The 41,509-nt window shown below is 43.2% G+C and carries 43 protein-coding genes and 2 tRNA genes; 33 read left to right on the top strand and 12 right to left on the bottom strand.

Annotation, left to right across the window (positions count from 1 at the left end):
* The first annotated feature begins 289 nt into the window (after window positions 1-289).
* Both FFM75_RS08875 and FFM75_RS08870 read left to right on the top strand, forming a co-directional pair.
* Window positions 290-1,642 (top strand): glucose-6-phosphate isomerase, encoded by a 1,353-nt coding sequence (locus FFM75_RS08875; RefSeq protein WP_137628813.1) that lies wholly within the window; start codon window positions 290-292, stop codon window positions 1,640-1,642.
* Between the two features lie 97 nt (window positions 1,643-1,739).
* Complete coding sequence (locus tag FFM75_RS08870; RefSeq protein ID WP_137628812.1) at window positions 1,740-1,931, top strand: hypothetical protein; 192 nt, start codon at window positions 1,740-1,742, stop codon at window positions 1,929-1,931.
* A 57-nt stretch (window positions 1,932-1,988) separates the two neighbouring features.
* On the opposite strand, the gene FFM75_RS08865 is transcribed toward FFM75_RS08870, so the two are convergent.
* From FFM75_RS08865 to FFM75_RS08845, 5 genes are all read right to left on the bottom strand, one after another.
* On the bottom strand, window positions 1,989-2,261 hold the full coding sequence (locus tag FFM75_RS08865) for a hypothetical protein (protein WP_137628811.1): 273 nt from the start codon (window positions 2,259-2,261) through the stop codon (window positions 1,989-1,991).
* A gap of 23 nt (window positions 2,262-2,284) precedes the next feature.
* A complete protein-coding gene (locus tag FFM75_RS08860) occupies window positions 2,285-2,518 on the bottom strand; it encodes a hypothetical protein (RefSeq protein ID WP_137628810.1) in 234 nt (77 codons plus the stop codon).
* A 160-nt stretch (window positions 2,519-2,678) separates the two neighbouring features.
* Window positions 2,679-3,932, bottom strand: a complete 1,254-nt coding sequence (locus FFM75_RS14060; RefSeq protein ID WP_223876644.1) for an SHOCT domain-containing protein — start codon at window positions 3,930-3,932, stop codon at window positions 2,679-2,681.
* A 248-nt stretch (window positions 3,933-4,180) separates the two neighbouring features.
* A tRNA-Glu gene (locus tag FFM75_RS08850) sits at window positions 4,181-4,253 on the bottom strand.
* Between the two features lie 45 nt (window positions 4,254-4,298).
* Window positions 4,299-4,505 carry a hypothetical protein gene (locus FFM75_RS08845; protein WP_137628809.1) on the bottom strand — a complete coding sequence of 69 codons (207 nt, stop codon included), beginning with the start codon at window positions 4,503-4,505 and terminating at the stop codon, window positions 4,299-4,301.
* A 111-nt stretch (window positions 4,506-4,616) separates the two neighbouring features.
* On the opposite strand from FFM75_RS08845, the gene FFM75_RS08840 reads away from it, so the two are divergent.
* Window positions 4,617-4,689: transfer RNA gene (locus FFM75_RS08840), tRNA-Gln, on the top strand.
* Window positions 4,690-5,020: 331 nt separating this feature from the next.
* Here the strand turns inward: FFM75_RS08840 and FFM75_RS08835 are convergent.
* Entirely contained in the window at window positions 5,021-6,178 is a 1,158-nt protein-coding gene (locus FFM75_RS08835) for a site-specific integrase (RefSeq protein WP_137628808.1), read from the bottom strand.
* Between the two features lie 57 nt (window positions 6,179-6,235).
* Entirely contained in the window at window positions 6,236-6,832 is a 597-nt protein-coding gene (locus FFM75_RS08830) for a helix-turn-helix domain-containing protein (protein ID WP_223876643.1), read from the bottom strand.
* 175 nt (window positions 6,833-7,007) lie between these two features.
* Between FFM75_RS08830 and FFM75_RS08825 the strand changes: the two genes are divergently transcribed.
* The 18 genes from FFM75_RS08825 (at window position 7,008) to FFM75_RS08735 (ending at window position 20,705) form a co-directional block, all read left to right on the top strand.
* A complete protein-coding gene (locus FFM75_RS08825; protein WP_125766214.1) occupies window positions 7,008-7,187 on the top strand; it encodes a helix-turn-helix domain-containing protein in 180 nt (59 codons plus the stop codon).
* 258 nt (window positions 7,188-7,445) lie between these two features.
* A complete protein-coding gene (locus tag FFM75_RS08820) occupies window positions 7,446-7,673 on the top strand; it encodes a hypothetical protein (RefSeq protein WP_137628807.1) in 228 nt (75 codons plus the stop codon).
* An 11-nt stretch (window positions 7,674-7,684) separates the two neighbouring features.
* Window positions 7,685-8,485, top strand: a complete 801-nt coding sequence (locus FFM75_RS08815; protein ID WP_137628806.1) for a bifunctional DNA primase/polymerase — start codon at window positions 7,685-7,687, stop codon at window positions 8,483-8,485.
* Window positions 8,485-9,879, top strand: coding sequence for a virulence-associated E family protein (locus FFM75_RS08810; protein ID WP_065674405.1), 1,395 nt, complete (start codon window positions 8,485-8,487; stop codon window positions 9,877-9,879). The genes FFM75_RS08815 and FFM75_RS08810 overlap by 1 nt, the downstream gene beginning before the upstream one ends.
* Window positions 9,880-10,024: 145 nt before the next feature.
* Window positions 10,025-10,504, top strand: coding sequence for a hypothetical protein (locus tag FFM75_RS08805; protein WP_137628805.1), 480 nt, complete (start codon window positions 10,025-10,027; stop codon window positions 10,502-10,504).
* A 14-nt stretch (window positions 10,505-10,518) separates the two neighbouring features.
* Entirely contained in the window at window positions 10,519-10,710 is a 192-nt protein-coding gene (locus FFM75_RS08800) for a hypothetical protein (protein ID WP_137628804.1), read from the top strand.
* A 10-nt stretch (window positions 10,711-10,720) separates the two neighbouring features.
* A complete protein-coding gene (locus FFM75_RS08795; protein WP_171001466.1) occupies window positions 10,721-11,038 on the top strand; it encodes a phage head closure protein in 318 nt (105 codons plus the stop codon).
* 216 nt (window positions 11,039-11,254) lie between these two features.
* Complete coding sequence (locus tag FFM75_RS08790; RefSeq protein WP_137628802.1) at window positions 11,255-11,644, top strand: HNH endonuclease signature motif containing protein; 390 nt, start codon at window positions 11,255-11,257, stop codon at window positions 11,642-11,644.
* Window positions 11,645-12,225: 581 nt separating this feature from the next.
* Window positions 12,226-12,699 carry a phage terminase small subunit P27 family gene (locus FFM75_RS08785; protein ID WP_137628801.1) on the top strand — a complete coding sequence of 158 codons (474 nt, stop codon included), beginning with the start codon at window positions 12,226-12,228 and terminating at the stop codon, window positions 12,697-12,699.
* Window positions 12,696-14,399 carry a terminase large subunit gene (locus tag FFM75_RS08780; protein WP_137628800.1) on the top strand — a complete coding sequence of 568 codons (1,704 nt, stop codon included), beginning with the start codon at window positions 12,696-12,698 and terminating at the stop codon, window positions 14,397-14,399. Before FFM75_RS08785 ends, FFM75_RS08780 begins: the two co-directional genes overlap by 4 nt.
* Window positions 14,353-14,553 (top strand): hypothetical protein, encoded by a 201-nt coding sequence (locus FFM75_RS08775; protein ID WP_137628799.1) that lies wholly within the window; start codon window positions 14,353-14,355, stop codon window positions 14,551-14,553. Before FFM75_RS08780 ends, FFM75_RS08775 begins: the two co-directional genes overlap by 47 nt.
* Window positions 14,554-15,654 (top strand): phage portal protein, encoded by a 1,101-nt coding sequence (locus FFM75_RS08770; protein WP_137628798.1) that lies wholly within the window; start codon window positions 14,554-14,556, stop codon window positions 15,652-15,654.
* Complete coding sequence (locus tag FFM75_RS08765; RefSeq protein WP_137628797.1) at window positions 15,651-17,186, top strand: phage major capsid protein; 1,536 nt, start codon at window positions 15,651-15,653, stop codon at window positions 17,184-17,186. Before FFM75_RS08770 ends, FFM75_RS08765 begins: the two co-directional genes overlap by 4 nt.
* Before the next feature lie 99 nt (window positions 17,187-17,285).
* Window positions 17,286-17,660: a DUF1304 domain-containing protein gene (locus FFM75_RS08760; protein ID WP_087609393.1), complete on the top strand. Its 375-nt coding sequence runs from the start codon at window positions 17,286-17,288 to the stop codon at window positions 17,658-17,660.
* A gap of 14 nt (window positions 17,661-17,674) precedes the next feature.
* Entirely contained in the window at window positions 17,675-17,944 is a 270-nt protein-coding gene (locus tag FFM75_RS08755; RefSeq protein WP_125766204.1) for a head-tail connector protein, read from the top strand.
* 173 nt (window positions 17,945-18,117) lie between these two features.
* A complete protein-coding gene (locus FFM75_RS08750) occupies window positions 18,118-18,489 on the top strand; it encodes a hypothetical protein (RefSeq protein ID WP_137628796.1) in 372 nt (123 codons plus the stop codon).
* Window positions 18,490-18,607: 118 nt separating this feature from the next.
* On the top strand, window positions 18,608-18,808 hold the full coding sequence (locus FFM75_RS08745; RefSeq protein ID WP_042522391.1) for a cold-shock protein: 201 nt from the start codon (window positions 18,608-18,610) through the stop codon (window positions 18,806-18,808).
* Window positions 18,809-19,481: 673 nt separating this feature from the next.
* Entirely contained in the window at window positions 19,482-20,705 is a 1,224-nt protein-coding gene (locus FFM75_RS08735; RefSeq protein ID WP_137628795.1) for an ArgE/DapE family deacylase, read from the top strand.
* A 45-nt stretch (window positions 20,706-20,750) separates the two neighbouring features.
* Here FFM75_RS08735 and FFM75_RS08730 read toward each other — a convergent pair whose 3' ends face one another.
* Window positions 20,751-21,608, bottom strand: a complete 858-nt coding sequence (locus FFM75_RS08730; protein WP_137628794.1) for a polysaccharide deacetylase family protein — start codon at window positions 21,606-21,608, stop codon at window positions 20,751-20,753.
* A gap of 247 nt (window positions 21,609-21,855) precedes the next feature.
* Here FFM75_RS08730 and FFM75_RS08725 point away from each other — a divergent pair, with 247 nt between their 5' ends.
* The 4 genes from FFM75_RS08725 to FFM75_RS08710 all read left to right on the top strand — a co-directional run bounded on the left by FFM75_RS08725 (window position 21,856) and on the right by FFM75_RS08710 (window position 27,110).
* Entirely contained in the window at window positions 21,856-22,248 is a 393-nt protein-coding gene (locus FFM75_RS08725) for a YxeA family protein (protein ID WP_137628793.1), read from the top strand.
* A 262-nt stretch (window positions 22,249-22,510) separates the two neighbouring features.
* The gene (locus tag FFM75_RS08720) at window positions 22,511-24,241 is read left to right on the top strand and encodes an ABC transporter ATP-binding protein (protein ID WP_137628792.1); all 1,731 of its coding nucleotides are present in this window, start codon (window positions 22,511-22,513) and stop codon (window positions 24,239-24,241) included.
* Window positions 24,241-26,127: an ABC transporter ATP-binding protein gene (locus tag FFM75_RS08715; protein WP_137628791.1), complete on the top strand. Its 1,887-nt coding sequence runs from the start codon at window positions 24,241-24,243 to the stop codon at window positions 26,125-26,127. Before FFM75_RS08720 ends, FFM75_RS08715 begins: the two co-directional genes overlap by 1 nt.
* Window positions 26,128-26,141: 14 nt before the next feature.
* On the top strand, window positions 26,142-27,110 hold the full coding sequence (locus FFM75_RS08710; protein WP_137628790.1) for a hypothetical protein: 969 nt from the start codon (window positions 26,142-26,144) through the stop codon (window positions 27,108-27,110).
* Window positions 27,111-27,244: 134 nt separating this feature from the next.
* Here FFM75_RS08710 and FFM75_RS08705 read toward each other — a convergent pair whose 3' ends face one another.
* Entirely contained in the window at window positions 27,245-27,574 is a 330-nt protein-coding gene (locus tag FFM75_RS08705) for a hypothetical protein (RefSeq protein ID WP_137628789.1), read from the bottom strand.
* A gap of 170 nt (window positions 27,575-27,744) precedes the next feature.
* On the opposite strand from FFM75_RS08705, the gene FFM75_RS08700 reads away from it, so the two are divergent.
* The 3 genes from FFM75_RS08700 to manA all read left to right on the top strand — a co-directional run bounded on the left by FFM75_RS08700 (window position 27,745) and on the right by manA (window position 31,220).
* Window positions 27,745-28,773, top strand: a complete 1,029-nt coding sequence (locus tag FFM75_RS08700) for a branched-chain amino acid aminotransferase (protein WP_137628788.1) — start codon at window positions 27,745-27,747, stop codon at window positions 28,771-28,773.
* Between the two features lie 390 nt (window positions 28,774-29,163).
* Window positions 29,164-30,189 carry a serine hydrolase domain-containing protein gene (locus FFM75_RS08695; RefSeq protein WP_137628787.1) on the top strand — a complete coding sequence of 342 codons (1,026 nt, stop codon included), beginning with the start codon at window positions 29,164-29,166 and terminating at the stop codon, window positions 30,187-30,189.
* A 65-nt stretch (window positions 30,190-30,254) separates the two neighbouring features.
* Window positions 30,255-31,220: a mannose-6-phosphate isomerase, class I gene (gene manA / locus FFM75_RS08690; RefSeq protein ID WP_137628786.1), complete on the top strand. Its 966-nt coding sequence runs from the start codon at window positions 30,255-30,257 to the stop codon at window positions 31,218-31,220.
* A gap of 199 nt (window positions 31,221-31,419) precedes the next feature.
* On the opposite strand, the gene FFM75_RS08685 is transcribed toward manA, so the two are convergent.
* The 3 genes from FFM75_RS08685 to FFM75_RS08675 all read right to left on the bottom strand — a co-directional run bounded on the left by FFM75_RS08685 (window position 31,420) and on the right by FFM75_RS08675 (window position 36,351).
* Window positions 31,420-33,978 carry a YfhO family protein gene (locus tag FFM75_RS08685; protein WP_223876642.1) on the bottom strand — a complete coding sequence of 853 codons (2,559 nt, stop codon included), beginning with the start codon at window positions 33,976-33,978 and terminating at the stop codon, window positions 31,420-31,422.
* Between the two features lie 301 nt (window positions 33,979-34,279).
* Window positions 34,280-35,002 (bottom strand): type 1 glutamine amidotransferase, encoded by a 723-nt coding sequence (locus tag FFM75_RS08680; protein WP_137628785.1) that lies wholly within the window; start codon window positions 35,000-35,002, stop codon window positions 34,280-34,282.
* A gap of 2 nt (window positions 35,003-35,004) precedes the next feature.
* Window positions 35,005-36,351, bottom strand: coding sequence for a Mur ligase family protein (locus FFM75_RS08675; protein ID WP_137628784.1), 1,347 nt, complete (start codon window positions 36,349-36,351; stop codon window positions 35,005-35,007).
* 214 nt (window positions 36,352-36,565) lie between these two features.
* Here FFM75_RS08675 and FFM75_RS08670 point away from each other — a divergent pair, with 214 nt between their 5' ends.
* The 5 genes from FFM75_RS08670 to glyA are packed head-to-tail and all read left to right on the top strand — an operon-like array spanning window position 36,566 to window position 41,422.
* Window positions 36,566-37,144, top strand: coding sequence for a thymidine kinase (locus FFM75_RS08670; protein ID WP_137628783.1), 579 nt, complete (start codon window positions 36,566-36,568; stop codon window positions 37,142-37,144).
* A 14-nt stretch (window positions 37,145-37,158) separates the two neighbouring features.
* A complete protein-coding gene (gene prfA / locus FFM75_RS08665; protein ID WP_137628782.1) occupies window positions 37,159-38,241 on the top strand; it encodes a peptide chain release factor 1 in 1,083 nt (360 codons plus the stop codon).
* Entirely contained in the window at window positions 38,234-39,100 is an 867-nt protein-coding gene (prmC, locus tag FFM75_RS08660) for a peptide chain release factor N(5)-glutamine methyltransferase (protein ID WP_137628781.1), read from the top strand. Before prfA ends, prmC begins: the two co-directional genes overlap by 8 nt.
* Window positions 39,101-39,107: 7 nt before the next feature.
* Window positions 39,108-40,127: an L-threonylcarbamoyladenylate synthase gene (locus FFM75_RS08655; RefSeq protein WP_137628780.1), complete on the top strand. Its 1,020-nt coding sequence runs from the start codon at window positions 39,108-39,110 to the stop codon at window positions 40,125-40,127.
* 56 nt (window positions 40,128-40,183) lie between these two features.
* A complete protein-coding gene (glyA, locus tag FFM75_RS08650) occupies window positions 40,184-41,422 on the top strand; it encodes a serine hydroxymethyltransferase (protein WP_137628779.1) in 1,239 nt (412 codons plus the stop codon).
* The last annotated feature ends 87 nt before the right edge of the window (window positions 41,423-41,509 follow it).

The following is a 41,509-nucleotide window of genomic DNA, read 5'->3' as shown; positions in this document are numbered from 1 at the left end:
GACCATTAAAAATACATCATCAACAGACTGCCATTGAAAGATTCCGGGCTTGTTCGGATTAAACTTGTAATTTGCCCTATTAAATTAAAAAAGTTATTTAAAAATGTTTCAAAAGTAGACGCTGCCTGATAGATACCAGTTATCAAGCGGGTCTTTTTTGTATAAATACGCTTATTTTTTACACAAATTGCGAAAATTTAAGAAAAAGCAGGCGGAAGCGCTTTTCATTCCGTCGGCTCGTATTGTATAATGTGAGTTGTTAAATATGTATAGAAAGAGGTAATAGTAAATGGCACACATTTCATTTGACAGCTCTAATTTAACTAAGTTCGTCCATGATAACGAACTTGGCGAAATGCAAGCTATGGTCACAGCTGCTGACAAGGAGCTGCGTGAAGGTACTGGCGCCGGGAATGATTTCCGTGGCTGGTTAAATTTACCAACAGATTACGATAAGGAAGAATTTGCCCGTATTAAAGCGGCTGCAAAGAAGATTCAATCTGACTCTGATGTCTTAGTAGTAATCGGGATTGGCGGTTCATACCTCGGTGCTCGGGCAGCCATTGAATTCTTACACGAAACTTTCTGGTCATCACTTTCACGTGAAGACCGTAAATTCCCACAAGTTGTCTTTGCTGGGAACTCAATTTCATCATCATACGTCAACGATTTAATTCACTTAATCGGCGACCGTGACTTCTCAGTTAACGTTATTTCTAAGTCTGGGACAACGACTGAACCTTCAATCGCTTTCCGAGTATTCAAAGAAAAGTTAGTTGAAAAGTATGGCGAAGATGGTGCCAAAGGCCGGATCTATGCCACAACTGACCGCAAGCGCGGTGCGTTGAAGCAAGAATCTGACGCTGAAGGTTACGAAACTTTCGTTATTCCTGATGACGTTGGTGGTCGTTTCACTGTCTTAACCCCAGTTGGTTTATTGCCAATTGCTGTTTCAGGCGGCGACATCGATTCATTAATGAAGGGTGCTGCTGATGCTCAAGGCGAATACGGCGATGCTGATTTGACCAAGAACGAAGCTTACCAATATGCTGCTTACCGGAACATCTTGTACCGGAAGGGCTATACCACTGAAATTCTTGAAAACTACGAACCAAATATGGCGATGTTCTCAGAATGGTGGAAGCAATTAATGGGCGAATCCGAAGGGAAAGACCAAAAAGGTATCTACCCATCATCAGCTAACTTCACAACTGACTTACACTCCTTGGGTCAATACATCCAAGAAGGCCGTCGTAACTTGATGGAAACAGTTGTTAAAGTTGAAAATGCCACTAGTGACGTTGATGTGCCTAAGGAAGCTGAAAACCTTGATGGTTTGAAGTATCTTGAAGGCAAGACCATGGCACAAGTTAACACCAAAGCCTTTGAAGGGGTTATTATGGCCCATGTCGATGGCGGTGTGCCTAACATGATCGTTAACATTCCTAGTCAAGACGCTTACACGTTGGGCTACATGATTTACTTCTTTGAAGCTGCAGTTGCTATTTCTGGTTACTTGAACGGGATCAATCCATTCAACCAACCAGGTGTTGAAGCTTACAAGAACAACATGTTTGCTTTACTTGGCAAGCCTGGCTACGAAGAATTAACGGCTAAGTTAACGGCTCGTCTTAACAAATAAAGTTAATTTTTAAAATTTTAACGTGTCTAAAATTGGTTAAAGCCGATTTTAGGCGCGTTTTTTAGTATAATAGGGAACGATGAAATGAGGTGGCAGGGTGAAAACATTAAATCTAATTGAAAGTCTTTTGATCTTGATTGGCTTAATTATTTTTGGTATCGGGAGCAAGGTTGACAGTATCAACCAAGCCTGGCCGTGGCTAAAAATTGCGGGGCTCGGGCTAATCTTTTTAGTCGGACTAAGTGATGCCATCTATCGATTAGTGACACGTAAGTCATTCTTAAAATAACGCGTGATACACAAAAATCCACCAGTTGTCAGTAAGTGACGACTGGTGGATTTTGTTTTAAAGATTTAGTGCCAACGAATAGACGATAAAGCCTCCAACAATCATCACAATGATGGCAACAATGACCCAAAGCACATTATAAGCAACCGTACCGAAGCGATGCTGCAAGTGCAACTTAGCTTGGGAGTGTTCATGTTGTGCGTTATAAAGGGACGCATTGCCGTTTTTGACCCACTCAGCGCCATGTTGGCCGTAGTAGGGGTTAATGTGGCGGTTATCTGCACGATTGGCCCGCCCATTATGATTGGTTACCGGTTTATAAAGTCGCATCTCGACCCTCTTTTCAGCGATTTTTAGCGCTTTTGCGCTTTGTAAGGCACCGCATAGTTCTTCGGTGCATCACTGGCCTTAGCATACTTCCAATGACCCGACATTTTCTTCTCTAATGGCGCGTCCTTCTTAATACAAGTAAAGCGTGAGCCGACTTCGTTTTCAATAATGAAGATGCGGTTGAATTCATGCCGAGTTTGTACAATATGACAATCATCGTGATCAATTCCAAATACATCTTTGTATACCACTAACAAGATCTCCTTCGTTTTGACATTAGAAACAGTTAATTTTTACTAAAACGCTATAAAACATAACGTTACTAAACAATCTACCTCTCTATTATAATCCCGTCAGGCAAGTCGTAAAGGCTTATTTGTCTGGAAAAAAGCCTAAAACGGGTTTTGCGGGCTAATTTTATAAGTTGAGTAACTGTTTCTTTTTGGCGTCAAATTCGGTTTGCGAAATAATCCCGTCATCAAGGAGGCCTTTTAATTGGCGGAGCTCATCATAATTGTTAGTGGCCACTTTTGGCTGATCATCAAGCTGCTCAGTCAAGTCAGCCGGGGATTTAGCGGCATTTGGAAACTGTGGATCATCTGGTGCATAGTAGTCAAAGTGCCCCTGGCGAACTTGTGCAAACAAGGTGTTAAATCCAGGATCAAAGAAAGCACGTACCCCGTAACCTTGACCAGGTAGATCTTCATCAATGGTAGCGGCATTCTCAAGAATACTTTGACGTAATTCTTGGATTTCGCTCAAGAAGTCAGCGTAGGCGTCACAATCTTGTGAATAGGTCGTTTGGATGTTAGCTAACACGACATCTTTTAGTGAAAATTCAAAGAAACGTTCTTTTTCGTTAAGTTGACAATCTAAAGTTGAGGCTTTAGCCATATTGTCAAACAAAACCTGAGCTGTGAGCGGTTCATGGGGAGTGCTAGCTGTTTCTTCGGTCACACTAGTAATGATCTTCGGTCCACTGGTGACGGTGGCAGGTGTGGCCGTCGCCGTCTTTTTAGCGGCATAGTCATCGGTAATCAATCTAGTTAAGACGACCCCGGCGGCTTCGCCGTCAAGACTGCCGCGTAAGGCCACGTTTTTACCCCGTGTTTTCATAATATCCAGACCGTTGGTGTAAGGGACTAAATTGGCAATCGTGCCTAATGTAATCTGGGCAACACTACCATCAGATTGCAATAAGATTAATCGTTTGTTGGTTAAAATCAAGGTACCCGTATGGATAAGTTCATTTTGGGTCACCTTTTGACTAGTTGGTTTGATCGAACCTTGTTTCCAATAGAGGCCCTTCATAATTTTGACTGAACTTGTCATACCCGAATAGTTGACTCTAGTGGTATGCGTACGTGGTTCTGACCAGTCGACATTGTTGGCACGGTAGTATTCAAATTCATTGCGCTTTAATAAGACATCTGTTGTTGTAACTGCTAGGGTAGTTAAGTCGCATTGTTTTAGGTGTTGAATCTCCGTGGCGCGCTCAGCCTTAGCTTGTTTTTGTTCATCGGTCTCTGGCCGTGACACAACATAGATAATGATACCGACAATGATAACCGCACCAATTGCAAACCAAATCCAATGTTCCATCACAAAACCTAGCACGACTGCTAAAGCCAAGAATCCTAAACAACCGATGCCACCACTACTTTTATTCATTATCCCGTCCTCCAAAATCGATTTACTGGCATGAACTTTCCCGTCAGTCCACACCTGCCATTAATGGCGTTTTTATTTCCTCACTTATTGATAATACGCCTTAAAGTTTGATTTATGCGAAAAGAACTTAATTTTAGGTGATCTTTTGCCGGTCGGAAACGCAATAATGGATACAACCAGCAAAAAAAGGCCAAAACGCTGTTTTAACAACGTTTTGACCTTTTAAATTTATCGAATAAAGCCATTAATCACCCGCACGGGGATCGAACCCGTAACTCCGCCTTGAGAGGGCGACGTCTTAACCAATTTGACCAGCGGGCAAATTCAATTACCATCTTACAAAAAGATTGAACGCTTGTCAATTCTTCATTTAGTTCGAAGCCGCATGATGGTCACGATTACCAGCGCAATAAAGAGGACCAAACAGTAAGCCACGCTACACCAAAAGACAAAGGTTAATAATTGTGGGAGCAAAAAGCTTCGCATGACGGCTAAACCAATTGCAGTGACGGCCCAAACGATAAGCTGTTGTCGCAAATGATTAAAGGTGCGTGTCAATTCATCACGAGACATGTGATCACTTCCTTAATACTAGTGTGACGGTCAGGTCTGATTAATTCAAGTAATTTTCGAGCATTACTTGACATGATTTCAGCTTAAAGATAAAATTGAATAGTTGTTTATTGGGTATTCGCCAAATTGGTAAGGCAGCGGACTCTGAATCCGTAATTTACTGGTTCGAGCCCAGTATACCCAATTCCTACTTATCAGCCGTTGTCATAGGGTGTCAAAACCCTTGTGACAACGGCTTTTTCTGTGCCCAGGGGTTTCATTGATTGTCATTCATTATCAATAAAAGTTAGCCAAATGGTAAGCCAAGTAAGCCACGCTTATTCCTGCTGTGATAGTCTTTTGAAGATTGGGTTGCGTAAATAGGTAAGCTAGAAAATGACTAATTCGTTCTTTACCCTAGAACTGGAAATGTTTTTTTAAACGTGGTCCACGTGGTCCGGTGGTCCAAACGTTGATATATCAACACTTTAAAGACCCCTTGACGTGGTCCATATGGTGGTCCAACGTGGTCCACTTTAGAAATTAAGATAACTTGCTAGTTTTTGGGTGGCTTCGTTCTTTTGTTTTGCAGTGACTGCCGTGTAAATATCTAAAGTCGTTCGATAGCTTGAATGCCCTAGCTGATCCTGAACCGATTTAACCGAAGCACCAGCTTCAAATGCCAAGGTGGCATAGGTATGCCGAAATGCGTGGACGGTTACGTGTTTTAGATCATATTTCGTCAGGGTATGTTCAAGCCATTTGCGTGGCTTAGATGGTTGAAACATCTCATTATTTTCATTGGCAAAAACATAATTGTTGCTGTGATTTATGTTAAAACCAAAACGGATAAGATATTTCTTCTGTTCCAATTGCCACCGTTGCAAAATTTGCACTGTTTTAGGGTCTATGAAGACAGTTCGATTACTTCTGGCAGTCTTGGGTGTCTGTACCAGTAAACGAGCCATATCGCCTCGAGACTGTGTTTTATTGACGCTTATGGTGTGATGAACAAAATCAATATCTGACCATTCCAAACACAACATTTCTGACTTTCGCATACCGCTAAATGCTGCCAAACGGAAGAACACACTAGCTTGTGGCGTATTATCGTCATCATTCAGACACTCAAAGAAGTGTTGCAACTCCGGCTTGTCAAAATAATTCTCTAAGTTTTTGCGTGAACGATCATTCTTATTTACCGGAACAATAACCCGTTTTGCGGGGTTCTCACTGATTAAGTCAATATTGATGGCATAATCAAGCACCTTGGCAACGTAGTTCATAAGCGTATGATACTTGGCTAATCCCTCGTTAAACCATTGGTTGATTGCTTTCTGACAATCTTTAATGGTTATTTGAGCTATGCGGTACTCGCCAAACACGGGCAAAATGTGTAGGCGAAACATTCGTTTGGTAGTTGCCCAAGTGCTTTCTTTAACGGTATGCTGGTATTGTGTAAACCAGAGTTGATAAATGTCACTAAAAATAGAATTATCATTCTTTGCGGGAAGTCCATGGTTGTAAACATCAAGCTCAAGTCTTGATAGTACAATCTGGGCTTCTTTTTTTGTCTTGAATCCACGACGACGGGTAGTTTTTTTCTTACCAGTTAGTGGATCAGTGCCTAAATATATTTGAAATTGATAACGGGTATTCCCGTCCTTGTCCTGATACTTCTTGATTGCTGCCATATATAATTTCCTCCATAACGTACCGTGCGGGGGCAGTGTTATGTAAGAAAACAATTATTAAAAGTATATGTGCAAAAAATGGGACTCGCTGGTGTTTGAATAATTAAAAGAGAAAGTACCTTGTGTTGAAAATTCAGAATTAATAAACGCGTTGAAGTCGCAAAATATATCATTATTTTTATCAAAAGAGCTCATTTCGTAATGACAGTTAATAATCAATTCATTTAATATGCTTCTCAAAGTTCGCTGTTGATTTCCCAAAATCAAACCGCCGATTGCTAAATTTGGATCTTTTTCCACTGATATTATTATTTTGTTCAGATTTTGGTTTTTTATATTCTGAAAAAAATCTATTTTAAACGTGGAATTGGTAATCAGATCAAAATTGATTGGAACAATATAGGAAAAGACTATGCTGCTTATCTCGTTACGAACCTTCTTTTTTTCAGAAGTTGGGGGAAGAATGGAATAGTTAGTAACGGCAGGCGCTAATAAAGTGGAGACAGGACACTCTATAGAATTAGCGATTAGTTTTAGTGTGGAAAGTCTGGTATTATCAGGAATTTCATCGTTTTTTATGAGCCTGGCAATTGTAGCTTTAGATAATTGTGTATCATTTTGCAAATCCGTAAATGACATATGAAGTTCAAGCATGCGTGACCTTATGGGGTTCAATTTGAATGCCTTCTTTCAGTTTTTTATAAGAAACCTATCTGAATAAATGGTATCACATACTTGACTTCAAATGAACAACTATGTATCATAAGTTCAGTTAAAGAAACCAAATATAGTTTTAGTCTCTTTAATAAAACCGTAGGAGGTGGCAAAGATGAATAACGAAAAAAATCAGTGGCTAACTTATCATCAAGTAATGGAAGAACTAAATATTGGCAGCATGAATACAGTCTACAAGATGATTAATGACGGATTAAAGGTAACTAGCATTGGTAGACTAAAGCGTATTGAACGTAAAGAGCTGGATAAGTATTTAGCTTCAAAAACAATTTAAATTGCACCGTGCGGGGGCAGAATAAACTTAAGGAGGTGATCCTATGAACTTAGTCAGTTTACTGTTGGTCGGTTTCTTTGCCAGTTATTTTCTTGGCATTGCTACGGCGTTAGTTGGAATGAAGAAGGCATAAAGATACGAGGCAAGAAAAATGGGAGAGCATACAAAAAAGACCTACTTTACTTTGGCGAGTAGTAGGTCAGGCATATCGCAATGTATGTTTTCCCTTAATTCTAACATGAATAAGGAGAATGGAAAATGACAAATGAAGAATTATTTGAACAAGCTGAGGAATTAACACGGGCATGGGAATCACTGAAAGTAAGTATTGAGCTTCTAGCCATGGATAACACTCTTGCGCAACATGACGCTGAATGGCCCACTTATTTTTTCAATAGTAATCAATCCAGCAATCTGGAAAGTAATTTGTCGAATATTGCTGATACCATGTTAAAAGTCTCAAACGCTATTTGTCCTAAAGAATAGGTGGTGACGTGATGGAAGAATTTTCTTCGTTATATGCGGCACTTGATTTAGTTGAAAGCGGGTATGAAATTTATCCTTTATCAGCCAACACTAAGACACCGCCTAAGGGTCACCACGGATATTTAGAAGCCACTAGAGACCAGAACACCATTGTAGACTGGTTTCAAAATAACCCAGATTATAACCTAGGCTTGCGATTAGACACGTCTCACTTATTAGTAGTTGATGTTGATATTCACGATTCTACTAAGAATGGAAAAGATAGCCTGATGAAATTACAGCGCCAAGGCAAGACACTTTCACCAGATACGTACATTGAAAAGACAGCCGGCGGTGGTCTCCACTACTTCTTTAAGTATACCGGAGATAAGGTGCGCAAGGTCAATAATTGGCCCGGCATTGATCTGCTAACTGACTTCACAGTGATCGCACCAAGCGAGATTAACGGCAAACCGTATGCCCCCTTAGATGGCCGAACCTTGGCTGATATTAAGCCGGCTCCTCAATGGCTAGTCGATAAGTTGGCAGGCCAAAAAGTGAACTGGTCGTCAGAACACACCTATACCACACGCCAAAAGAAGTATACCGGTCGCTTGTTAGATGAAATGGTAACCGGGACGGCCAAAGGCAATCGCAATGCTTGGTTAACTAAAATTGCCGGTCGTATGTTTGGCGTCGGTGCTTCTCCCAAGACAGTCTATAACATGCTGTCAGTGATCAATGATTCGTTCGTTGATCCGGCACTACCAAGCAAAGAAGTTAATGTGATTTTTCAATCCATTTTAAAACGAGAGAGTAAGGGGGTTCATTAATGGGCAAAGCAATGGATTTACCAGCAGAGACCCGAGAAGCAGCCAATAATGTTATCAAAATGCAACGTGACGCTGATTGGCAGAATGATTTCAAAAAAAATTCTGACGATGGGATCAAAACACAGTCTCTTTACAATATCCGTTTAATTATGGAACATGACGAAATGTTGAAAGGACTAGTTGTCTTTGACGAGTTCTCGGAACAAATTGTCAAAACACCACAAGCAGACAATTCACTGTTCAAAAAAGGTTTTTGGAATGATAGTGATGACACGTTATTGAGAAGTTATATTGAAGATCATTACAACCTGTTATTCAGCAAGGAAAACATTACCGACGCGGTAGTTACAGAAGCACGCCGCAAGACAATCAATCCGGTTAAGGCTCGTATTGAAGCGGTAGAATGGGACGGCCAGCCACGTGCTGAACGTTATTTCATTGATTACTTAGGTGCCGAAGATAATCACTACACCCGCACCATCACTAAGAAATGGCTAACTGGTCTTATTGCCCGGGCCTATGTTCCCGGAGTTAAGTTTGAAATTGTCCCTATCTTAGAGGGAAGCCAAGGACTTGGCAAGAGTACGGCTGGTAAGAATCTATACCCAGATAAATTCAATGATTCGTTGAAAGGAATGGGGAAGCAGAAAGACGATTATCAACAGTTACAAGGTAGTTGGATTATTGAAGTTGCCGAGCTTTCCGCCATGAAAAAAACGGACGTTGAGGGAATTAAAAATTTTATTAGTGCACAATCCGACACATATCGGAATAGTTACGGCCGCTATGCGTTGCCACACCCGCGTAAATGCGTATTTATTGGCACGACTAACCAAACCGACTATTTAAAGGACGCGACCGGTGAACGGCGCTTCTATCCAATTAAATGTGGGGTCAACAAGGCCAAATTAGATGTATGGCACCCGGACGAGAATTATATACTTCAAGTATTGGCGGAGGCCGCGTATTGGTTTAGGAATGGCGAACTGCTATATCTGGATCAGGCCACCGTGAAAGAGGCTAAGGCGTATCAGATGGCTGCGGAAGCTGTTGACCCTATGCGAGATGCCATTGAAGAATTTTTAGCAATGGAAGTTCCCACAGATTGGGGAAAAATGAGTACCAGCTTAAAACAAAGCTATGTCAGTGACTACGGTCAGCAATCTAAGTGGCTACAAGATCAAGTTAGCAATGAACGGAAACTGCTTAATCAAACAACAACTCGGGAAATTATGGAAGTTGTCTTCCATAAAACAGTTGATCGTTATTTAACCGGGCGAACAAACTCGGAAGCTAAGCGAATTAAGTTGTTAATGGACAATATGGACGGTTGGAAAAGTCAACGAATTAGAATGAATGGCCAACGTCTACATGGGTATATGCGCGAAGTTTAATCAGAAATTTACCAAGTGGACCACGTTGGACCACCATATGGACCACGTCGGGGTGTCTTTGAAGTGCTGATATATCAACGTTTGGACCACCGGACCACGTGGACCACGTTAAAAAAAACATTTCCAGTTCTAGGAGGAAACACGTATGAAATGGCAAGAAATGCAATTATTGAGAGACACAAAATATAGCAGTTCAGAAAACCTCAAAAAATTTGAAGACGTATTTCAGTTTGATAAATGCGCCGTGTATGAACGCCCACATAATCTTGAAAAACTACTAGCAGGTGATCGTTCATACAATGCGGGTAATAAGTATGACACACCACCTTACCTTGGGGATTGGTTAGATCATGCCGAATTGCAAAAGGTAAGTGGAACTACACGAATTGTTGCAATTGCTCATGATTATGGGCCGGCCGATAGCGTTCATAGCAAAATAGCGGAGCACGTCTTGTCGCTTGATTTAGTGGGCGTGATATTTGATAGCAAAGTAGATTGGTATTATCCCGGCCAGTCTTCACTAGTAATGATTATGAGCAGGGAAACATATAACTACTATTACTATGACCTGTTGGCAAATCAGCATGTTGTTGATGTAGTTAAGAAGCAATATTTTAGAGAATAAAAGGAGTTTAAATAATGAAAATTAAGATGGTACATGCTGACAATATGGAGGAGTTATTTGCGCAAGTTTCGGAAGTCGACAAAGCACAAGATATTGACGATGAGTTGATAGGCACTAGCATTGATTTTATCAAAGTGAGCGATTCGAAAACGATCTATTGTGAAGCATTGGTTTATAGGACTGGTGATGACGATGAAGACTTATGATGTATCGCGTATGAAACACCGCTGCCAATTCGGGGTATATGGTAATGGTGAGATGAACCCGAATACAGGTGCTTTCGTTTCGCAATTTGTACCGCAATTCTCACTATGGTTCGGTGAGTATAGCCAGACCATTAATCAGCAGATTACTCTAACCGGAGACAACCTGACAGATACGAAGATGATTGTTGTACGGCATAATAAGCAGGTCAATCAGCAACAACTGGTTAAGATCGGTGACACCCTTTATCGGGTTAGCAATGTGGCCGGTGATGATGAGGTTAACTCATTCGATGTGATCACATTGGTTCGCTACCAGAAGCACGGGTAATAAACGAGAGGTCGTCTTCACAGGCGGCCTTTTGTGTATGTCTAGAAAATGACTAATTTGTTCTTTACCATATACTATACTAGTAAATGTTTGTTTTGACGTGGAACACGTGGCCCACGTGGTAAAACCCTTATATGATAAGCGTTACAGGATTCAGTAACGTGGTACACACGTGGCACACACGCGGCACACTAGAAATTAAGGAGGTTTATTATAATGGCAAAACCTATGAAGCAATGCAACCATGCCGGGTGCCGTCAGTTGGTGCCCTATGACGTCCGTTACTGCGATAAGCACCAGCATAAGGCTAACGCCGAAACGTACCACAAGCGCATGTATAGCGAACGTGAGGGACGTTATCAGCAGTTCTACAAGTCGTCAGCATGGCGCAAGTTGTCACGGCGATTCCTTGAAAGCAATCCGGTGTGTGTGCAGTGCTATCAAGATGGTGTGATTTGTAAGGCAGATGTAGTTGATCACGTTATCGAAATTAAAGACGACTGGTCACGTCGCTTAGATGAAAGCAACCTACAGCCATTGTGCTACCGACACCATAACCGAAAAACGAGACTGGCTAGAGAACAACGGGAACAACAAACTAAATAATCAATGAGTGTCGTGCTGAAAGGTGCGACGCTTTTTAGTTGAGCGGAATTTTCCGCTGTACTATCTAAGGTCGCAAGTTACGACCCCAACGCACTAACTTGGTGCATTAGCTGACCCGTTAAGATGACGTGACAGGGTGCCTTCGCGGCTCAATTTTGAGCCACCAATTTTGGGAAGCTAACCCGAAAACTAGGGCGAGTTAGATTTGGTAGCCGACAATTCGACCGCGAGTATTCTAAAGCGATTGTAAAACTTGGTATAGCAATGATATGGGGGGGCTATGGTCGACAAAAAAAGAGCGGCAGCATACTTTTGTGTTTATAAAAATCCCTTTTTTTACTTTGGATTTTTGCTTATTTTGCTGGATTGTGAAATATCCCTACTAATAATGCGAAATTTAAACAAATAAACAGTCAGGGGGTAACATGTAAATATATACATGTTATTATTTGCACTTTTTAGAGATATGTGCGATAATATAGATATAATAAACGGATTCTGGATATATGTATCAATTGGCCGCTATGGGTATAACTCGTGGTGGCTTTTTGGTGCGTAAATTTAGCGAAAGGAGCCCGAAAATGGGTCGAAAAATTAAGCAACTATCAACTTTAAAGAAACATCTAACGAACGAAGAGCGTGACCAGAGGAAGGACGCCGAGACTGCCTTATTTGACTACCCGTCACTCGATTTAACGCCCCCTGATTGGCTGCATGACCGTGCTTTGACCGAGTGGAAACGTGTTTCTCCGTACTTAAAAGCTAACACGCCCATTAGTGAACTTGATCGGGCCCTTCTAGCTAGCTATTGCCGGGCTTATGCCACAATTCAGACTTGTGAGAGCGATATTCGCAAGAATGGCCTAGTACAGACTAATCAAAAGACTGGTGCCCGTAAGCCGAACCCGTATGTGGCCTTGCAGTCGCAAGCGACGAGAGACTTAAAAGCTTTAGCCAATGATTTAGGCATGTCGCTATCGAGCCGGGCGCGTATGGAACTAAACAAGCAAAAAGATGAGACGCCCGAAGATACTTTTGAGGCGATGTTATCATGATTGAATATGTTGACCAAGTCTTGTCCGGTGAAGTATTGGCTGGTCAAAAAATCAAATGGGCGTGTGAGCGATTTAAACGCGATTTAAGCCGTTCTAAAGAAGATAGCTTCCCGTTCTACTACGACGAAGACAAAGCGGCACAGGCGGTCAAATTTATCGAATTAATGCCTAAGACTGACGGTAGCCAACTCACCATGCAACCCTTTCAAAAATGGATTATTAGTGAGTTGTATGGCTGGCGTGAAAAAACTACTGGTAATAGGCGCTACGATCGGGCGTTTATTAGTATGGGACGCAAGAACGGGAAAACTTTTCTAGCTTCTGGTATGGCCGCTAATGGCCTTTTAAGGGAGTGTCAGCCTGCCCGTAACCGACAAGTGCTATTCGTAAGCAACGCCCTTAAACAAGCTAAGCTTGGCTACAATATGCTTTCAAGTGGGTTACGGCAAGTTCGCAAACAGTCGAAGTACATGCGGCAACGGATCAAGGTGCAGAAGCAAGCCATTACTGACTTGGAAACTGATTCGCAAGTCTTGGCACTTGCCAGCGACACCAGTACGCTTGATGGCTATGCTGGGACTACCGTTATTTTAGATGAATGGCACGAAGCTAAAGACCGAAAAGTATATAACGTTTTAAAGTCTGGTCAAGCACAAGAGGATAACTCCTTGCTGGCGGTGATTTCCACTTCTGGTCTTAACCTTAACGTTCCAATGCACGCCGAATATGACATGCTGACGGACGTTTTAAAGGGCAAAACCGAAGCTGACCGTTATTTTGTGGCAATCTGGGAACTGGACGACCGCGAAGAAGTTTACGATCAAGCCAATTGGATCAAGGCCAACCCGTTATTCAGCGAGCCACACGTTAAGCAACGCATGACGGAGAAAATTCAGGCCGATGTTGACCTTGCTATCAAGCAAAATAATCTAATTCCGGTACTGGTTAAGAACTTCAATATGTGGTTGCAAGCCAGTGAGGACAGCTATATTTCCGCGGACGATTGGGCCGCTGGTAAATTGGCAAAGGTGCCTAACTTAAACAATCGAGATGTGTATATCGGTGTGGATCTTTCAAAAAGTAATGACTTGACCGCGGTTAGTTGGTTGATACCAATTGGCAATGGTCAGTTTTATTGTGATAGTCATTCGTTTGTTGGCACGAAGTACGGACTGGATTCTAAGATTAAACGTGATGGGATTGATTACCGGTCAATGGAGCGCGCTGGTGAGTGTAGTATTACTCGCCTTGATAGCGGCATTATTGACTATGACGATCTTTTTGATTTTGTTCAAAAACTAGTCGGGCAATATAACTTGAAAGTGAAAGCCGTGGCCTATGATCCATACAATGCCCAAACCTTAATCACTAAGTTTGAAAAATTAAATTATCCACTGTTTGAAGTGCGACAAGGAACTAAAACTTTGAATATTCCCACCCGAAACTTCCGTGACCAACTTTATGATGGCAAGATTAAGCATAACGGCAACAAGATTCTCGCTTATGCGGTCAATAACGCCATCTTGAAAGTGGTAAACAATGGCTGGCAACTCGACAAAGCCCGCAATACTAACCGGATTGACCCGATTGCGGCGTTGATTAACGCGTTTGTAGCGGGTATGGGATATTATCAAGAAAGTGAGGATCAACAGCATGCAGAAGATTACTACAAAACAGCGACTGCGGCAGATTTGTTCTGATTATGTACAAACGATTTTGTTGGTGCTTGGCTTAATCTGCTTAGTGATTGGTTTTGGTTGCTGGATCAGCTGGCCAGCGGGATTGATATTGGCTGGTGTAGCCATGATTCTGCTGGCCTTGCTAATTAATTATGAAAAGCAAAGAGGTGATTAAATGAGTTTTTTTGTTAAAAGCAGTACCACCAGCGGCACGCATGATCCGGTAGCTGACGCCTTGGTTAGTTTATCAAGCAATGACCCGTATACGTTTGTGAGTGCCAGTGTGCTACGCAACAGTGATATTTATGCGGCAATTAACATTATTGCGAGCGACATTGCCAGCAATCCAATTATGTGTGATACGGCAATCTTTAACACGATGATTAATCAGACCCCTAATAGCCAGATGGACGGCTACCATTTCAAATATGCGTTGGCGGCTAACCTGTTACTCAATGGTAATAGTTTTGCGGAGATTTTGCCTAACCACACCCTGAAACTGATTCCCAACAATCAATTGGTGGTTGAGCAAGACGATGTGAGCGGCAAGTTGACCTATACTTATACGCCAACCAGTGGAACGTGTCGTCAGATCGCGCCTAACAACATCTTGCATTTCAAATATTTCACCAAAGACGGGGTATCGGGGATCAGCCCACTATATGCCTTGAAAGATGAACGCCAGATTCAGTCGGCCGGCAATAAATTGCTAACCGGCTTTTTTACTGCCGGCGTGCACGGCACCACCATCGTTAAATTGCACCAAACGGACTTAGGCAAAGAAGCCAAAGAAAACGTTCGAAAACAGTTTGATGAAACGACCACCGGAGAAAATGCGGTCAATACGATTGTCACTGATGATGGTATGGATATTAGTAATCTGCCCTTAAATACCGATGTGTTAAAACTTGTTAACTCGAATGACTGGACGACCCGGCAAATTGCTAAAGCCTTTGGCTTGCCACCAGAGCGCTTAGGGGTAGAAAACGATCATTCTAACCAAGAGCAAAGTGGCGTGCAGTATCTACAAGGGACGTTACAGCATTACTTCGATAGCTTCACCAGCGAACTATCATTCAAGCTTGACCATGACTTCACGTTCAATACGGACAAATTATTGAGCCTTGATCCGCAGACCCAGCAAGCCCAAGCGGTGGCTGGATTTACGGGCGGCATTATGAGCCGCAATGAAGCCCGGGCCAAGATTGGCTTGCCACCAACTGACGATGGCAATATTTTCTTAAACTTACAAAAGAATGGAGTGACTAATTCATGAAACAAGACCGACGGTTAACGATTGACGCCGAATTGCGAGCACAAACGCCGCAGTCAGAAACACCCGAAGACGGGCCAGCTGAAAATTCAGCAGACCCGCAACCTAAAGATTCCCAAACAAGCAAAGGGAAAACAATTAGTGGTTATGCCATTGTGTGGAACTCACCAAGTAAAGATTTAGGTGGTTTTACCGAGATTGTAACCCCCAAGGCGCTTGATGGTGTCGATTTATCAAACGTTCTTATGCTCAACAACCACGACTACACTCAAGTGTTAGCCAGCGTCAAGGCGGGCACGTTAACGCTAGAGACGGACGATAAGGGGCTACATTTCATTGCGCAGTTGCCGAATACGTCGTTTGCTAATGATGTATACGAAGAAGTTCAAAGTGGGAACGTTGATTCCTGTTCATTTGGCTTTGATAGTGACGACGACACCGACGAATGGACTAAAGATGATGGCGGTAATATCACGCGCACCATTAATCAAGTTAAGAGCTTGTTCGATGTTTCAGTGGTTGCTGTTCCCGCTTATGACGATACCAATGTTCAAGTTGACACCCGTAGCTATGAAAAGTTTATCAATCAAGAAAAGGAGCCTGATAATATGGCAAAACAAACAATTATTGATCCAAACACGAATGAAAATGACAACAAGACCGGTGTTCCTGCCTTTGAAGCTTATGTACGAAGCCACGGTGAAACCCGAGACGGCTTGAATACGAGTGGTGCCAGTGCGGTTATTCCCAAGGAACTCATTACCCCCGTTTTCCAATTAAAGCAATCCACCTACAATCTCGCCCAATATGCGACGGTTAAGCAAGTTTCTAGTGGTTCTGGGACTTATCCTATCTCGACTAGTCGACAATCAGCCGTACTGGCCACCAAGGAAGAACTCGCCGATATTGCGGACGTTAACGCGAATATGTTTACGGAAGTGCCATTTGATGTGAAGACACGAGCGGGTAAGATTGCCTTATCTAACGAGGTCGTAGAAGATGCCGAAGTGGATATTGTGAGTGAAGTTAAGGCTCAATTACAACAACTCGTTGATAATACGGACAACACGCAGATCATGGGACTGTTAACGGGTAGTAGCTTTGCTAAAGCAACGGCCACCAGTATTGATGATCTTAAAAAGATTTTCAATGTGACCTTAGACCCTGCTTTGAGCAAGATGTGGTTAGTTAACCAATCCGGGTTCAATTATCTTGATACCTTGAAAGATAGCGAAGGCCGTTACCTATTGCAACCTAATCCAACGGCGCCAAGCGGCTTTACCTTGTTAGGGGCTCCGGTCGTCATGATCAGTGATAAGTTATTGGCCAACAATGCTGACGGCACATTCCCAATGGTCGCGGGTGATTTGTCACAAGCGGTGGCGGTCTTCCGGCGCAACCAAGTAACCGCCCAATGGGATAAGTTCGATCAGTTCAGCCAAGGGTTATCAGTGATCGTGCGGAACGATTATGAAGTGATTGATAAGACTGCCGCGGTCAATGTGGCACTAGGAACAGCAACCAGCGGTAAATAGAAGAACATAAGGGGGAGCCATTTTGGACACCCCTGTTACATAATGATGGACGTTGTATGCTATTATTGACTTAAACAAAAAATAGAGGAATGATAAAAATTGAAAATGATTAGTGACGTATTAGTTTTTGCAGTGGCATTAGAGGCACTTTTTATCATGGTGCTAGAAATGTTTTTGACACAAACAAAGATTGCTAGAAATGCTTTTGATTTGCCAAAAGAGTATTTAGCACAAGAAAAGGTGCAAGTAAGTATGGCTAATCAGGGATTATATAATGGTTTTATTGGTGTTGGAATACTATTGTCCATGCTTGTATTTCCTAATGAACTTAGAATATGGAACTTATATCTCTTTGTTGGTTTTGTTGTGGTTGCCGCTATATACGGGGCCTTTACAGCGAATAAAAAGATTATTTTTTCTCAAGGACTACCAGCTATACTTGCGCTTGTAGCATTGATTTTGTCTAATAGTTAGAAAGGAGTTTTTTTATGGCAGTGACGGTTGATGATATTAAAACCAGCTTACGATTGGATTTGACCGAAGATGATACCTTAATTCAGGGCTACTTAGATTCTGCTAAGGAATATGTGCAGACCGCCGTTAGCACTACGGCTGGTTTAACCCAATATAAGCAATATGATTTTGCGGTGTCGTTGCTAACGCAATTCTGGTATCAAAACCGGGTGGTGGATATGAAGCAGACTCCTTACCAAGTGGTTAGCATGATCCAGCAACTCCGTGGGCTGACAAGCGAATAAAAAGCATTGATGAATAAACTTCATTTAAAAATATAATAGGTGAAATTAATTGAACAAAATGTTATAATATAGGTGTCCTTAAGTAATTCATTTAATTCATTGTTAGTAAGGGAGCCGCAGATTGCGACTCCCTCTCCTTATACATATATTTGGAATCAGAAAGCGTGGTTCCAATGCGTCAAGATATTAAGAAGATACGTAATTTATTAAAAGAGTATACCAAACTAAAACAGGAAATTCGGACGTTTAATCAGGTATCTAGCCCGGTTTTAAGTGTGGCTCCTAGTCACAGTGGCGGCAATGGCGTTGAAACTAGCCTCATTAACTATATTGACCTATCTTATCAGTTAAAAGAGGTCGAGGACGCGTTAAATGCGATCCATGATCCGCAGTATCAATTTATCCTGCATGATTACATCATTGAGAAACGTTTTACCCGAAGCGAGGCTTGCGAGCGATTGTCCGTTAGTGTTAGCAAGTTTAACTACATGAAGAATTGTGCGCTTGAATTATTTAGGGTTGCATACATCGAATTAAAGTGTTAAAGTTAGTTAAGTTGACATGTTCGGAAGTTATAAGTATCATTCATCTTTGCTATCTATTATTTTCTTAGATGTTAATTCAATTTGGTTACTTTGGTTTGATTCCTAGGAGGATATATATATGCAAAATGGTACTGTAAAATGGTTTAATGCTGATAAGGGCTTTGGGTTTATCACTGGTTCAGATGATAAAGATGTATTCGTACACTTTTCAGCAATTCAAACTGACGGTTTTAAGAGTCTTGACGATGGGCAAAAAGTTAGTTACGATGTTGAACAAGGCGATCGAGGACCTCAAGCGACTAATGTTGTTCCACAATAATTTGTCTAATATTATGAAGAACTGCTTTTGATGGAGCAGTTCTTTTTTATTAAAGGCATACAGGAAAGCAATGTGATAATATGGATTTTATAGATGTTTATGGCATTAATCACGAAAATTGTACGCTTGTTACACCAACTAGAGAGTACAGTCGAATCAACATATTCATGGATTCAGTTGGGCGAAGATTTGTAGCTATGAGTCCTGATCCTGTACCTAGTAAATATGGCTCAGTAAATAGTCATTGGAAACGTGGCCGGCCATCTGAAGCACCGAAAGATTATTTTTATATTGATAAATAAAAAAACTGTTAACCGATGAAGTTAACAGTCACTGCCCCGCGCAAGTATGAAGCCACCGGAAACGGTGGTTTTTTTGTAAAGTAAGCCAAATGGTAAGCCAACCATTATTTACTAAGCGTTAAAACCATTGCTATCATTGGTGTGTAGGCATTTATAAAGAAGTGGGGGTCATTCCCAGTATACCCAATTGAAGGATACGATAAGCTGTTGACTAGGAATATTTAGTCAACAGCTTTTTTTATTAACTCATAGTCATAAAAATATTAAGATACTAATTTAAACAACCTAACTTACCGCAAAGACTGTCTATTTTACATCACTGGTGTCATTATGAAAGGGTACGTAATCGTTAGTGAAGGTGAGGAATTAGGATGGAAAAAGCTGAGAAAATTGATATTTTACGGCATTTAGTTAGTATTAATTCGGTCAATGGCAATGAAATCGAAGTGGCGCACTATTTAGAGACGCTATTTAGCCAAGCGGGTATTGATTGTCAGGTGTTACCAGAAGGCGACGGCCGAGCCAACCTAGTCGCTGAAATTGGGGCTGGACAGCCAGTTTTAGCAATTTCTGGTCATATGGATACCGTTGCCGTCAATCCCGATGATTGGGCCACTGATCCGTTTACGTTAACAACTGATGGTGATCATCTGATTGGTCGTGGCGCTAACGATATGAAGAGTGGGTTAGCAGCGCTTGTGATTGCGATGATTGAACTCAAAGAACAACAAGTCCCATTAAACGGTACGATTCGATTATTGGCCACATATGGTGAAGAATTTGCCGAGAAGGGGGCGCAATCTTTGACGACGGCGGGCTATATGCAAGGTGTTGACGCATTAATGATTGCGGAACCATCTGGCTATCGGATTTGTTATGGCCAAGCCGGTTCGATTGATATGACCGTCACATCTGAAGGCAAGACCGCGCACAGTTCAATGCCAAGCCTTGGTCAAAATGCGGTCATGCATTTGGTCGATGTCCTCTATCAAATTCAAACTAATATAACAAAATTAACAGCGGGAATCACCAATGATGTTTTGAGTACGCCAACGCTATTTAATATTGATGTATTCCATGGTGGTAACCAAGTCAATACGATTCCAAACTATGCGTCAGCCCAAGTTAATTTGCGGACGATTCCAGAAGTTAGCAACCAAAAGCTGTTGCAAGTCTTTGAAGAGACGATTCGCGACTATAACCAAGAACATGGCAGTCACATTGGACATCACGCTGAAATGGTCGTTGACCCAGTGGTAGGCGATGCGCACAGCAAGATGATTCAATTGATTCAAAAAATTGGGCAACCTTATTTGGAAAATGCTGAATTCACGCCAGCAGAACAACAACAAAATCAACAGGCCTTAAAAATGATGGGCTTACCAACTGATCAAACAACGATTCCGATTCTAGGTGCAGCCGGTGGTACCGATGCGCGACGGTTTTTGATTGATCATTTGGTTGGGGCCGATTATACGGTCTTTGGCCCTGGTAATCTAACCTCACATCAACCAAATGAATATATTTCTGCCAAGATGTATCTTGATTTTATTGAGATGTATGAACAACTTTTCCCAGCTTATTTGCAAGCCTAAGATCACACAAAAGGCAGTTCGCTAACGATGGCGAACTGCCTTTTGTTATGGCTGTAATAATTGTTGGAACTCAGCTAGCGACAGTCCTGGTGTGACCCGTTGACGCGGTAAGTTGTAGCGGGCACTGTGACTAGTGGCAATGCCCGGTGTCGTTGATAAGGCTAACTGATAGCCAGCTAATTTAGCCGCGTGTAAGGTCTGTTTGTTGGCGCGACCGGCGGGATAACAAATGACGCGGGTATGTTGGTGAAGGTGTTCGTCTAGCCAAGTCTTTGACCCAACCATCTCAGCTAATTGCTGTTTATCGGTTAACTGATTTAAATCTAAGTGATGGACCGTGTGGCTTTGGAAATCGACCACCCCGGAAGCTTGCATCTTTAAGGCTTCAGCCAAGTTTAAATGATTCTTCTTAGTCGCAAAGCCGGTAATGAAATTGATCGTTGCATGAGTCTGGGTTTGTTTTAGGATTGGCCAAGCTTTAGTGTAATTATCGCGATAGGCGTCATCCAACGTGATCCAGACGATTTTCTTTTGTGGCACTTGCTTGGTCGTTAAGACATGGATAGCTTCAGCGGTGGTCAACGTGTAATAGTGATGTTGCTTTAAATAAGTCATCTCAGCTTTGAATTGCTTAGCTGGCACGCGAAGACTATTGCCACTGGCGATACTGTGGTACATCAAGATCGGCACTTTAGCGGTTTTGACAGTGTGCCAATGCGCATATGGCTTTGCGCTTGGTTTTGCCTTGGTCTTAGCCTTAGCTGATGTTTTCTTCTGACTAGTTGTTGATGATGTTTTCGTCGATGGTGCACTAGTGGTCGCCGTAGCAGTACAGCCGGCCAACCCGAGTAGCAGTAAACCGGCACTAAAAATCCCCAGTGATCGGCGTGATAAAAGTTGCATGTGTAAAATCCCCCCAAGATTGAACTAACGCTATTATTATCATACGGGTTTACGTTAGTTTGCTGCGAATTAGGCGCTTAATTTAGCTAGTTCTTAAGGTTAAGTAACTTATTCTTTAAGAAAGTCTAAGCTTGCTTAGGGTTCTTCAAAGGTGGTTAAGAAAGCCTTAGCCGGGCTAGCCAAGGGGTTCCCGCCTTGGTAATCTTAGCTTAACGTAATTCAAGCAAGCTAACAGGGGGAAGTTTACATGAAGAAAGTGTTAATTAGTTTATTGGTCATTATTGGTATCGGGGTGGGGGCCTTATTAGGGTCATCAGCGTTGACTAAGAATCAAGGTAGCGAATTTGCGATGGCACTAGATAACGTCAATCCAATGGTCCAAGTCACGACGGTCTATGGCTTAACTAATCGGCCGACCGGGCACCGAATCGGTGGTGCCGGTGAAGATGAGTATACGTATCAGATCAAGACCGTCGATGCAGCGGGAAATCGGCGGACCTTAACGTTTGATGCGCAAAAGCGGTTAAAACTCCAACATTATTTAAAAATCGAAACTAAAGGCCAAAACGTCGAATCCTGGGAAGCGGTCCAACCAGCCAGTATGCCCGGTGGCGTGTTAAGAAAATTGGCTGAAAGTTAGGCGTTTAGCAAAGTGGTGTCACTAATTAAGTGGCGCCTTTTTTTGTTGCGTTAATTTAAGGTTGGCTGATGACCGAGAAATATTTTGAAAAAGTTAGGAAATTTACCAAATCTTAAGGCGTTTTAGCTGTCAAAATAGTTGTGCTGCGTTACAATTGTTTGCGTGAGTCTTGTAAAGATGGTTGACAAAAAGACGATTTTTAGCTAGATTAGTATGTTGCACTGTAAAATGCAGAACTAACCAAATGAAGGGGAGCGTGTTGATGCTTAAAATAGCGAAGGGCCGGATCTCATATTGGGCCGTCACCGGGGCGATTTTATTTATGATCGTGCAAGTTATTGCCAATTTAAACTTGCCCAGTTTGACGTCTAATATTGTGAATAACGGGGTTGCCACTGGCGACATTAGTTATATTTGGAAGATCGGTTTTGAAATGATCGGTTTTTCACTGTTATCGGTAGTCGCGGCTTTCGGGAACGTATTCTTGGCCGCCCGGTCATCACAACAGTTAGGGAAAAATTTACGTTCGGATATTTATAAGAAAGTCATCAACTTTTCTAATGATGAATTTGATAAAGTTGAAACCTCTTCATTAATTACCCGGACGACCAACGACGTTGTGCAAATCCAAAACGTGGCCATGATGGCCTTGCGGATGATGATCATGGCGCCAATCATGTTAATTGGGGCCAGTTTTTTGGCTTATACCAAGAGTCATGAATTAACTTGGATTTTCGTGGTCTCAATTCCAGTACTATTAATCTTTATCGGATTAATTATGGGATTTGCGATTCCGTTATTCCGAGCGATGCAAACGAAGACTGACCGGATCAACTTAGTGTTCCGGGAAGGCTTGACTGGGGTCCGGGTTATTCGGGCGTTCCGTCAAGATAAGTTTGAACAAGATCGATTTGAAGATGCCAACCAAGATTATACGAAAAATGCCATTAAAGTTAACACCATTGTCGCGTTAGCTTTCCCAGTGATGACGTTGATCATGAGTGGGACTAACGTGGCCATTGTTTGGTTCGGTGGCCAATTGATCAGTAGTCAAACAATGCAAGTTGGGAACATGATCGCGTTTATGACATACGCGATGCAAGTGCTGATGAGCTTTATGATGCTTGCGATGGTCTTTGCCTTTATTCCACGTGCCGCTGCTTCAGCAACCCGGATTAAAGAAGTCTTAGATATTCAAACAAAAATTAATGATCCTAAAGACCCTAAACAATTACCAGTTGATCAAGATCATAGCTTAGCGTTTGATCATGTGGATTACCGGTATCAAACGGCCGAGCAGTTGGCGTTAACCGATATTGACTTTAGCGCGCATTCCGGTCAAACCGTGGCGATCATTGGGGGAACTGGGTCTGGTAAAACGACTTTAGTTAACCTGATTCCACGTTTTTATGATATTGAAAATGGTCACGTCAAGGTTGATGGTGTCGATGTCCGTGATGTGAAGACCGCCGAGTTACACCGGACGGTTTCGTTTGTCCCTCAAACGGCGACGCTTTTTACTGGGACGATTCGCGACAATATGAAGTTTGGGAATGAAAACGCCACCGATGATGACATTTGGCATGCGTTAGAAATTGCCCGTTCGACTGACTTCGTTAAAGAAGAAGGCGGCTTAGATGCCCACGTTGAACAAGGCGGGGGTAACTTCTCTGGTGGTCAACGGCAACGGTTAGCCATTGCCCGGGCCTTAGTCAAGCGGGCCTCAGTTTATGTCTTTGATGATTCGTTTTCGGCGTTGGACTTTAAGACTGATGCTGAATTACGGGCAGAATTACGTCAAGATAAGCTCATTCAACAAAGTGTTGTCGTTATCGTGGCCCAACGAATTGCGACGGTTGCTGATGCTGACTTAATCTTAGTCCTTGATGAAGGTAAGTTAGTTGGTAAAGGGACCCATGCTGAATTAAAGGCTAATAATGAAGTTTATCAAGAAATTATGAAGTCACAATTACGAGAGGAGGATCAACTGTAATGAGTGAAAAGAAATCAACCAGTGCTGATCAACCACGTCCTAGTGGTCCTCGGCATGGACCTGGTGCGCAAGGGTTAGTTGAAAAGCCTAAGAGCTTTTGGAAAACTGCCGGGCGCTTGATGCGCTACATGTCAGACCGCTGGATCGGTTTAGTTGTTGTGATGGTTTTTGCGATTACGTCAGTGATCTTCCAAATCCAAACGCCTAAGATTTTAGGGAAAGCAACGACTGAAATCTATAAAGGTATTATGAAAGGGGTCGCCCAACAAAAGGCTGGTATTAGCCAGTCAGGGTACCCAATCAACTTTGAAAAAATCGGCGAGATTATTTTAGTGGTTATTTTGATGTATTGTGCTTCGGCCATCTTCAACTTTATCCAACAATTTATCATGACCCGAATTTCACAGCGGACTGTTTATAAATTACGCCGGTCATTTAAAGGCAAGATGAAAAATGTACCGATCTCATATTATGACACGCATTCTAATGGGGATATTATGAGTCGGGCCGTTAACGATATGGATAACATTGCCAACACCTTGCAACAAAACTTGACGCAAGCAGTAACTAGTGTCGTCACGTTTGTTGGGACGTTATGGATGATGATTTCCATTAGTTGGAAGTTGACGTTGATCGCCTTAGTGACGATTCCATTAAGTATCGTTGTGGTGGGGGTTATTGCCCCTAAGTCACAAAAGTACTTTGGGACCCAACAAAAGAGCTTGGGGTTATTGAATAACCAAGTTGAAGAAAATTATGCCGGTCACGTGGTCATCAAGAGTTTCAACAAGGAACAAGATGCGATTGATGACTTTGAAGAACAAAACGATAACTACTATCAATCGGCTTGGAAGGCCCAATTTATTTCTGGGATCATCATGCCATTGATGATGTTCTTAAATAACATCGGCTATGTTTTCGTTGCAATTATTGGTGGGATCGATGTGGCGCATGGGAATGTGTCGTTAGGGAATATTCAAGCGTTCTTACAATATACCCAACAATTCTCACAACCAATTTCGCAAATGGCCAACTTGTTGAACACGATTCAATCAACGGTTGCATCAGCGGAACGGGTCTTTGAAGTCTTAGACGAAGAAGAAATGAAGCAAACGAAGTCCAACTTACCAGTTGCGACCGATGATCAAAACTTAATTACGTTAGATCACGTGCAATTTGGTTATGGCGATGACTTGTTGATGACCGATTATAACTTAGATGTTAAGCGCGGTGAACAAGTCGCCATTGTCGGGCCAACTGGGGCCGGGAAGACGACCATCATTAACTTGTTGGAACGGTTCTATGACGTTAAGGGTGGTTCGATTCGCTTAAATGGGACCGATACGCGTGATTTAGATCGTGAAGATTTACGGTCACACTTTGCGATGGTCTTACAAGACACGTGGTTATTTACCGGGACGATTTTTGAAAACTTGAAGTATGGTCGCGAAGATGCGTCTGATGAAGAAATCTACGCGGCAGCTGAGGCAGCCCATGTGGACGGCTTTGTTCGCAAGTTACCAGATGGTTATCAAACGATCCTAAACGAAGAAGCGTCAAACATCTCACAAGGGCAACGCCAATTGTTGACGATTGCTCGGGCCTTTGTTGCTGATCCAGAAATCTTGATTTTGGATGAAGCCACAAGTTCCGTCGATACCCGGACCGAAGTGCATATCCAACACGCGATGGAACGGTTATTGAAGAACCGGACCAGTTTCGTGGTTGCACATCGATTATCCACGATTCAAGGCGCTGATAACATCATCGTGATGAATCATGGGTCAGTTGTTGAAACTGGGAATCATGAACAATTGATGGCCAAAGACGGTTTTTATGCCGACTTATACAACAGTCAGTTTACTGGCAATATCAACTTAGATTAAAGGAGGGGTGTCGCGTGTTTCGAAAAACCACATTAGTGGCCGTTTCAGCCGGTGCGTTGGCTTTAGTGCTAGCTGGTTGTGGGTCGACTAAGTTATCAACGACGAAATCAACTTATACACGCAACGGTTTAGTGGCGGCGGTCAAAGGGCATGCCAATACGAAGACGGTCAGTTATAAGATCGATGGGGCAAAAACGAAGACGCAAACAGTGCACAACAACACGTTTGTTATTCAAGTGCCAACCAAGACGACCCGCCAAACGGTCAAGTTGACGGCTGGTAGTCAAAGTACGACGGTGCATGTTAAGGCGGCGAAGCGGTTAGCCCGTTACAAGACGTTAGCCAACAGTTATAACCAGGCCTTAATTGCCTCAAAGATGACGAAAAAACAACAAACGGCGGCGCAAAAGCTACAAGCGCAAGCCGCTGCTTTAAAGCAACAACAAGCTAAGATCCAAGCAACCGTTAAAACTGCCAAAGCACAAGTAGCCAAGGGTGGGACGGCCGCAGTTGCAGCAGCTAAAACGCTGCAAGCGCAACAGACCGCCGCTGCCAAGTTACAAACGCAGGCTGCTAGTTTACAGGCGAGTCAAAAGTCAGTTGCGGCAGCGATGAAGACGGCTAAGGCGAAAGTCAAAGACCAATTATTGCCCACCAAAACACCTAAAGGCGTAACCAATGTTTTGACGACGACGGATTATAAGATTCGGATGAACGTACAAAATGGCGATGTCATGGGAACGGCCATGATCGTGCCTGTTAAAGCGATGAAGAATACAACGCGCAAGAAGAACTTTGGGACGTCCTTTGCTTTAATGAGCAGTGTTTCAGGTGCCAATGCCAAGCAAGTGATGAAGAAGTTTGCCAAAGAAACCAAGAGTAATAATAGTAGTACCACGACCATTGATCCAATTTATTCCAAGGGCGTGAAGTTTACGATTGGGGTTTCGACTTCAGATTTGTATATCTTTATGACGAAGTAATCATACCGTAATAGCTAAAGGAGCCAACGACAATTCAGTCGCTGGCTCCTTTTTTGTTGGGTGTTTTTTGATTACGCCATTGTTAATTTAGAAAAGAAAAACGCACGCTACCACAGTTGGTAACGTGCGTTAAGTTATTCAAATGATAGTTCCATAAAATACAACTGCTTACTAGTTAAATGTGCGGTTGAGACCCAAACTTCATGGTAGTTCGGGACTTTCTTTTCCGTGTAATCAAAGAAGAAATCTAAGATGTTCCCATTTTTGGCAACGAAGTCTTCTTGAAACCGATTGACCAGTAGCTTATTATCAGGAAAATAAATTTCGGGATTAGCGACTTTGATTCGGTCCGGAATGCCCATCCGCACGACGTTAGTGTATTCCGGCGTAGTGAAAGTGATCTCGGCCGGATGATGGACGATGTAGAACATCACGTTATAAATTGAATCTGAATTACTTGCCACGACAAAGCCGTCCTTTGTTTGCTTAATTTATTGCTATTATACCAAATGTCACTGAAAAGATGGTAATTGAATTCAAAAGCCCTTGACAAAGTTCTTAGATTCTATTAATCTTTTAATTAAATTCCAATTAATTAAAAGGAATAAATTACATATAAAGGAAGTCGGATCACATGGCAGACGTACAATTAGATTGGAACAACTTAGGTTTCGAATATCGTAATCTTCCATATCGTTATCGCGCATATTGGAAAGATGGTGCTTGGTACAAAAAGGAACTTACCGGTGATGCAACCTTACATATTAGCGAAGGTTCGACGGCCTTACATTATGGCCAACAAGACTTTGAAGGCTTAAAAGCTTATCGCACCAAGGACGGTAGTGTCCAATTATTCCGGCCAGACCGGAATGCTGCGCGGATGCAAACAAGTTGTGAACGCTTATTAATGCCACAAGTGCCAACGGATATGTTTGTTGACGCGGTTAAGCAAGTTGTTCGGGCTAACCAAGATTATGTGCCACCATATGGTACTGGTGCTACCCTTTACTTACGACCATTGATGATTGGGGTCGGTGGTAACATTGGGGTCCATCCAGCGCAAGAATATATCTTTACGGTCTTTGCTATGCCCGTTGGGAGTTACTTCAAAGGCGGCATGACGCCAACGAACTTTACAACTTCTAACTATGACCGGGCTGCTCATAAAGGGACTGGGGCTTATAAAGTTGGTGGGAACTATGCCGCTAGTTTATTCCCAGGTCAAGCGGCGCACCAAGCTGGCTTCTCAGACTGTGTTTACTTAGACCCAGTTGAACATAAAAAGATTGAAGAAGTTGGTTCAGCGAACTTCTTTGGGATTACGACCGATGGCAAGTTTGTAACGCCTAAGTCGCCATCAATCTTGCCTTCAGTGACGAAGTATTCATTACTTTACTTAGCTGAACATAAATTTGGCATGCCGGTTGAAGAAGGCGATGTGTACATTGACGATTTAGACCGATTTGCTGAAGCTGGCGCCTGTGGGACCGCTGCGGTTATCTCACCAATTGGTGGATTGGAACACAACGGTAAGTTACATGTCTTCTACAGTGAAACTGAAGTTGGTCCGGTAACGAAGAAACTTTACGATGAATTGACTGGTATCCAATTTGGTGACCGTGAAGCACCTGAAGGTTGGGTTCAAAAAGTCGACTTAGATTAAACAAAATCCAAACTGAGTTTAAGGCAAAAGTCTTTGAACGTTGACGGCCAGCCAATTAGTACGTTCACGCTTTAACTTACTTCCGGGTTGTCGTTGCTGAATTGCACTTATTATTGAAACAATACCAAAGAAGTGCGTATCCAAGTGGGTACGTACTTTTTTTGCAACAGTAAATGCAATTACTGCTGGCCGGAAACGAAACGTATCGGTAGTCGAGGTCTTGTCTCAAACTCGTTTTTTGTTGCAGCAAACATGTGGTTCTTGTGAGCATTGGTCAACGAATCGTCAGGTAATTCATACGATTTATTAAAAGTAGTAGTCGGCGGCGTTAAAGACGTCTAAACTAGACCTATGCAATTTTTAGTGCGAATAGGGTGGTTGAGATAATTCATGGCATTTGAAAAAACGAAACAACAAATTCAAAAAATGATTGATGATCAAGTGATTCCAGGGGCCAGTTATGCCGTTTTACATGGCGCCCAAGTTGAACAATACCAAGTCGGTGTGGCGCAGACCCAGCCGACGCTTAAGCCGTTGTGGCCACATGCTTTATATGACTTGGCCTCGGTCACTAAAGTGATTGGGACGACGACGGTGGCTGCACAATTGATGACTAGTGGGGCTTTAGATGTCCAACGGCCGGTGCATGATTATTTGCCAGCTTTCCCCAATCGAGAAGCAACTGTGTTGAATTTAATGACTCATACGAGTGGGTTAAGTGGCTATATCCCGAATCGAAATGCCTTGCCGGCCGATGAATTGTTGGCCGCCATTCAACAATTACCTGTTAGTCAAGCGAATTTGAATCATCGGGTAGTCTATACGGATTTGGGCTTGATTTTAACGGGGCTAATTATTGAGCAGATTTTGGGGCTGCCGATTCAAACTGCGGTCACTGATCGTGTTTTAGACCCATTACACTTACCATATGCGACGTTTAAGCCACAAACAGACCAATGTGTACCAACCGTGTATTCAGTGCAAGCTGGCCTGTTACAAGGTGTCGTGCATGATCCTAAAGCCCAGGTGCTCGGTGCACGATGTGGGTCGGCCGGATTATTTGCTAGTGTGGATGACCTCGTACAATTTGCCCAGTTCATGTTGGGGCAACGGCCTAATGAGGCGGTGTTAGATCAAAAAACGATTCAAGGCTTGTATCAAGATTGGACGCCAAATCATCGATTACGGCGGAGTTTTGGTTGGAATCTATGGCGATTAACGCCTGATCATCAACCGATTATTTTCCATACGGGTTATACGGGTACCTTATTTATGTTAGATCGTGAAACCCAATCGGCATTGATTTTCTTATCGAATCGCGTCCATCCAACCGTCCGTGATGCCCAGTTTTTACCGGCTCGGCGGCACTTATTGGCTGCTTGGCTGGCGGATACGGTTACATTCTCATTAGACTAGTTTCACAACCGCTTTCAATTATGATATGCTAGGACTATCAAAAAAGAGTAATGGAGTGTGTTGTCATGAGTGAACCTTATTTCTTAAAACCAGTTTTCCATGAAAAAATCTGGGGCGGTACCCGACTAAAATCAGACTTTGGTTATGATATTCCTAGTGACCATACCGGCGAATGCTGGGCAATTTCGGCCCATCCCCATGGTCCAGCAACCGTTGAAAACGGGCCCTATGCTGGCATGACATTGGACGATGTTTGGGCAAAACATCGGGATGTCTTTGGCAATGCTAAGGGTGATGTGTTCCCATTATTGACTAAGATTTTGGATGCCAGTGAAGATTTATCGGTTCAAGTTCATCCTGACGACGCGTATGCCGCTGAACATGAACACGAACTTGGCAAAACCGAATGCTGGTATGTGATTGCGGCTGAACCTGGTGCTACGATGCTCTACGGTCATTATGCCAAGACTCGTGAACAATTGGCTGACTGGATTCACAATGGTGAATGGGACAAGTTATTCCGGCGAGTACCCGTTAAAGCCGGCGATTTCTTGTACGTGCCATCGGGGACGATTCATGCCGTTGGTAAAGGTATCATGGTCTTAGAAACCCAACAAAGTTCTGATACGACTTATCGGTTGTATGATTGGGATCGAGTTGATAAGACGACTGGTAAGAAACGGGAATTACATTTACAACAATCAATTGATACGACGATCGTGCCTCATGAAGATCCAAAATTGGACATCACGACCACGCAAGTTGGCGATGCTACAGTAACCAAGTATGTGCAATCACCATTCTTTGGTGTTTGGCAATGGCGGTTAACTGATGGACAAGCTACGTTCAATCGTGGTCAAGCGCCATATACGTTAGTGTCGGTTTTAGCCGGTGAAGGTAGTATCACCGTTGATGGTAAGGCTTATCCTTTGAAGAAGGGTGTGCATTTTATCTTGCCATTCGACGTTAAACAATGGACCTTAAAAGGTGATTTACAAATCATCGCCTCTGAACCAGGCGAAAAAGCTTAACGGGTTTAAGTTATAAAGAAGCGTGATAATCGGTTTTTACTGATGATCACGCTTTTTGATTATCATCGGATAACTGAAGGCCATGAGAATTTTCATTATAAATAATTATTATAACTTAAACGGGTTCACTAATAGTCCTAACAAAAAATCTAGGATCAGCACGAGTAACATTTACGGTGCTGATCCTAGATTTTTTTGATTATGCTTGGCGACGACGCCAACGACGCCAGCCAACAAAGCTAAGCAAACTCAAGATTGATAAGCCACTGCCTAATGTTAGGCCGGGGACGTGATAAGTTAAGGTGATTTGATTATGACCACTAGTGACTGGGATTGCTAGCATCCCCCCGAGGACGGTTTTAGTTTTGACCGTGTGACCGTTAACGTTGGCAACCCAACCAGCATCTGCTGGAATTGCCACGTATAACCAGTGACGGTTAGTGGTATTGTTAAGCGTCCCGGTAACCGTCGTCATTAGGCCACTAGCATGATAGGTCGGCACAAAAGCTTGTTTTTGAAGCGCTTGATAGACTTGCTTGAATTTGGCTTGATCCAAACTAGCCAAATGGACATGTGTTCCTAATTGGGCCTGAGTGGATTTAAACGTTAATTTAACTGTTGTGCCACGTTTGAAGTGGCCAAGTTGCCGTAAAATCAAGTGACCGTCAGCATTGACAACGGGGGCGGTAATTTTACCATTGACGCGCATTGTCGAGAACTTCGTGTTAGCGGTCGTATCATTGTAATATAGTTGACCAGTGGCGTTAACTTTTAAAGTCACGGTGTGCAAGTAATGGTACTGTTTTGCACTGGCTTCATAAGTAACGTGATCATTAACTTTAGTCGCGTTAGCAAAGTAGGGTGTCGTACTTGGTCGTAGTGTTTGTAAGAGGCTTTCTTGATTAGCCAAGGCACTATTGGGCAACAATTTTAATGCTGTAAAGCTCGTCGGTACAGTAAAGCCCATCCCAACGCTGCTAGCCAAATTGGTGGTTGTGGCCTGGCCATTAGCATTTAATTTAACCGTTGATTTTAAGCCTAACAACATGGCACTGACCGCATTCGTGCCACTTGAGCTAATACGACGCACATTCTTACTGTAGAGGCCGAGTGATTTTAACATCAAACGGGTTTGGTTGTTAAAAGTCGAATTATAGTAACTCAAATCATGGAAGTTAAATAACATCGGATCATTGTAATTACGGTAGTGTGAACTGTAAGCATACGCGGAATTAATTAGCGTATTTTCATTTTCAACGCGATAAAGTTGGCCATCTGGATCGTTGACCGCGGCCATTTGCCGATATTCGGTGCGATAAGCTTGGGCATAAGCCGTTTGATTGCCAAAAGGGGAATGTTGCAAGTTGAGCCAGAAATTCCCACCTAATTCAGTGGTCACTAAACCAGTCAATAATACGATTTGGGTCGTTTTGCGGGTTAAGAATAAGACCATGGCACTACAGATGACGTAGGCAATGCTGATTAAGCCGACTTTTAGTGAAATCGCGTTGATGGTGCCGTGATTAGTGAGCCAGCCTAAGCCTAAAGCAAGACTAAGGCTTAGGGGAAGCCCAAGTTGCCACCGGGTAGCGATGACTTTTGGTCGGGCTTGCCAAGCAGCAAACGCCACCATGATCAATGCAAAACTGACAAAGAATGACTGGCGATAGGGGAACCCTGCTGGTTTTTGGAATAGATGCCAAACCGTATTCAATGTTTGGATTTGCATGCTGAGTAACAACGCCACTAAAAAGCCAGCGGTGTGCCAACGATGGTGGCGATTGATGGCGGGATGAACAAAGTAAACTAAGACTAAGAGACTGACTAAAGTGGTACTAAAAATTGTTGGTGCATGATCTAAGCGGGTGCTAAAGTTCGTTGCCCCCAAACCAAGCTGACTTAGAATCGATGCTTTAAATTGCAAGGTCGGTAAATAATTGCTAAGTTTCTGGGCTGATTTAGCGGTTTGTAACATGCCCAAGCCGGCCGGGAGCAGAATGAATAAGCTACTAATCGCGCTGAGGATTGCCGTTAACAGGGCTTTACCAATGAGGTGACCGCGTTGACGTAACTCTTGGGTGAAGCTGAGTGTTTGGTCGCGGGTGATAAACCATTGGTAGATAAAGTAATAAACCACAAACAGACAGGTCATATAGCCTAAGTAGTAGTCCGTTACGATACTGACCCATAACCAGCCAAAGAATTGACCAGGGTGTCCGGTACGCATTAAATGATCCAATCCCATTAAGACTAAAGGTAACCAAATCAAGGCATCTAGCCACATCACGGTAAAGTAATTGAGGGCGACAAAGCCAGAGAGACTAAACGCTAAGCCAAATAAGCTCGCTGACCAAGTGGTTGTTTTAAAGTGACGCTGTAAAAAGCAAGTCATCGTGACCGCAATCGCCATTATCTTCACCATGATGATGATGGTCAAACCAGTGGGGATTTGCGCGGCACTAAAGGCCAAGATAATCAGATTAAATGGACTCATTAAATAATAAGCTAGTGTGGGGACTGCATTTCCACCTAGTGATTGTGAAAACGAATAGAGCTGGAAATTGTGTTGTAGTAAGGCATGGCGATAGGCTGTAAAAAATGAAACGTATTGCCCACCCATGTCACTAATGAGTAGATTATGATTACCAAAGGGGGTAATCTGCCGACTGATGAAGACGGCACTGACCACTAAGAAGGCCAATAGCGCAGCGATAATTGGGCCCATCCAAGCCTGATGATTTTTAATAGTTGTTTTCAACTAGCCTCACGTCCTGTTCTGTTTCAATAACAATGAGGTTATTATAGAAAAGGTTCGCAGTTACAACTAGTTACATAAAGCGAAAGAATTCTGAGCTTCTTTCAGAAAGTGGTTTTGGGCCGGTTATTGTTGACCAACTAGATGTGAGGATGAGGCTGACAACTGACTAATTGGTGGGATGCATTAAGGTCATCATTTAAGTTGCATCATCAAAAAAGCCACCACCAATTTTATTGGTAGTGGCTATTGTGGATTGTTTAAACTACATCGTCTTTTTTTGCTAGCAGTATCTTGGCAAGCGCTATGGCTTAACTTGCACGTTTTTGGTTAGGTCTTCGTTTAAGGTATCCAAAGCACTAAAGTCAGCGTCGGGATATTTGCGTTGTAAAGCAAGCTTCAAGATGCGTTTCGCTAAGGCTTCGTTACGCGCTAAGATTGGACCATGGAAGTAAGAGCCAAAGGTGTTTTTGTAAATCACGCCTTCAGATTTATCTTGGCCATTGTTCCCGTTACCTTGTTCAACTTCACCAAGTGGGCGTTCGCCTTCGCCAAGGAAGGTCGTCCCATTATGGTTTTCAAAGCCATAGTAAGTTTGACCGGTTTCAGCATTCTTAATGGTGATATTACCGATAAACCGGTTGTTGTCTTGACTCAAGGTGTAATGGTCAAGCGCCCCGATACCGGCAATCTTTTCACCGTGAGCCCCAATATAGTAGTGGCCCAACATTTGAAAGCCACCACAAATTGCTAAGAACGGGCCGCCAGCTTCGATGTAGTCGGTAAGAGCGGCTTTTTTAGTTTGCAAGTCTTTAGAGACGATGGTTTGTTCATAATCTTGACCACCGCCGAACAAGACGAAGTCGTATTTTTTAGGATCAAACGTATCATCTAGGCTGACTAAGTCAACGTCAATGGTGGCATCGACCGCTTGCGCATAATAGCGCATGGCTAAGATGTTGCCGATATCGCCATAGGTGTTCATTAAATCACCGTAGAGATGTGCTGCTTTTAAGGTGTAGGTCATAATTAAGCCATCCCCCCATCAATAATGCCTTGGCTGGCCAGTTGTTTACGTAATTGTAACATCGCGGTATAAGTCGCCACGACGTAGACTTGTTTGGTTGGCAATTTTTGAATTTCAGCGGTCATATTCGTTAGGTCAGGGACGATCGTCAACTTATCCGTTGGCACGCCCGCGACCTTCAGCCGAAACGTGATATCTTTATAGCGTTCGCCACCACTAATGTAAGCGGGGACTTTTAAGCCTGGTAACTGTTCAAAATCGCCATCCCAAATCCAACTCGTATCAATACCATCAGCGTAGTTGGCGTTCAATAAAGCGGCAAATGAAAATGGTCGCTCGTCAGTACTGATCATTTGTAAGACTTGGTTTAAGCCGACCGGATTTTTAACTAGGATCAAAGTCACGTCTTTATCACCAACATGGAAGATCTCTTGGCGACCAAAGACTTGTTCATCATTATCGCTTAAGGCATGTGCAATCTTAGCAGGGCGCACGTCCATGAAACGACCAACGGCGTAAGCTGCTAACGCATTATAAATATTATATTGGCCGCCAATATTTAAGTGCATGGCTTGACCATTGATTTCAAAATCAGAAGATGTTGGCGTCATGGCAGTCAATGCGTTTAACTTGTAAGTTAATTGTGGGCGTTCAAAGCCACAATTAGGACAGAAGTACTTACCCATATTACTGTAGGTCCGACTCCGATAATGAAGAATGTGTTGGCAATTAGGGCATAACAAGCCATCGGTATTAGCGGGTGCATGTTCATCACCATCAGGTTGATAATCAAAGCCGTAATACAAGATCGGGTTAGGGAGTTGCTTAGAATTAAATAACGGTAAATCCCCATTGGCAATGATCGTGGCTTCAGGTGCTAAAGCCACCCCATCCAAAATCTTTTGGTAAGTCGTGTAGATTTCGCCGTAACGATCCATTTGATCACGGAAGATATTGGTGAATACAAAGGCCTTAGGTGTAATGTACTTGGTGACCATAATGACATTTGCTTCGTCAACTTCTAATACCGCTAAGGGCTTTTGATGGGCCTTAGGTGCGGTTAAGAAAGTCGTGACGATCCCTTGTTTCATGTTGGAGCCACTTGGATTGGTTAAAATGTCTGGATATTGTTCGCGGAGGACTTTGACCGTTAAAGCGGTCGTTAATGTTTTCCCATTGGTCCCAGTGATGACAATGACGTCATAATTGCGGGCCAAATGTTTTAAAATGGCTGGATCTAACTTTAAGGCCAACTTCCCTGGCAGGGAACTCCCGCCACCACGGAAAGTATGCAAGAACCAGTAAGCGGACTTACCAGTCCAAGTTGCCAAAATACTATTAATTGACATCGTTATGTTGCCCCTAACTTTTGATTTCAAGCGTGTTTGCGTTTAACGCTACTTCCAAGTATTTTATACTGAACTTAAAGAAAAGAAAAGCGATACTACTGGTTCACAGCGCAGTTTATGAAATCATTAATGAGTTTTCATCACTGATTGCTGAAATTCGTGGTTAAATCAGCTATAATTAATTAGAAATGTGTAAAAAAGGGGACCGAGTAATTTGGCACAGTTATTTTTCCGTTATGGCGCCATGAACAGTGGGAAGACCATTGAAATTTTAAAAGTTGCGCATAACTATGAAGAACAAAATAAGCCCGTCATTATTATGGCTAGTGGCGTCGATACGCGCGCAGGGATTGGTCACGTGAAGAGTCGCATTGGCTTGTCACGCGATGCAACGCCGATTTTTGATGACACCAACGTGTTAGACACCGTCAAGGAACTTAATCCAGAGGCGGCCTGTGTCTTGATCGATGAAGCGCAATTTCTCAAAAAGCATCATATTTTAGAATTGGCGCATATCGTTGATGACTTAAATATCCCGGTCATGACTTTTGGATTAAAGAATGATTTTCAAAATGAATTGTTCGAAGGCAGTAAATATTTATTGCTCTATGCTGACAAGATTGAAGAAATGAAGACGATTTGTTGGTTCTGCCGGAAAAAGGCCATTATGAACTTGCGCTTTAATGATGGGCAACCCGTTTATGAAGGTGAACAAGTCTTGGTGGGTGGCAATTCCATGTATTATCCAGTTTGTCGTCGGCATTACTTCTGTCCGCCGAAATTAACAAAGTGAGGAATTAAGTAAGTATGGATAAGTTTTTCGATAAATTACAAGCGGTTGCCGACCGGTATGAAGAACTCGGCGAATTATTGAGTGATCCTGAAGTTATTGCGGACACCCAACGCTTCTTGAAGTTATCAAAAGAAGAAGCCAGTTTACGGGAAACCGTTGAAAAGTATAAACAATATAAAGATGTGACCGGCCAAATCGATGAAAACAACGACTTGTTACGGGAAAAATTAGACGATGACATGAGTGCTATGGTCAAAGACGATTTAAAGCATTTAAACGCCGAAAAAGACCAACTCGAACATGACATCACTTTATTGATGTTGCCACAAGACCCTAACGATGATAAGAACATCATCATGGAAATCCATGGGGCTGCTGGTGGTGATGAAGCCAGTTTGTTTGCTGCTGATTTATTTACGATGTATTCCAAGTATGCTGAACGGCAAGGGTGGAATATCGAAGTCGCTGACCGTAATGAAACTGAAGTCGGCGGGTTTAAAGAAATCGTCTTGATTATTTCTGGGAATAAAGTTTATTCCAAGTTGAAGTATGAAAGTGGCGCACATCGGGTCCAACGGGTCCCAGTCACTGAATCTGCTGGGCGGGTGCATACGTCAACGGCGACGGTTGGGATTATGCCTGAAGCCAAGGATGTCGATATTGACATTGACCAAAAAGATATTCGGGTCGATGTCTTCCGGTCATCTGGTGCCGGTGGTCAGCATATTAACAAGACGTCTTCAGCCGTGCGGATGACCCACTTACCAACTGGTATCGTGGTTTCGATGCAAGATCAACGGTCACAACAACAAAACCGGGCCAAAGCGATGGAAATCTTGCGGGCGCGGGTTTATGACTATTATCAATCACGGGAACAAAACCAATACGATGCAGAACGGAAGTCGGCTGTTGGGACCGGGGATCGTTCTGAACGGATTCGGACCTATAACTTCCCGCAAAACCGGGTTACCGATCACCGAATCGGTTTAACGTTGAATAAGTTAGACCGTGTGATGAACGGGGAATTAGATGAAATTATTGATGCGTTGATTTTAGCGGATCAAACGAAGAAAATCGAGCAATTGACCAATGACTAAGCGGCCAAGCAAACCCACTTATTTTGAAGCCCAGCGATGGGCTTCTTTTTGTCTAAAGACGGTTGATTTGCCACAAGATGCGGCCCGCTTTTTATTACTGGGCTTAACGGGACTTGATCAGACCCAATTGTTGATTCATTACCGTGACACGTTACCAATTGCTGATTGGCAAGCTTATCAAGCGGCCATCGAGCGCGTTGTTGCCGGTGAACCAGCTCAATATGTGTTAGGCAAGGCGCCGTTTTATGGGCTCGCTTTGACGGTTAATCCGGCCGTTTTGATTCCGCGAGTTGAAACCGAAGAGCTAGTTGATTGGATCTTGACGGATTCCGCGACGATGACAGCCAAACAAGTCTTGGATATCGGGACCGGGTCGGGGGCAATCGCTTTGGCCTTAAAACAAAACCAACCGAGCTGGCAAGTGACGGCAAGTGATATTTCGGCCGCGGCATTGGCCGTTGCGCAGCAAAATGCGGCTGAATTGCAGCTAGACGTCGCGTTTTATCAAAGTGACTTGTTTGCGCAAGTCCCCGCGACCAAATACGATGTCATCGTTAGTAATCCACCGTACATTGCAACGAGTGAGACGAGCGTCATGGATGCAAGTGTGTTAACTTATGAACCACAACAAGCGTTATTTGCTGCCAATGATGGTTTAGCAATTTATGAACAGCTCGCCGCCCAAGTGGCTGATCACTTGGCAGTTAATGGCCGGTTGTATTTGGAGTTTGGCTACCATCAAGGACCGGCAGTGCAACAACTCTTTACCCAAGCGTTGCCACAAGCAACAGTCACATTACGGCAAGATATGGCGGGGCATGATCGCATGTTACGCGTGATTAATACGAAGAAGGATTGAGACTAATATGGAAACAAAAATTTTTAAACCAGCCGCAGTCGACCAAGCGGCAGCTTTGATTGCAACTGGTCAACTGGTGGCTTTTCCAACTGAAACGGTTTATGGCTTAGGTGCGGATGCCACCAATGTATCGGCAGTTAAGCAAGTTTATCAAGCTAAGGGGCGGCCTAGCGATAATCCTTTGATCGTCCATGTGGCCGATGTTGAAACGGTTGAACGCTTCGCCAAGCCATTATCAGTCGCGGCTAAAAAGTTGATCAAGGCGTTTTGGCCAGGGCCATTGACGATGATTTTCAATTTGAAGCCGGCTGCTTTAGCACCAGAAGTAACGGGTGGCTTGACGACCGCGGCGTTTCGAAATCCAAACAACGCGGCAACCCTAGCTTTGATTCGGGCGGCTAAGACCCCAATCGTGGGGCCATCGGCGAATACCTCAGGTAAGCCAAGTCCGACGACTGCGCAACATGTCTTACATGATTTAGATGGTAAGATCGCTGGGATTTTAGATGACGGTGCGACACAGGTCGGGGTCGAATCAACGGTCTTAGACTTATCAGGTGCGCAACCGGCCATTTTAAGGCCAGGAGCGGTGACTGCCGAACAGATTGAAGCCGTTATCGGTGAACCCGTCCTAACTGAACAGCATCATGTTGGGGCGACGGAAGTGCCTAAGGCGCCCGGGATGAAGTACAAACATTACGCGCCAGCGGCTCAAGTCTATATCGTGGATCGTGCACAAGATTGGCCCGCCGCTTTGGCTTGGGCCTCAAAACAAGCCGTACCGATGGGTGTGATGGCGACTGATCAAATTTTAACGACCAATCGAATTCCAGTAAATTGCGAACGATTCTCTTTAGGCGAGGATGTAAATTCAGCTAGTCGCGAACTTTTTGCTGGCTTACGTCATTTCGATACTGAAACTGAAATCAAAGATATTCTTTGCCAAGCATTTGATAATCACGGTCTGGGCGCGGCTTACATGAATCGCTTAAATAAATCTGCCGGTCAGACACATTTTAGTGTATAATAATTGCAATCGGGAAAACCCGAAAGTTGTCACTTGCGAAATGGAGGAGAATATTCATGAATTACCAAGAACAAGATCCAGCCGTTTGGGCCGCTATTAGTAAGGAACAAGCGCGGCAACAACACAACATTGAATTAATCGCTTCGGAAAATATTGTCTCAAAAGGCGTGCGCGCCGCTCAAGGCAGTGTTCTCACTAACAAGTATTCTGAAGGTTACCCTGGCCATCGTTTTTATGGTGGTAATGAATTTATTGATCAAGTTGAAACTTTAGCCATTGATCGGGCTAAAGAATTATTTGGCGCTGAATATGCCAACGTGCAACCACATTCTGGCTCACAAGCTAATGCGGCTGCTTATATGGCACTGATCCAACCTGGTGACCGGGTAATGGGCATGTCCTTGGATGCCGGTGGTCATTTAACGCATGGTTCGAGTGTTAACTTTTCGGGTAAGCTTTATGATTTTAATGATTATGGTTTGAATCCTGAAACTGAAGAACTCGACTATGATGCGATTTTGGCCCAAGCTAAAGCATTCAAGCCAAAGTTGATCGTGGCAGGGGCATCAGCCTACAGTCGGATTATTGATTTTGCCAAGTTCCGTGAAATTGCGGATGCCGTTGGGGCTTTATTGATGGTCGACATGGCCCATATTGCGGGGTTAGTTGCAGCGGGATTACATCCTAGTCCAGTGCCATATGCTGATGTGGTCACCACGACCACGCATAAGACCTTACGTGGCCCCCGTGGTGGGATGATTTTGGCGAAGGCTGAATATGGTAAGAAAATCAACTCCGCTGTTTTCCCTGGCAACCAAGGCGGTCCGTTAGATCACGTGATTGCTGGTAAGGCCGTTGCTTTAGGCGAAGATTTACAACCAGAATTCAAGACGTATGCACAACAAATTATTAAGAACGCCCAAGCAATGGCTGCGGTCTTTAATGACTCAGACTTAGTGCGGGTCATTTCCGGTGGGACGGATAATCATCTGTTGACGTTAGACGTCACTAAATCCGGCTTAAACGGGCGCCAAGTCCAAGACTTGTTGGATACGGTTTATATCACCGTTAATAAAGAAGCGATTCCTAATGAAACGTTAGGCGCCTTTAAGACCTCTGGCATTCGCTTAGGTACACCAGCCATTACGACCCGTGGCTTTAATGAAGCGGATGCGGCTGAAGTCGCTAAGTTGATTTTACAAGTCTTACAAGACCCTGAGAATGCGGAAAATCTTGAAGCCGTTAAGGATCAAGCGATGGCTTTAACTGCCAAACATCCTATTGATGTTGACTAAAAATTAAGCGAACACCAGTCAATCATGAAAACTTGATTAGCTGGTGTTTTTTTATCATTATTTTTATTGTAAAAGCGTTTTTACGGC

It is taken from the genome of Lactiplantibacillus daowaiensis (assembly GCF_005405085.1).
GTDB classification, from domain to species: Bacteria; Bacillota; Bacilli; order Lactobacillales; family Lactobacillaceae; genus Lactiplantibacillus; species Lactiplantibacillus daowaiensis.
The sequence above is the reverse complement of the archived record's forward strand: the minus strand, read 5'-3'. Positions and strand labels throughout refer to the sequence as shown.

Excerpts from the sequence above, each read along its gene's own strand:
- manA (WP_137628786.1), top strand. The coding sequence starts at position 30,255 with ATGAGTGAACCTTATTTCTTAAAACCAGTTTTCCATGAAAAAATCTGG.
- FFM75_RS14060 (WP_223876644.1), bottom strand. The coding sequence starts at position 3,932 with ATGAATAAAAGTAGTGGTGGCATCGGTTGTTTAGGATTCTTGGCTTTA.
- FFM75_RS08730 (WP_137628794.1), bottom strand. The coding sequence starts at position 21,608 with ATGCAACTTTTATCACGCCGATCACTGGGGATTTTTAGTGCCGGTTTA.
- FFM75_RS08875 (WP_137628813.1), top strand. The coding sequence starts at position 290 with ATGGCACACATTTCATTTGACAGCTCTAATTTAACTAAGTTCGTCCAT.
- FFM75_RS08695 (WP_137628787.1), top strand. The coding sequence starts at position 29,164 with ATGGCATTTGAAAAAACGAAACAACAAATTCAAAAAATGATTGATGAT.
- FFM75_RS08835 (WP_137628808.1), bottom strand. The coding sequence starts at position 6,178 with ATGGCAGCAATCAAGAAGTATCAGGACAAGGACGGGAATACCCGTTAT.
- FFM75_RS08680 (WP_137628785.1), bottom strand. The coding sequence starts at position 35,002 with ATGACCTACACCTTAAAAGCAGCACATCTCTACGGTGATTTAATGAAC.
- FFM75_RS08865 (WP_137628811.1), bottom strand. The coding sequence starts at position 2,261 with ATGCGACTTTATAAACCGGTAACCAATCATAATGGGCGGGCCAATCGT.
- FFM75_RS08820 (WP_137628807.1), top strand. The coding sequence starts at position 7,446 with ATGACAAATGAAGAATTATTTGAACAAGCTGAGGAATTAACACGGGCA.
- FFM75_RS08655 (WP_137628780.1), top strand. The coding sequence starts at position 39,108 with ATGGAAACAAAAATTTTTAAACCAGCCGCAGTCGACCAAGCGGCAGCT.
- FFM75_RS08745 (WP_042522391.1), top strand. The coding sequence starts at position 18,608 with ATGCAAAATGGTACTGTAAAATGGTTTAATGCTGATAAGGGCTTTGGG.
- glyA (WP_137628779.1), top strand. The coding sequence starts at position 40,184 with ATGAATTACCAAGAACAAGATCCAGCCGTTTGGGCCGCTATTAGTAAG.
- FFM75_RS08700 (WP_137628788.1), top strand. The coding sequence starts at position 27,745 with ATGGCAGACGTACAATTAGATTGGAACAACTTAGGTTTCGAATATCGT.
- FFM75_RS08815 (WP_137628806.1), top strand. The coding sequence starts at position 7,685 with ATGGAAGAATTTTCTTCGTTATATGCGGCACTTGATTTAGTTGAAAGC.
- FFM75_RS08775 (WP_137628799.1), top strand. The coding sequence starts at position 14,353 with ATGCAGAAGATTACTACAAAACAGCGACTGCGGCAGATTTGTTCTGAT.
- FFM75_RS08830 (WP_223876643.1), bottom strand. The coding sequence starts at position 6,832 with ATGCTTGAACTTCATATGTCATTTACGGATTTGCAAAATGATACACAA.
- FFM75_RS08765 (WP_137628797.1), top strand. The coding sequence starts at position 15,651 with ATGAAACAAGACCGACGGTTAACGATTGACGCCGAATTGCGAGCACAA.
- FFM75_RS08720 (WP_137628792.1), top strand. The coding sequence starts at position 22,511 with ATGCTTAAAATAGCGAAGGGCCGGATCTCATATTGGGCCGTCACCGGG.
- FFM75_RS08810 (WP_065674405.1), top strand. The coding sequence starts at position 8,485 with ATGGGCAAAGCAATGGATTTACCAGCAGAGACCCGAGAAGCAGCCAAT.
- FFM75_RS08770 (WP_137628798.1), top strand. The coding sequence starts at position 14,554 with ATGAGTTTTTTTGTTAAAAGCAGTACCACCAGCGGCACGCATGATCCG.
- FFM75_RS08845 (WP_137628809.1), bottom strand. The coding sequence starts at position 4,505 with ATGTCTCGTGATGAATTGACACGCACCTTTAATCATTTGCGACAACAG.
- FFM75_RS08675 (WP_137628784.1), bottom strand. The coding sequence starts at position 36,351 with ATGTCAATTAATAGTATTTTGGCAACTTGGACTGGTAAGTCCGCTTAC.
- prfA (WP_137628782.1), top strand. The coding sequence starts at position 37,159 with ATGGATAAGTTTTTCGATAAATTACAAGCGGTTGCCGACCGGTATGAA.
- FFM75_RS08785 (WP_137628801.1), top strand. The coding sequence starts at position 12,226 with ATGGGTCGAAAAATTAAGCAACTATCAACTTTAAAGAAACATCTAACG.
- FFM75_RS08725 (WP_137628793.1), top strand. The coding sequence starts at position 21,856 with ATGAAGAAAGTGTTAATTAGTTTATTGGTCATTATTGGTATCGGGGTG.
- FFM75_RS08735 (WP_137628795.1), top strand. The coding sequence starts at position 19,482 with ATGGAAAAAGCTGAGAAAATTGATATTTTACGGCATTTAGTTAGTATT.
- FFM75_RS08780 (WP_137628800.1), top strand. The coding sequence starts at position 12,696 with ATGATTGAATATGTTGACCAAGTCTTGTCCGGTGAAGTATTGGCTGGT.
- FFM75_RS08755 (WP_125766204.1), top strand. The coding sequence starts at position 17,675 with ATGGCAGTGACGGTTGATGATATTAAAACCAGCTTACGATTGGATTTG.
- FFM75_RS08825 (WP_125766214.1), top strand. The coding sequence starts at position 7,008 with ATGAATAACGAAAAAAATCAGTGGCTAACTTATCATCAAGTAATGGAA.
- FFM75_RS08795 (WP_171001466.1), top strand. The coding sequence starts at position 10,721 with ATGAAACACCGCTGCCAATTCGGGGTATATGGTAATGGTGAGATGAAC.
- FFM75_RS08715 (WP_137628791.1), top strand. The coding sequence starts at position 24,241 with ATGAGTGAAAAGAAATCAACCAGTGCTGATCAACCACGTCCTAGTGGT.
- FFM75_RS08805 (WP_137628805.1), top strand. The coding sequence starts at position 10,025 with ATGAAATGGCAAGAAATGCAATTATTGAGAGACACAAAATATAGCAGT.
- FFM75_RS08800 (WP_137628804.1), top strand. The coding sequence starts at position 10,519 with ATGAAAATTAAGATGGTACATGCTGACAATATGGAGGAGTTATTTGCG.
- FFM75_RS08750 (WP_137628796.1), top strand. The coding sequence starts at position 18,118 with ATGCGTCAAGATATTAAGAAGATACGTAATTTATTAAAAGAGTATACC.
- FFM75_RS08790 (WP_137628802.1), top strand. The coding sequence starts at position 11,255 with ATGGCAAAACCTATGAAGCAATGCAACCATGCCGGGTGCCGTCAGTTG.
- prmC (WP_137628781.1), top strand. The coding sequence starts at position 38,234 with ATGACTAAGCGGCCAAGCAAACCCACTTATTTTGAAGCCCAGCGATGG.